The following is a 55,873-nucleotide window of genomic DNA, read 5'->3' as shown; positions in this document are numbered from 1 at the left end:
AGTGGGCCCAGCCAGCGCGAAGCACCGCTGGTGGCGGCCGGTGCGCGGCCAGGCGCAGTCGGTGCGGCTGCAGGCGTGGTTGGCGTAGCCTGGCGGGTCTGGTGGATAGGCGCGGAGCCCGAACTCTTGCCGCCGCCGAAACGCTTGGCGTTGGCGTCCAGGCTCAGCGTCAGGCCGACGCAGAGCGCCAGTGCGATGCTAAGAAAACGTTGCATAAATGGGATTTCCCCTGTTGTGGATTGCACGCGCGTCATGGTGCACAGGTTCCCGTGCACATGACCAGCGACAAGATGTTTCCAGCTTTTGCCTGAATGTTTCGACGCCTTAAATGGCCTCGAGTTTGGCGTACCCAAGCATGAGCCATTTACTGCCTTCTGCAAAATTCACCTGCACCCGCGCCTGGGCGCCGGAGCCCTCGAAATTGAGGATGATGCCTTCGCCAAACACTGCATGCTGCACGCGCTGGCCGAGGTTGAACGTGGTTTGCGGAATATTGGCATTGGCGAACAGGTTGCTGCTCGTGGCAGTTGAACCACCAAACGGGCGGCTGACACTGTTGGAAAGGCGAACTTCCTGAACTAACCCGCTGGGAATTTCGCGTACGAAACGAGACACCTTGTTGTAGGTCTCGCTGCCATAAAGACGGCGGGTTTCGGCGTAGGTCATGATCAGCTGGCGCATGGCGCGGGTGATCCCGACATAGGCCAGGCGACGCTCCTCTTCCAGGCGGCCGGGCTCTTCCAGGCTCATCTTGTGCGGGAACAGGCCTTCCTCCATGCCCACCAGGAACACATAGGGGAACTCCAGGCCTTTGGCGCTGTGCAGGGTCATCAGCTGGATGCTGTCTTCGTGCTCGTCGGCCTGGGCATCGCCAGCCTCCAGCGAGGCGTGGCCAAGGAAGGCCGAAAGCGGCGACAGGTCCGCATCGTCTTCGCTGGTTTCGAAGTTGCGCGCCGCGCTGACCAGTTCTTCAAGGTTTTCTACCCGTGCCTGGCCCTTTTCACCTTTTTCTTCCTGGTGATAGATGATCAGCCCCGACTGCTCGATGGCGGTTTGGGTCATGGTGTGCAGAGGCATTTCGGCCACTTTGCTGGCCAGGCCCTCGATCAACTCGATGAACGCGCCAAGCGCGGAAGCGGCGCGGCCTTTGAGCGCTTTGGCAGATACCAGCTGGCACATCGCTTCCCACATGGACAGCTGGCTGTGGCGGGCGTGCTCGCGAATGGCTTCGACAGTCTTTTCGCCGATGCCCCGTGGCGGCACGTTGATGACCCGTTCGAGTGCGGCATCGTTGCCGCGGCCTTCGATCAGACGCAAGTAAGCCATGGCGTTCTTGATTTCGGCGCGTTCGAAGAAGCGCTGGCCGCCATAGATGCGATAGGGAATGCGCTCGCGCAGCAGAGCCTCCTCCAGCACCCGTGATTGGGCGTTGGAACGATACAGAATGGCGATGTCGTTGCGTGCGCTGCCTTGTTTGATCAGGCTTTCGATGGTTTCCACTACATAGCGGGCTTCATCGTGCTCGTTATAGGCCGCGTACAGCGTCAGTGGCTCGCCTTCGCCCATATCGGTCCACAGTTCCTTGCCCAGGCGCCCGCTGTTGTTGGCGATCAAAGCGTTCGCGGCCTTGAGTATGCCCCCGGTGGAGCGATAGTTCTGCTCCAGGCGAATCGTTTCGGCGTCTGGGAAGTCGGCGGTGTACTGGTGAATGTTTTCGATCTTGGCACCGCGCCAGCCATAAATGGACTGGTCGTCGTCGCCTACGGCCATCAGGCTGCCGCCGTCTTTGCCTGCCAGTAGGCGCAGCCAGGCGTACTGCACGGCGTTGGTGTCCTGGAACTCGTCCACCAGCAGGTGGCGGAAGCGCCGTTGATAGTGTTCCAGCAGGCCGGGGTGGTCGCGCCACAGATCCAGGGCGCGCAGTAGCAATTCGGAAAAGTCGATGACCCCGGCGCGCTCGCATGCCTGTTCATAGGCACTGTAGACATCGCGCATGGTCTGCAGGAAAAGATCGCCCCCGGGCTGGATATGTTGCGGGCGCAGGCCCTCGTCCTTCTGCCCGTTGATGAACCACTGGGCCTGACGCGCCGGCCACTTCTGCTCGTCCAGGCCCAATTCGCGCATGACCCGCTTGACCAGCCGCTGCTGGTCGTCGCTGTCGAGAATCTGGAAATTCTGCACCAGGCGCGCCTCTTGCCAGTGCGCCCGCAGCAGGCGGTGGGCTAGACCGTGGAAGGTACCTACCCACATGCCGGCCGGGTTGATGCCCAGCAATTGCTCGATTCGCTGGCGCATTTCGGCAGCAGCCTTGTTGGTGAAGGTCACCGACAGAATCGAGTGCGGCGAGGCCTGCTCGACCTGGATCAACCAGGCGATACGGTGCACCAGCACGCGGGTTTTACCGGAGCCGGCGCCAGCAAGCACCAGCTGACGCCCAAGCGAGGCCGCGACGGCCTGGCGTTGGGCATCGTTCAGGGAATTCAGCAGGAGGGAGAGGTCGTCTGTTTGCATCTGGCCATTCTAGGGGCAGGCCGAGCAACGGGCAAACGCATACTGTATGAATATTCACCTGTGCCCCGGGTGCTCATCGGCTTTAGGCGCAGCGCGCCAGTGCAGGTATGTGGGGCCTGGCTGGACTGCTGGGGGTGAAACCCGTCGGGAGCAGTTTGGCCAGCTCGGACGTTTGTGTAAGATCCCTGCTCGTTTACTGCCAACCATAATAAGAACACTACAAGAATTCACGATATGACCCACGACTGCACGGCGATCGGAGTATCGCCTGGGATGGCCAGGAAGGTCCGCAGGCAGTTTGCCACTCAACTTTCCGTCGAGCGGACGCGGCTGCTGTACCAAGGCTCTTTGTTGCCGACATTGTTCATGCTGCTCAACGGCCTGCTGTGCGCTTGGCTGTTGTGGACGCCTGGGCGCTATCTGATGGTGGCCGTTTGCCTGGCCTGGCTGCTGGCGCTGGTTGCGCTCAGGGTGATCCAGGTGGCGGCGTTCGACTCGGCCGACCCGCAGCGTCAGGCCGAGCCGGTATGGCGGCGCATGTTCCTGGTCGGTTCGGCATTCAGCGGCATGACCTTGGCCTGCGCGGCGATCGCTTTGGTGCCGCAGCACAACTTCGAGCAGCAGGCCTGGGCATTCGGCTTGCTGGCGATGGCCAGCCTGAGTGCAAGCATCGCTTATGCTGTCAGCCTGCCGGCTTTTCTCAGTTTTGCGTTGCCCTGTCTGCTGCCGCCGATCCTCTTCCTGTTCTTTTTCGACGCAGGGCAGCGTGGGTGGGGCTGGTTCTGCCTGATCCTGCTAGCCACGCTGCTGGTGGTGGCCTGGCAGGTCAACCGGCTGCTCGACCGCAGTTTGCTGCGGCGGTTTCAGAACCAGTCACTGAACCAGGACTTGCAACGGATTTCTGCACAGAAGGTGCTTGAGGAACAGCAGCGCCTTGCCTCCACGGTTTTCGAGGCATGCAATGAGGGGGTGGTGATTCTGAGCGCTGATTTTGTGGTGCTTGCGGTGAACCAGGCGTACTGCCAGATGACTGGATATCTACGTTGCGAATCGCTTGCCAGTGCGCTGTTCGAGCTGCCCTGTCACAGCGATGCCCGGCGGCACAGCCAGGCCATTGAGGTGGCGCTGCGCCAGCAAGGTGGGTGGCAGGGCGAACTGGTCGAAGCCCGCAAGCATGGCCAGCTGTATCCGCAGTGGCTACAACTGACGGCTGTGCGCAACTCCAGCGGCCAGCTGAGCCAAGTAGTCGGCTTCTTCACCGACCTGTCGGCGCGTCGAGCCTTTGAAGAGCGCCTGCGTTACCTGGCCCATTACGACGAGCTCACCGGGCTGGCCAACCGATCACTGTTCCGTTTGCGTTTGCTGGACGCCGCACGGCGCGTACGCAGCAATGGCCGCAGCCTGGCCTTGCTGCACATAGACTTGGACCGTTTCAAACTGCTTAACGAAAGCCTTGGCCATGAACTGGCCGACCAGCTGATTCAAAAGGTTGCTCGGCGCATTGTCAGTACCTTGCCCGAGGCCGATACCGTGGCGCGCCTTTCTGGCGATGAGTTCGCCGTGCTCTTCGATGGCTACAGCAACCTGTCGAGCCTGGTACGGGTCACCACCCGCTTGTTGAACAAGTTGCGCAAGCCACAGCGGCTAGATGGCCACGAGGTGGTGATAAGTGCATCGGTAGGTATCAGTGTACTGGCTGATGCCACGCTCGATGCCGAAGCCATGATTGGCCAGGCAGACATGGCCAAACAGCATGCCAAGCACTTGGGCGGCGACAATTTCCAGTTCTATACCGAAAGCCTGCGAGCCAGCACGCTTGAGCGCTTGCAGTTGGAAAACCAGCTGCGCAAGGCTATCGAAGAACAGCAGCTGATGGTGTATTACCAACCCAAGCTGTGCGTGCTTAGCGGGCACGTCAATGCCGCCGAGGCACTGGTGCGCTGGCAGCATCCTGAGCGGGGGATGGTGCCTCCAGGGGAGTTCATCGGCATGGCCGAGGAAACTGGGCTGATTGCCCCGATCGGCGAATTCGTGCTGCGCCAGGCCTGCAAGCAAGCCCGGCAATGGCAACGGCAGGGCCTGGAAGTGCGGGTTTCTGTCAACCTTTCGGTCTACCAGCTGCGCCAGGGCAAGCTGGTCAGCCTGGTGCGCCAGATGCTCGAAGACACCGGGCTGGCGCCGAATTTGCTGGAGTTGGAGCTCACCGAAAGCCAGTTGCTCGACAGCGTCGAGCACATCATTTCGACCTTCCAGCAGTTACATGCCCTTGGGGTGAAGCTGGCCATCGACGACTTTGGCACCGGCTATTCGTCATTGAGTTACCTCAAACGCCTGCCGGTGGATTACTTGAAGATCGACCAGGCCTTCATCCGCGGCCTTCACCAAGGCAGCCAAGATGCCGCCATTACTCAGGCGATCATCACGTTGTCCAAGAGCCTGGGCATGAAGGTGGTCGCCGAAGGGGTGGAAACGGCGGAGCAACTGGCGTTTCTTCGAGAGCATGGGTGTGACGAGGTGCAGGGCTACCTGATCAGCAGGCCAATCCCGGAGCAAGAGTTTCGCCAGATGCTGGCCCGGCCATGGGGCAATGAGGGCGGTTAGCCGTGCCAGTGTCTGCCGTGCCTGGCCATAAGGCTGCTGGCTTGTTCCGGGCCGTTGCTGCCGGCAGCGTAGTGGCGGGGCGCCTGGAAATGTTCTTCCCAACCTCTGATGATCGGGTCGATCCAGGCCCAGGCGGCCTCTACCTCGTCGCGTCGCATGAACAGCGTCGAATCGCCTTCCAGGATATCCAGCAGCAGGCGCTCGTAGGCGTCCCAGCGACGGGTCTGGCCGAACACCTGTGCCAGGTTCAGGTCCAGGTCCACAGGCTCCAGGCGCATACCCTTGCCGGGGCTTTTGGTCATCATGCGCAAGCTGATGCGTTCCTCTGGCTGCAACTGGATCAGTAGCTGGTTGACTTGGCCACCGCTGAACAACTCGTGAGGCACCGGTTTGAACTGGATGACGATTTGCGAAGAGCGCCGTGCCATACGCTTGCCAGTGCGCAGGTAGAAGGGCACGCCGGCCCAGCGCCAGTTGTCGATATGCGCGTGCACCGCAACGAAGGTTTCGGTATCTGTGTCGTTGTCGACGTCCTTTTCGAAGTAGTACGCGGGTACTTCCTGACCGCCGATGTAACCGGCACCGTACTGGCCACGCACGGTTTTGTCTTGTACGTCCTGGCCGGTGATGGGTTTGAGTGCCCTGAGTATTTTCACTTTTTCGTCGCGTACCGCTTCTGCCTCGAATTGCGCCGGTGGTTCCATGGCCACAAGGCACAGCAGCTGTAGCAGATGATTCTGCAGCATGTCGCGGGTCGCGCCTGCGCGGTCGTAGTAGCCGCCACGGTTCTCCACGCCGAGGGTTTCACAGACGCTGATCTGCACATGGTCGACCCGGCCGTTGCACCACACCGGCTCCAGCAGGGCATTGGCAAAGCGCAGGGCCATTAGGTTCTGCACGGTTTCCTTGCCCAGGTAGTGGTCGATGCGAAATACCTGCGACTCATCGAATACGGCACCGATCGCCTCATTGATGGCGGTAGCCGATGCCTGTGAATGACCGATTGGCTTCTCCAGCACGATGCGCGCTTCGCTGTCGGCCAGGCCTGCGACACGCAGGTGGTTGGCGATAGGTACGAACAAATTGGGCGCAGTCGCCAGGTAGAAGATGCGGGTCAGCCCACCAGGCTCGCCGAGGTAGCGGGCCAGCCGGCCGAAGTCTGCGCTTTGCGTGGCATCCATGGGGAAGTAGTCCAGCCGTGCGCAAAAGCGTCGCCACACTTCCTCGTCGAAGTCGTTGCGAGCAATTTGCGCGCGGCAATGGCGCTCTGCAAGCTTGAGGTATTCGTTGCGGCTGAGGTGGCGGCGGGCCAGTGCGATGATGCGCACGGCGTTGTTCAGACGGGCTTCGCGATACAGGTGATAAAGCGCCGGTAACAGTTTGTGCAGGGCCAGGTCACCCGTGCCGCCGAACACCAGAATGTCGCAAGGAATAGTCAAACCACCACTCTCCACGTTCGTTTAACTGGGCGGGTTGGCGTCCATGTAGTATAACTACAAGAAAGCTACATCCCGGCCAGCCGATCATAACCGAGTCCAGCCCGTGAATCTGTTGCAACATATCGCCCAATCGCGCCACCTGCTGCGCAAATCGGAACTCAAAGTGGCCGACCACGTGCTGCTCGACCCGGCAGCCGTGATGCATAGCTCCATGGCCGACCTGGCGCACAGCGTGGGCATCAGCGAACCGACCATCGTGCGCTTCTGCCGGGCGATCGGCTGTTCCGGGTTTCAGGACCTTAAGCTCAAACTGGCGCAAAGCCTGGCGGCCGGTGCCAGTTTCGGTCAGTTCGCGATCCACGAAGACGACTCGGTCGCCGACTACAGCCTGAAGATTTTCGACACCACCCTGCACACCCTGATGGAAGTGCGCGAGCACCTCGATCCGCAGGCCCTGCAACAGGCCGTCAGTGCCATGGCTCAGGCGCAGCGGGTCGAATTCTACGGCTTTGGTGCATCCGGTGCGGTGGCCGCCGACGCCCAGCACAAATTCTTCCGCCTGCTGCTCAGCGCCGCGGCCTACTCTGACCCGCACATGCAGGCGATGTCGGCGGTGACATTGAAGCCTGGGGATGTTGCGGTGTGCATTTCCCAATCAGGGCGGTCGAAAGACTTGCTGATCACTGCCAACCTGGTGCGTGAGAGTGGAGCCAACCTGATTACCCTGTGCCCAAGTGCGACACCTCTGGCGGAATTGTCTACGGTCAACCTGGCGATCGATGTGCATGAAGACACCGAGATCTACACCCCACTCACTTCACGCATCGCGCACTTGGTGGTGATCGACGTATTAGCCATGGGTGTGGCCATGGCCCGTGGGCCGAGCCTGGTCAACCACCTCAAGAGCGTCAAGCGCAGCTTGCGCAGCCTGCGGTTGTCGCCCAAGTCGATCAAGGCTACCGAGGACTGATGGCGGATCGTGCTGGCGACTTTACCGGTGAATCCGCGAAGTAATCGGCAAAGATTCACCGTTTTGTCACCTTTCCAAAACCTAAACGTAAACACTCCCGGCCAGTCTGAAACTCCCGCATTCAAACTGGGAGACAGGCTATGGCTCGTGACTTCGACGGTTCCTACCAACCCAGCGCCAAGGCTCGCAAGCAGCAAGAGAAGGACCAGCGCCGCATGGAGTTCCGCCGCGCGATCGAAAGTTACTGCGACCAGCGCCAATTGTTGCGCGAACTAACTGATTACCCCGATCTGCAAGCGCTCACGGTGTGGCAGGGATCGTCGGCAACTTCCCAGAAAATCGTTCAACAAGCGCGCTGATCAATGCTCGTTCGCTACGGATGAACGCGTGAAATGCCAACGCCACTGGTGACTGTCGTTTGGCCTTGGCCTGGACTACGCACCAGCTGCGGTACAACGGCAATTCCTCGACAGGCAACTCCGTCAGCACACCCGTGGCTAATTCCATGTTCACCGCATGGCGCGTTAGCAAAGCGATACCCAAGCCTGCGATTACGCATTCACGTTGGGCGTCGGCCGAGGCGACTTCCAGGGTTTGGCTGAAATGCACGCGTTTGTCCTTGAAGTACTCCTCGCAGGCTTTGCGTGTGCCCGAGCCTTGCTCCCTGACGAGCAGTGTGTGAGGTTCCAAGTCCTGTAAGCGCAACTGCTCCAGCTTGCACAGCGGGTGCTGCGGCGGCGCCACTGCGACGATAGGGTTGTTGAGAAACGGCAGAAACTCCAAGCCCATGTCTTGGGGCACCATCGACATGATGATCAGGTCATCCCGGTTATCGGAAAGCCGGCGAATCGCCTGCGCTCGGTTGACCACGGTGAGGGTCAGGTTGACCTCAGGGTGTCGCTGTTTGAAGGCGGCAAACAGGTGAGGCACGAAGTATTTGGCACTGGACTCGATGGCCAGTTTCAGCTGCCCTTGCAACGAGCCCTGCATATCGGACAGCTGCATATCGAGGCTTTCCAGGCGCCCGAATATGTCACGGCTAGCGCGTTGCAGCGCTTCGGCAGCGTCGGTCAGGTAGAGCTTCTTGCCCACGTACTCGAACAGCGGCTGGCCAATCAGCTCCTCCAGCTGGCGTATTTGTAGACTCACCGCCGGTTGCGTCAGTGCCATCTCTTCTGCCGCGCGGCTGTATGAGCGCAGATCGCAGACCTCATTGAAAATCTGCAATTGGCGTAATGTCATACGCATCAAGGACTTACGCATTCTTATAGTCTCATTGGTAATACCCTGTTACCAAACTATAAGCTTTTGCTAATACAGCCCCTAACAAATATTGATTTTTGTTTATCGTCCTTCAGCGCTAGGGTGAATATGCGACTGGCCAGCTAGCTCTGGTCACGCGCCGACCGGTAGAACCGGGTCGTCTGTTCCAACGGCTTTGGGAAGACTCCAGTGATAAAAAAAATCCTGATCGCCAACCGGGGTGAAATCGCAGTTCGCATCGTGCGAGCCTGCGCCGAGATGGGTATTCGCTCTGTCGCGATCTATTCCGACGCCGACCGTCATGCCCTGCACGTCAAGCGTGCCGACGAGGCTCACAGTATTGGCGCAGAGCCTTTGGCGGGTTATCTGAACCCACGCAAACTGGTCAATTTGGCGGTGGAAACCGGCTGTGATGCCCTTCACCCAGGCTACGGGTTCTTATCGGAAAACGCCGAACTGGCGGAGATCTGCGCCGAACGCGGGATCAAATTCATCGGCCCGGCAGCGGATGTCATTCGCCGCATGGGCGATAAGACCGAAGCGCGCCGCACCATGATCCAGGCCGGTGTGCCGGTGACCCCTGGCACCGAAGGCAACGTGGCCGATATTCACGAAGCGCTGAGCGAAGGTGACCGCATCGGCTACCCGGTGATGCTCAAGGCTACCTCCGGCGGCGGCGGGCGCGGTATTCGCCGTTGCAACAGCCGAGAAGAGCTTGAGCAGAACTTCCCAAGGGTCATTTCCGAGGCGACCAAGGCCTTTGGTTCGGCCGAAGTGTTCCTGGAGAAGTGCATCGTCAACCCCAAGCACATCGAGGCGCAGATCCTCGGTGACAGCTTTGGCAACGTCGTGCACCTGTTCGAGCGCGACTGCTCTATCCAGCGCCGTAACCAGAAGCTCATCGAAATTGCCCCAAGCCCCCAGCTCACCCCAGAGCAGCGCGCCTACATCGGTGACCTGGCGGTGCGTGCGGCCAAGGCGGTGGATTACGAGAACGCCGGTACCGTGGAGTTTCTGCTCGCCGATGGCGAGGTTTACTTCATGGAGATGAACACTCGGGTGCAGGTGGAGCACACCATCACCGAAGAAATCACCGGGATCGACATCGTCCGTGAGCAGATTCGCATTGCCTCGGGCCTGCCGCTGTCGGTGAAACAGGAAGATATCCAGCACCGCGGTTATGCGTTGCAGTTTCGCATCAACGCCGAAGACCCGAAGAACAACTTCCTGCCCAGCTTCGGCAAGATCACCCGCTACTACGCCCCAGGCGGCCCGGGTGTGCGTACCGATACGGCGATCTACACCGGCTACACCATCCCGCCCTTCTATGACTCCATGTGCCTGAAGCTGGTGGTCTGGGCATTGACCTGGGAAGAAGCCATGGACCGCGGCCTGCGGGCCCTGGACGACATGCGTGTGCAAGGGGTCAAGACCACTGCCGCGTACTACCAGGAAATCCTGCGCAATCCAGAATTCCGTAGCGGCCAGTTCAATACCAGCTTCGTCGAAAGCCATCCGGAACTGACCAACTACTCGATCAAGCGCAAACCCGAAGAGCTGGCTCTGGCCATCGCCGCCGCCATCGCCGCCCACGCAGGCCTGTGAGGAATCCCATAATGTCCAAGAAAATTCACGTAACCGACACGATCCTGCGCGATGCTCACCAGTCCCTGCTGGCTACCCGCATGCGTACCGAAGACATGCTGCCGATCTGCGACAAGCTCGACAAGGTCGGTTACTGGTCGCTGGAAGTCTGGGGTGGTGCTACCTTCGACGCCTGCTTGCGCTTTTTGAAAGAAGACCCTTGGGAGCGCCTGCGCAAGCTGCGTGCTGCCCTGCCCAACACCCGTCTGCAGATGCTGCTGCGTGGCCAGAACCTTCTGGGCTACCGCCACTACAGCGACGACGTGGTCAAGGCGTTCGTGGCCAAGGCGGCAGTCAACGGCATCGACGTGTTCCGTATCTTCGATGCCATGAACGACGTGCGTAACCTGCGTGTTGCCATCGAGGCTGTGAAGGCCGCCGGCAAACACGCCCAGGGCACCATCGCCTACACCGTCAGCCCTGTGCACACCATCGACGCATTCGTCGCCCAGGCCAAGCAGATGGAAGCCATGGGTTGCGACTCGGTCGCGATCAAGGACATGGCTGGCCTGCTGACCCCGTTCGCTACCGGCGAGCTGGTGCGGGCGCTCAAGGCTGAACAGTCGCTGCCGGTGTTCATTCACTCCCATGACACTGCCGGCCTGGCTGCCATGTGCCAGCTCAAGGCAGTGGAAAACGGTGCCGACCATATCGATACCGCGATCTCGAGCTTCGCCTGGGGCACGAGCCACCCAGGTACCGAATCGATGGTCGCCGCGCTCAAAGGCAGCGAATTCGACACCGGCCTGGACCTGGAGCTTTTGCAGGAAATCGGCCTGTACTTCTACGCTGTGCGCAAGAAATACCACCAGTTCGAGAGCGAGTTCACCGCCGTGGATACCCGCGTGCAGGTGAACCAGGTACCAGGTGGGATGATTTCCAACCTGGCCAACCAGCTCAAGGAGCAAGGCGCGCTCAGCCGCATGAACGAGGTGTTGGCAGAGATCCCGCGCGTGCGTGAGGACCTTGGCTTCCCACCTCTGGTAACGCCGACCTCGCAGATCGTTGGTACTCAGGCGTTCTTCAACGTCCTGGCGGGTGAGCGTTACAAGACCATCACCAACGAGGTGAAGCTCTACCTGCAAGGCGGCTATGGCAAGGCCCCCGGCGTGGTCAATGAGCAACTGCGCCGCCAGGCGATCGGCAGCGAAGACGTGATCGACGTGCGCCCGGCCGACCTGCTCAAGCCTGAGATGGCCAAGCTGCGCAGCGATATCGGCGCCTTGGCCAGCTGCGAGGAAGATGTGCTGACTTTCGCCATGTTCCCGGACATTGGCCGTAAGTTCCTCGAGGAGCGCGAAGCGGGCACCCTCACTCCCGAAGCCTTGTTGCCGATCCCCGAGGCCGGTGCCGTGGCTTCTCCTGCAGGTGAAGGCGTACCCACCGAGTTCGTCATCGACGTGCACGGCGAAACCTACCGCGTGGATATTACCGGTGTAGGGGTTAAGGCCGAGGGCAAGCGGCACTTTTACCTGTCGATCGACGGCATGCCCGAAGAAGTTGTCTTCGAGCCGCTCAACGAGTTCGTCGGTGGCGGTGGCAGTAAGCGCAAGCAGGCCAGCGCTCCTGGCCACGTCAGTACCACCATGCCAGGCAACATCGTCGATGTACTGGTCAAGGAAGGCGATGTGGTCAAGGCCGGCCAGGCGGTGCTGATTACCGAGGCGATGAAGATGGAAACCGAAGTGCAGGCGGCCATCGCTGGCAAGGTCGTGGCCATCCATGTTGCTAAAGGCGACCGCGTGACGCCCGGCGAGATCCTGATCGAGATCGAAGGCTGAGATAAGCCTTTATCTACAAATGGTTAACCTCTGGGGAGCGGATGCTCCCCTTTTTTTGCCTGGCATCAGGTATGTGGCGCCTGTAAGACCGAGCGCAGCTCACGATGCGCCGCGCGGGCGGCGCTCGATCTCAAAGGCGCCGCCGCCCTAGTGCCAGTCCCTCATGGACAGAAGATCACCCCCTACGGCAATCCTCAAGTGTCCGCACTTGGCCTCCCAGCCCCTGGTTCTCTGCACTCAACCACCGCTCGAACCCCGCCGCCACCTGCGGCCACTCGTCATCGGTAATCGAATACCACGCGGTGTCGCGGTTATGGTCCTTGACCACCAGGTGCTTGCGGAAAACCCCCTCGAAAACGAAGCCGAATCGCTCGGCCGCGCGCTTGGAGCGGGCGTTGGCGTTATTGCACTTCCATTCCAGGCGCCGGTTACCTAATTCGAACCCCAGCTTGCCCAGCAGGTATACGGCCTCGGTGCCTTTAGGCGTGCGCTGCATGGCGGCACCAAAGGCGATGTGGCCGATCTCGATACGGCCGTGGTCGGGCACGATCGACATCAAACTGAGAATACCTTGGGCCTGGCCGCTGTTGCGGTCGATCACTGTGAAAAAAAGCGGGTCTTGGCCAGCGGCGTTGCCTTGCAGCCAGCGGTCGAAGGCGCCGCGCTCGGTGAATGGGCCGTAGGGTAGGTAGTCCCACAACACAGGGTCCGATGCCGGGCCTTGCAGCACCTCCCATAGATCGTCCCCGTGGCGCGCCGGGTCGAGTTTCTCCAGGCGGATGAAGCGGCCGTCGATAACCTGGGCCGTGGGTGCTGTAGCGGGTTTCCAGTTCAATGCGTCAGTCATGTGCGGCCTACAGCCCTTTACGGAATTGGATGAAGCCAGGGCGCTCGGCAACCTGCTCGTACAGGCTAATGGCGGTGGCATTGGTTTCGTGGGTCAGCCAGTGCACCTTGATGCAGCCGGCAGCCCTTGCGGTGGCGTATACATGTTCGATCAGCTGGCGGCCAATACCCAGGCCGCGCTGGCTACTGTCGACATAGAGGTCCTGCAGGTAACAGGAATTCTCGATGCTCCAGTTGGAACGATGGTAGATGAAGTTAACCATGCCCACCGCTTTGCCATCGACCCAAGCCAGGGTCGAGTGGGTTGGCTCACTCGGGTCGAGCAGTCGTTGCCAGGTGCTAAGGCTCACTTCTTCGGCGAGTTCGGTCTGGTAGAAGCGCAGGTAGTTCTGCCAAAGGGCGAGCCAGTCGGCGTGGTCTTGAGGGCTGACGGGGCGCAGGGTGACGTTGGCCATGGGGCTTTTCCTTCAGAGTTGGCGCATGTGCGCGGCGAGTTGTTGGTCCAGGTAGTCCGGGCTGGCGTTCAAGCCCTCACGCACGCCAGCGATATCCTGCGCCGAGCGATTCTGGCTGAGCTTGCGCGCGCCTTGCAGGCGGGCCACAGGCAGGCGGATGCCGACGATCGCGCGCAGCATGCCGTCGAGGTAGCCGGCAGGGGCGTCGCTGACCTTCCAGGGTTGGCTGCGGCCTTGCTCGTGGCGGTCGGTGAGACGGCTGACGATCTGCAGCAATGGGGCTGCATCGTGGATCACCTCGGCGGTGCCGTAGGCGTGTACGGCCAGGTAGTTCCAGGTCGGCACCACTTTGGGGTTCTGCGCCTTGCTTGGGTAAAAGCTTGGGCTGACGTAGGCGTCTGCGCCGGGGAAGACCAGCAGTGCTTCGGCGCCTTGCGCCAAGTCCTGCCATTGGCGGTTGGCGCGGGCCAGATGGGCATAGACCGTACCGAACTGGCCTTCGTCGGTGTCGAGCAATACCGGCAAGTGCGTGGCCATCAGGCCTTGATCGCCATGGCTGATCAGCACCGCTAGACGGGTATCGCGCATATGCTGATGCAGGCGCTCAATGTCGTGTTCTTGGTGGGGTTTGCTGTTGTACATGTGTGCTGTCCTTGTCCAATGGCTCCATCCTAGGCAGGCTATTGGATCAAGGTAAGAGCCATTAATGACTGTTTTGGTAGGGCCAATTTCATGCGCGAGCGCTCCATCGTGTTGCCTTTCGATCCCGCAGGGATCGTGCTTGATCGTCGGCGCGGGCTCAGTCAGCAGCTGTATCAGGCGTTGCGTGCCAGGGTTTTGGATGGGCGCTTGAGTAGCGGCACCCGGCTGCCTGCCACTCGGGACCTGGCAAAGGTGCTGGCGCTTTCGCGCAACAGCGTAGTGCGCGCCTATGACCAGCTGTATGCGGAGGGCTATATCGAAAGCCGCGTGGGTGATGGCACCTATGTGAGCCGGCTGGAAAAACTATCCACACAGTTACCCACAGGGTTATCCCTAGGGTTATCAACAGAGTTATCCACATTTTCGCCCTCGGACACTGAGGATTTAACCAGCAATAGGTTCGCCAGCGAGCCTTTATTGCGTTTGAAAAATAACCACCTGCCGGCACAAAACGGCGGCCCACCTAGGGCGTTTCGCGTCGGCATACCGGCTTTCGACCTGTTCCCATTCGATGTGTGGGCCAAGCTACAAGCGGGTTTCTGGCGTAACCCTTCACCGGCTCTACTGGGCTATGGGGACCCGGCGGGCGAGCCCGCTTTGCGCGAGCTGATCGCCGCCTATCTGCGTCGATCAAGGGGGCTATCCTGCACGCCTGAACAAATTGTGATCACCCATGGTGCGCAGCAGGCCATCAGCCTTTGTGCACAGTTGTTATTGCAACCAGGTGACACAGTGGCTGTGGAAAACCCTGGGTATCGCGCCGCAGGGCGGGCGTTTGCGGTGGCCGGTGGCAAGCTGATCGGGGTGCCGGTGGATGAGCAGGGCATGGACTGCCACCGCCTGGTGGATCTCCCGGGCTGTCGACTGGCCTATGTCACACCGGCGCATCAGTATCCTACAGGGGTGACCATGAGCCTGGCCCGACGCCTGGCATTACTGGCCTGGGCCGAGTGCAACGATGGCTGGGTCATCGAGGACGATTACGATGGCGAGTACCGCTACAGCGGTGCGCCCCTGGCCCCGCTAGCTGCGCTCGACCGCCAAGGCCGTGTGTTGTACGTCGGCACTTTCGGCAAGATTGCCTTCCCGGCATTGCGCCTGGGCTACTTGGTTCTGCCGCCGCAATTGGTGCAAGCATTCAGTCAAGGCCGTGCGCTGGCAGTTCGGCACTCAGAGGTGGGAACCCAATGCGTGATGGCTGAGTTCATGGCCCAAGGGCACTTCCAGCGGCATATCCGGCGCATGCGCAAGGCGGCGCTCGCCCGCCGCAACGTGCTCAAAGCGGGATGGCCTGTTGGGGTGGAGGGCTTGGGGGAGATGCCGGAAGTAGCTGCGGGGCTCCACGTAAAGGTGGATGTGGATAGTTTTGCACGTGAGCAGGCTTTGGTGGCCAGCGCTGCGGCGGTAGGGGTGGAGGTCAATCCCCTGAGCGGTTACTGGCTGCCAGACTCTGACGTGCCTGTGGATAAGCGGGCAGGGCTGGTACTTGGATTTGCAGCGGTGCCGGAAGGGCAGATTGCCGAAGCTTTGCTGAAACTGCGTAAGGCTTGGAGACCTCTTCGCGGGTGAACCCGCTCCCACAGCTACCGCGTAGGCTCTGTGGGAGCGGATTACTCGCAACGAAGGCGACTCAAGTTCCGGATTTGATTCGTGTCCACGCTCGCGTGCGGGCCCGCTCGCCCTCACGGGACAATGGCTTGAGTGTGTACAGCTTGGTCATGGCCTGCTCGGTCGGGTAGAGGTTCGGATTATTGCGTATCGCTGGGCTGACCTTGTCGGTGGCATCCTTGTTGGGGTTTGGATAGCCGACGAAGTCGCTGATCGGCGCAATCACTTCAGGGCGCAGCAGATAGTTGATGAAAGCATGGGCATCTTCCGGGTTTGCTGCATTCTTCGGAATCGCCAGCATGTCGAACCAGATCGGCGCCCCTTCCTTGGGTAGGCGCATGTCCACCACCACACCATTGTTTGCATCTTTGGCGCGGTTGGCGGCTTGCGAGAAACTGCCGCTGTAACCCACCGCTACGCAGATATCACCATTGGCGATGTCGGCCATGTACTTCGAGGAATGGAAGTAGGTGATGTAAGGGCGGATCTTCATCATCAGCGCCTCGGCCTTCTTGTAGTCTTGCGGCTTGTCGCTGTTGGGCGGTAAGCCAAGGTGTTGCAGGGCCAGTGGCAGAATCTCCGACGGCGAGTCGAGCAGCGCGACGCCGCATTGTTTGAGCTTGGCGATGTTCTGCTCTTTGAATATCAGATCCCAGCTGTCGACCGGGGCCTGATCGCCGAGCACGGCCTTGACCTTGTCCGGGTTGAAGCCGATCAGGATGGTGCCATACATGTAAGGCACGGCGAACTTGTTGCCCGGGTCGTTGGCTTCGATCAGCTTCATCAGCGCCGGGTCCAGGTGTTGCCAGTTCGGCAGCTTGCTGCGGTCCAGCGGCTGGAACACACCGGCCTCGATCTGCTTGGCGAGAAACACGTTGGACGGCACCACCACGTCGTAGCCAGAGTTGCCAGTCAGCAGCTTGGCCTCCAGCGCCTCGTTGGTGTCGAAGATGTCGTAGATCAGCTTGACGCCGCTGTCTTTCTGGAAGCTGCTCAAGGTCTGCGGCGTGATGTAATCGAACCAGTTATACACGCGCAGGGTGCGCTGCTCGGCTTGAGCGTGCAGGGCGCCGGTGAACAGGGTGGCAGCGATGAGCGGGGCGAGCAGACGCTTGAGTCGGGCCATTATCGGGCTCCTGGCTGGGCGTGCTGGAAGCCTTCCAGCACATTGACTGCGTTGATACCGATTTCTTCCACAGCGTAGCCCCCTTCCATCACGAACAGGGTAGGTTTGCCGAGTTGGGCGATGCGCTTGCCCATCTCCAGGTAGTCCGGGCTGTCCAGCTTGAACTGGGAGATCGGGTCGTCCTTGAAGGTATCCACCCCCAGTGAAACCACCAGCACATCGGCGTCATAGGTGGCGATACGTTGGCAGGCGTCTTCCAGTGCCGCGCTCCAGGCCGTCCAGTCGCTGCCAGCGGGCAACGGGTAGTTGATGTTGCAGCCTTCACCTGCGCCTTCGCCGGTTTCGTCGGCATAGCCAAGGAAGAACGGGAACTCATCTTGTGGATCGCCGTGTATGGAAGCGAAAAACACGTCATTGCGCTGGTAGAAGATGTCCTGGGTGCCGTTGCCGTGATGGTAGTCGACGTCCAGGATAGCCACCTTGGCACGGCCTTGGTCGAGGAACGCCTGGGCGGCAATCGCGGCATTGTTCAGGTAGCAATAGCCGCCCATGACCTCGGCGGCCGCATGGTGCCCTGGTGGCCGGCACAGCGCGAAGGCCGAGTGTGCGCCTTGCTCGATCGCCGCCTGGGCTGTGAGGGCAACCTGTGCGGCGCTATAGGCTGCCTGCCAGGTACCGGCGGTGATGGGTGCGCCAGCGTCGAAACTGTAATAGCCCAGCTCACCGTGCAGCCCGGTAGGTTTGACTTGGCGCAGGGTACGCGCGGGCCAGGTGAAGGGCAGCAGGTCGCCGTCGTGGCCTAGGGCGGCCCAGCGAGCCCAGGCACCCTGGAAGAAGTCCAGGTATTGAGCACTGTGAATGCGTTGCAGGGGAGCGAGCCCGAAGTCGTTAGGCGCTTTCACTTCACCCAGGTTGCGCTTTTTGACCTGCTCGAGCACATGGTCCGCGCGGGACGGCATTTCGAAGCACGGCATCAGCTTGCCGTCGATCAGCTCGCAGCGGCCGTGGTGCAGGCGGTGATCATCGGAATAAATCGTCAGCATTTGTTGTTCTCCGGGGGACTGGCGTGAACCCATTTTCACGGGTGACCCGGTGGCGGAGAACGACGCAAACGGCCAAAAGGGGATCGATATGGCCACAGGTTGTGGCCAGTCTGGCTCAACCCCGGAAGTGGCTAGGTGCAACCCCGCTCCAGCGCTGGAAGGCATGACGGAAACTCGCGGTCTCGCTGAAGCCCAAGGTTTCTGCAATGCGGTAGATCGGCATCTGGTCATCGGCCAGCAACTGCTTGGCCCGGTCAAAGCGCAGTTCATCGAGCAATTGCTGGTAACTGCAGCCCAAGGCTTGCAAGTGCCGGCGCAGGGTGCGTGACGAGCAGTTCATCTGCCGCGCAAGGCCCTCCAGGCCTGGCGCCGCATCCAGTTGCTGCAACAACAGCTGGCGAATCCGCCCCAGCCAGGCCTGGCGGCCGGTGAATTCCAGGTTCAAGCGCCGGCAACGCTCACTCATGGCCTTGTGAGTAATGGGGTCGGCCAGCGGAAGGGGGGTATCCAGCCAGCGCCGCTCGAACGCGAAGGCGGTATCTTCTGCATCGAAGGCAAGGGGGCACTGGAAAGCCCCGCTATAGAGGGGGTGATAGCCTGGACGCGAATGCTCGAAGCGGGCACCGAGCAGCGGTAGTGTGCGGCCGAGCAGGTCGTCGCAGATCACTTTCAGCGACACCAGACAAAATTCGGCATTGAAGGCAGCCAAGGCCGGGCTGTCGTGATATTCACTGGCACTCAACCAGACGCGATGGCCATCGTCGAGCAAACGCAGCTTGAAGACTGTTCCCAGCAGTGCCGGATAATGCAGCGCCAAGCGCAAGGCGTCACCCAAAGTGGCACTGGAGAGCAGCGCGTAGCCGAGCATGCCATAGCACGACACATGCATGCGCCGCCCCAGTTCCAGGCCGATTTCCTCGCGTCGGGCAACGGCGTTGGCGCACACCTGCAACTCTTGCTGGGTGGTGATGCGCGCATCGCTGTGGCCTAGATCGGCGGGGGCTATACCGCTACCGGCGAGCAACGTCGTCGCCTCGCAGCCCTCTTCCTGAAACAGGTTGAGGATCAGCGAAACTGCGTTGAGGGTGGTCAGGTGGCTGTGCAGCATGCTCGGTCATCCCGTGGGCGTGGGAGGCATTATGGAGCAAGTTGTATGCCGAAATGGGCGAGGGCGGATAGTGTGGCAGGGATGAAGCGAAAAAAAGGCCCGCAGCTTGCGCTCGGGCCTTTGAAAGGTTGAGAGGTGTCTAGTCCCTCGACCTGGTGAGACGGTGTGCAGCAGCCTGGTTTACGCTTTCAGCGGCACCAGACGTGGGGCGATCATGTTTTCAGGACGCAGGATGTCGTCGAGCATCGCGTCGTCCAGCAGCTTCTCTTCACGCACCAGTTCCAGTACGCCGCGGCCGGTTTCCAGGGCAACGCGGGCGATACGGGTGGCGTTCTCGTAGCCGATGTACGGGTTCAGGGCGGTGACCAGGCCGATGGAGTGTTCGACCAGCTCACGGCAACGCTGTTCGTTGGCGGTGATGCCAACGATGCAGTGCTCGCGCAGCATGTCCATCGCGCGCTGAAGCAGGCGGATCGAGTCGAAGATCTTGTAGGCGATCAGCGGTTCCATCACGTTCAACTGCAGCTGGCCACCTTCGGCCGCGACGGTCAGTGCCAGGTCGTTGCCCATGATGGCGAAGGCCACTTGGTTGACCGCCTCAGGAATGACCGGGTTGACCTTGCCTGGCATGATCGAGCTGCCAGGCTGGCGCGCTGGCAGGTTGATTTCGTTGATGCCGGTGCGCGGGCCGCTGGACAGCAGGCGCAGGTCGTTGCAGATCTTCGACAGCTTGACCGCAGTACGCTTGAGCATGCCGGAGAACAGCACGAAGGCGCCCATGTCGGAGGTAGCTTCGATCAAGTCGGCAGCTGGTACCAGCGGGTGGCCGCTGATGGTGGCCAGGCGTTGTACGGCCAGGGCCTGGTAGCCAGGGTCGGCGTTGATGCCAGTACCGATGGCGGTACCACCCAGGTTGATTTCGGTCAGAAGCTCCGGGGCCAGCGAGCGCAGGCGCTGGAGGTCTTCGGTCATGGTGGTGGCGAAGGCGCGGAATTCCTGGCCCAGGGTCATCGGCACGGCATCCTGCAGCTGGGTGCGGCCCATCTTCAGAACATGGTCGAATTCCTTACCTTTGGCAGCGAAAGCCTGGATCAGGCTATCGAGGCTGGCCAGCAGGGCGTCATGGCCCAGCAGCAGGCCCAGGCGGATGGCGGTTGGGTAGGCGTCGTTGGTCGACTGCGCCATGTTCACGTCGTTGTTGGGGTGCAGATACTGGTACTCACCCTTCTGGTGGCCCATGGCCTCCAGCGCGACGTTGGCGATGACTTCGTTGGCGTTCATGTTGGTGGAGGTGCCCGCACCCCCTTGGATCATGTCAACCACGAACTGGTCGTGGTAATCGCCTTTGATCAGGCGGGCGCAGGCTGCACTGATGGCAGCGTGCTTGGCATCGCTCAGGTGACCCAGCTCACGGTTGGCGTCGGCAGCAGCCTGCTTGACCATGGCCAGGGCCACGACCAGCTTCGGATAGTGCGACAGCGGAACGCCGGAGAGATGGAAGTTGTTGGCAGCGCGCAGGGTCTGGATGCCGTAGTAGGCATCGGCAGGGACTTCCAGGGTGCCAAGCAGATCTTTTTCAACGCGGAACGATGCAGCGGAGGACATGATGGATATCATCTCGATTTTGACCCGGCACATGCCGGAATGGCGCCAATCCTAGGCCTTAAGGGGTTTTTGCCGCCAATGCTGATGCACGCTAACCTATGCACAAACGGCATAGTGATTGATGTGACGCCAATTGACATTCAAGCGTGTTCCATTTTGGTGCGCGCCGGGAGATCTGCTTCATGAACCTCGAAAGCAAGTGGCTGGAAGATTTCAGCGCCCTGGCCTCCACCCGCAGTTTTTCACAGGCGGCTGAACGGCGTTTCGTGACCCAACCGGCCTTCAGCCGACGTATCCGCAGCTTGGAAGCAGCGTTGGGTCTGACCTTGGTGAATCGTTCCCGCACGCCCATCGAGCTAACCGAGGCCGGACAGCTTTTTCTTGTCACAGCCCGCACCGTTGTCGACCAGTTGAGCGAAGTTCTCCGTCATTTGCATCACCTGGAAGGCGGGCAGGGGGAGGTTATCCAGGTTGCGGCTGCGCACTCGCTGGCGTCGGGGTTTTTCCCGCGTTGGGTGGCACAATTGCGCAACGATGGATTGAACATCGCCACCCGATTGGTGGCGACCAACGTTGGGGATGCCGTGCATGCCTTGCGCGAAGGTGGCTGTGACCTGATGCTGGCGTTCTATGACCCTGACGCCGCGCTGCAGATGGACGCCGAGATCTTCCCATCGCTGCACATGGGTACCACCGAGATGCTGCCGGTATGCGCTGTGGGCGCCGACGGCAATGCCTTGTTCGACCTGGAAGGCGATACCAGCGTGCCGTTGCTGGCCTACAGTGCCGGGGCGTTTCTCGGCCGCTCGGTGAACCTGTTGTTACGCCAGCGCAACCTGCGCTACACCACCGTGTATGAAACTGCCATGGCGGACAGCCTCAAGAGTATGGCGCTTGAAGGCATGGGCATCGCTTGGGTACCGCGGTTGTCCATGCGCGGTGAGCTGGAGCGCGGTGAGTTGATGATCTGCGGTGGTAGCCAGTGGCATGTGCCGCTGGAAATCCGCCTGTATCGCTGCGCTTTGGTGCGCAAGGCCAATGTGCGGCTTTTGTGGCGCAAGCTGGAGTCGGCAGGTAGCCCAGGCGAGGGATCAGTTTGAGTGGTAGTTGAGGTAATCGGTGATGGCGGCTCGGTTTGCTTCGCTGTAGTGGTAGCAGTTCGAGCGCAGCGCAATGCGCGCCGGGACCATGTAGCTTTCGCAGAACCAGCCGTTGTAGCGGGTTTCGGCGTCCTTATGGCTGGCCGAGAGCATATGGCCGATGACATGCCCGGGCATCGCGTAGCTGCGCATCGAGGCGATGGCCGTTGTGCCGCTAAGGTGTGCAAGGCCGCCCACGAAGGTCATCCCGCTTTGGTCATAGCTGTCCTTGGTCAGTAACACGTCCTTGTTCATGAACGAAAAAGGCCTGACCGAACGCTGAATTTCGACTCCCCGTGTGAATGCGTCAAGGGCCTGGATAGCGGTCATCGACTGATAATCGATGTCCGTCAGCCCGGAAATGGCACGCTGGTAGACCAGTTCAATCGGCTGTTGCGTGAAGCTGCGCATTTCTTCGAGCCAATGTTGAAAGTAGTCATCGTGCAGTTGTTGGTCGCTGATGCCTGCCAGCTCGTCGTGTGGGTAGATCGTGACCACCAGCGCTCTGCGAGCCCAGGCCGGTGACAAGGTCAGGCTGCAGGCAAGGCCCATGACGAGCGCTATTAGGCGGGTTTTGTGCATCTTTGCGTCCTTCGATGACCCTGGTCGAAAGGGCGAATTGTCTGAGGCACCATTGCCCTGTGCCAGGGGGAAAAGTTGTCCCGCGAGACAGCTTGCCCTTTGATCCGACATGTGCTTATGGGGGTGGGCGCAGCGCCCCCTTATACGCTACAATCCCGCGCCTTCGGCCGACCCGGTCGATTCAGAATCCGTATGACGAGCCACGCCGGTCTACCTGCGTGGCTTGTTGCTTTTAGCGCGCCACAAGGCGCTTGCAGGAGAGGCTCGACGATGAGTGCACTGGTTGGCGTGATCATGGGCTCCAAGTCCGATTGGTCCACCCTTAGCCACACCGCCGATATGCTGGAAAAACTCGGCATTCCCTACGAAGTGAAGGTGGTTTCCGCCCACCGCACCCCGGACTTGCTGTTCCAGTACGCTGAAGAGGCCGAAGAACGTGGTATCGAGGTGATCATTGCCGGTGCTGGTGGCGCTGCCCACCTGCCGGGCATGTGTGCCGCCAAGACTCACCTGCCGGTGCTGGGCGTGCCCGTCCAGTCATCGATGCTGTCCGGTGTCGATTCGCTGCTGTCGATCGTGCAGATGCCTGCCGGCGTGCCGGTTGCTACCCTGGCCATCGGCCGCGCTGGCGCGGTGAATGCCGCACTGCTGTCGGCGAGCATCCTGGGGGCCAAGTACCCGCAGTATCACGCGGCGCTCAAGCAGTTCCGTACCGAGCAGACCGACACCGTGCTGGACAATCCAGACCCCCGCCAGGCTTGAGGTTCAACCCATGAAGATCGGTGTTATTGGTGGCGGCCAACTGGGCCGCATGCTGGCCCTGGCGGGAACCCCGCTGGGCATGGACTTCGCCTTCCTCGACCCAGCGCCGGATGCCTGTGCCGCTGCGCTGGGCAAGCACCTGCGTGCCGACTATGGCGACCAGGAGCACTTGCGCCAGCTGGCCGACCAGGTCGATTTAGTGACTTTCGAATTCGAAAGTGTTCCGGCCGAAACCGTGGCTTTTCTGTCGCAGTTCGTCCCGGTCTATCCAAGCGCCGAAGCCCTGCGCATTGCCCGCGATCGACTGTTCGAAAAGAGCATGTTCCGCGATCTGGGTATCCCGACTCCGGCGTTTGCCGACATTCTCTCGCAGGCTGACCTTGACGCAGCGGTAGCCAGCATCGGCCTGCCGGCAGTGCTCAAGACCCGCACCCTGGGCTATGACGGCAAGGGCCAGAAGGTTTTGCGCGCGCCTGAGGACGTAGTCGGCACCTTTGCCGAACTGGGTAGCGTGCCCTGCCTGCTTGAAGGTTTCGTGCCGTTCACTGGTGAAGTCTCGTTGGTGGCAGTGCGTGCTCGCGATGGCGAAACCCGTTTCTATCCGCTGGTGCACAACACCCACGAAAGCGGCATCCTGCGCCTGTCGGTGGCCAGCGAAGGGCACCCGCTGCAGAGCCTGGCTGAAGACTACGTTGGCCGTGTGCTCAAGCAACTGGATTACGTCGGGGTAATGGCGTTCGAGTTCTTCGAAGTCGACGGTGGCCTCAAGGCCAACGAAATCGCCCCGCGGGTGCACAACTCCGGCCATTGGACCATCGAAGGGGCCGAGTGCAGCCAGTTCGAGAACCATCTGCGTGCCGTCGCCGGCCTGCCGCTGGGCTCGACCGCTAAAGTGGGCCAGAGCGCCATGCTCAACTTCATTGGCGAAGTCCCGGCGGTGGAGCAGGTCGTAGCCATCGACGACTGCCACCTGCACCACTACGGCAAGGCCTTCAAGGCCGGTCGCAAAGTAGGCCATGCCACCCTGCGCAGCAACGACATGGCCACCCTCAAGGCCAGAATCGCCGAAGTAGAGGCGTTGATCAGCAACTGATCGACGTGCCCGATCGAACTTCTGCAAGCGGCTTGCCCTCTGAAATGGCAACAAGCCAAAGTGCTGTCTAGGCTTTGGCTTGTTCCATCTTCACTTCAGAGGGACTGTCATGGGCATCATCGGAACCATCTTCATCGGCCTTATCGTCGGCCTGCTGGCCCGCTTCCTGAAGCCGGGTGACGACAGCATGGGCTGGATCATGACGATTCTGCTGGGTATCGCAGGCTCGCTGCTCGCCACTTATGGCGGCCAGGCACTGGGCATCTACCAGGCAGGCCAGGCTGCTGGATTCATCGGTGCACTGATTGGTGCGATCATCCTTCTGGTGATCTACGGGTTCATCAAGAAACGCTGATTACTGGTTAGAATGCTCGGCAATTCATTCTGAGTTGTCGAGCATTTTCATGCGTGCCCTTTTTCTTGTTCCCCTGCTTCTGGCCAGCACCCTGGCCCATGCCGAGCTGCCCGAAACCGACTGGCTGGAACTGATGCCCAAATCGGACCAAAAGGCGCTCGAAGCCATGCCCGAAATCGACCACAACTCACCGGAAGCCAATGGCACCTTCACCGCCAAGGGCGGGCTCAAGCAGAGCAAGGGCCTGCCAGCGGTGATGTACTCCACCAAGACCGTGGCCGCCATGAATGGCAAGGAAATCCGCCTGGGCGGTTACCCCGTTCCGCTGGAAAGCGATGCCAGGGGCAACAGCACGCTGTTCTTCCTGGTGCCATACCCGGGTGCCTGCATTCACGTACCACCACCGCCGCCTAACCAGTTGGTATTGGTGCGGTATCCGAAAGGGCTGAAAATCGCGGATATCTACACACCGCTGTGGGTCAGCGGCAAGCTGAAAGTGGAGAAGGTCAGCAATGACCTGGCCGATGCGGCTTATGCGCTGGATGCAGCGAAGGTCAGGGTAGTGGAGGATGCTGACCTCTGAGCGGCTGAACTGGCCTCGTCGTGGCTAAAGCTGCTCTGGCAAGTTTGCGCAGCCCCAGTAGGAGCGGGTTCACCCGCGAACAGGCCAGCCCTGCAAAGGCATCATTCAGATCTCGTCACTAGCGATCTTCACCTGCAGTGAATGACTGGCGCCGGGCTTGAGCTCAACCACATCATCCCAGACATTGGCCGTCTCGATGCACAACATTCGCTGCCAGCCATCATCGGCCATGTCTGGCAAATCCTTGGCCCGCTCGGTCCAGGGGTTCCAGATCACCGCCGAGCGTGACCCGCTGCAGGTCAAGGTAATCCGCCGCGCCCAGTGCGGGTCGACGATGCTGAGCGCCTGTGGCGTGTCCAGATAGATACGGTCGGTTTCCCCGGCGAACTGCAACGCCCCTTGTTGTTGGCGCTGCTCCCAGTCGGCCAGGGTTTCGATGTAGTGCAGCCCATCTACGCCTTCAACCCGGGCCTGGCGCACGTCGCTGACGGCGAAGTAGCTATGCAGGGCCTGGCTGATGGTCACCGGGCTGTCGCCCAGGTTGCGGCTGGTCAGAGACACGCTCAGCGTGTCGCCCAGTTCGATCAGCAGTTTCAGCTGAACGTCATGGGGCCAGCCCGGCAACTGGCCACGGGCTTGTGGCAGCTCGAATTCGATCTGCAAGCTCGCCCCCTGTTCCTCGACACCGAGCAGCTGCCAATCGCGGGTGCGTGCCAGGCCATGGGCGGGCGCTTGCTGGCCGCCGTACATGGCCTGCACCGGCTCAGGGTTGCGCTGCAAGTTGCCAAACCAGGGCCAACACACTGGTACACCCGCCCGCACCGATTTGCCTTGGGCGAAGATGGCCTGGTCGCTCAGCCACAACAGCGGCGGCGCACCAATACGCTGGTAGCTGAGGATCTGGGCGCCCTGCTGGGCGATCAGTAGGTCGGCACGCTCGTTGCTGATGCGCCAGCAGTTGAGTTCGCCGTGTTGCTCGGATTCGACCTTGAAGGTAGCCATTGCGCTCTTCTCATTGATTGCCTGTGGGCCTTGGACCCGGTGACGTGCAATGAGTTTACCGCCCGCAAGGCTTAGCGACGAGGCACCGAGCGGGTGCGGCCGCTGCCATCGATGGCGACGAACACAAAGGTCGCTTCGGTGACTTTGCGCCATTCGCTGGACAACGGGTCATCGCTCCACACTTCGACCATCATGCGGATCGAGCTACGGCCGATTTCCAGTGTCTGGGTGTAGAACGACAACTGCGCGCCGACTGCCACCGGCACCAGAAACGCCATGCGGTCGATGGAAACCGTGGCTACCCGGCCACCGGCGACGCGGCTGGCCATGGCGGTGCCGGCCAGGTCCATCTGCGCGACCAGCCAGCCGCCAAAGATGTCGCCGAAGCCATTGGTTTCGCGCGGCAGCGCGGTGATCTGCAAGGCCAGATCGCCCTGCGGGATAGGATCTTCTTGTTCGAGTTCAATCATGCGATGGGGCCTCTGACCCGTGACGCTTTCGTTGGTGTAGCGCAATGCCGGGAAAACGATTCAGCTGACAACATACTACGCCGAATCTGTTTAGATGGGCGGCTATAGGGAAACTCTGCGAAACCGTCTGACACTCCGACCGGCGTTTTCGCACAACTTCCCACGCTTGACGCAAACTTTTCCTACGAGCGGGCAGTATATATAGCCTGTTGCCGAGCGACGACTGGGTAGTCATGAATATCTGTATGGATTTTGTATCGCTTTCAGCCAGGCTCGGCAATTTGCTATCTTCGCTCCTCGCCTAATCCAGAAGCCGCGTGCCAAGCGGCCTGCATGCCCTACAAGAGAACAACGAGCGATGACCTCCGTGCCGAGCAGTATCGAGCAGCCCTCGCGGCCGCTGACCCGCAGTGACTACAAAACCCTCTCACTGTCGGCCTTGGGTGGCGCGCTGGAGTTCTACGACTTCATCATTTTCGTGTTTTTCGCCACCGTGGTCGGCAAGTTGTTCTTCCCAGCGGACATGCCCGAATGGCTACGGCTGATGCAAACCTTCGGCATCTTTGCCGCGGGCTATCTGGCGCGTCCGCTGGGCGGCATTGTCATGGCCCACTTCGGTGATTTGCTAGGGCGCAAGAAGATGTTCACCTTGAGCATTTTCATGATGGCCCTGCCTACCCTGATCATGGGCCTGCTGCCGACGTATGCGCAGGTTGGCCTGTTGGCACCGATCCTGTTACTGCTGATGCGCGTGATTCAAGGCGCGGCCATTGGCGGCGAGGTGCCCGGTGCCTGGGTATTCGTCTCCGAGCACGTGCCGGCGCGTAACACCGGCTATGCCTGTGGCACGCTGACTGCTGGGTTGACCGCAGGTATTCTGCTGGGCTCGCTGGTGGCGACGCTCATCAACACCCTCTACAGCGCCGAACAGGTGGTTGATTACGCCTGGCGTATACCGTTCGTGCTGGGCGGTGTGTTCGGGTTGTTCTCGGTGTACCTGCGCCGCTGGCTGCATGAAACCCCGGTGTTCGCCGAAATGCAGCAGCGCAAGGCCCTGGCAGAAGAGTTGCCGCTGCGCGCGGTGCTGCGCGATCACCGTGGCCCAATCATCCTGTCGATGCTGCTGACCTGGGTGCTGTCCGCCGGCATCGTGGTGGTGATCCTGATGACCCCGGCATTGCTGCAGAGCCTCTACCACGTCAGCCCCACCGACTCGCTCAAGGCCAACAGCCTGGCGATCGTCCTGCTCAGCATTGGCTGCATCGGCGCTGGCAGCCTGGCCGACCGCTTCGGTGCTGGCCGGGTATTCGTGATCGGCAGCCTGCTGCTGCTGGCCAGTTCCTGGACCTTCTACCATAGCCTGCCGACCCGGCCGGATCTGCTGTTCCCGCTGTATGCCATCACCGGCTTGTGCGTGGGCGTGATCGGCGCTGTGCCCTATGTGATGGTCAAGGCGTTCCCGCCTGTGGTGCGGTTCAGTGGGTTGTCGTTTTCATACAACGTTGCTTACGCCATCTTCGGTGGGCTTACGCCCATGGTGGTGACTGCGCTGCTCAAAGTGAGCCCGATGGCGCCTGCTTACTATGTGGCAGGCCTGTGTGCCGTCGGGCTACTGGTGGGCTTGTACCTGCTCGCCAATAAGCGCTGATCTGCACCCAGGTTTCCGGCCTCTTCACGGTTGAAGCCGCCCCCCGAGTCTTGCAGCCACTGTAAGGCCCGGCAGGGGCGGCTTTAACCGTAAAGAGGCCGAATCTGTTTTCGATGATGGCCTTTCATCCATTTGTCACAATTAAGTCATATCGTATTCATGCGGCCTGCAGATACTGGGCCCCGTTCCATCCAACACCCCAATATTCCTGCTAGGAGCAAGGCATGAAACTGAAGCGTTTGATGGCGGCCCTCACCTTTGCCGCCGCTGGCGTTGCAACTGCCAACGCGGTAGCCGCTGTCGACCCTGCGATCCCGACCTACACCAAAACCACGGGTGTGTCGGGCAACCTCTCCAGCGTCGGTTCCGACACCCTGGCGAACCTCATGACCTTGTGGGCCGAGGCCTACAAGAAGGAATATCCGAACGTAAACATCCAGATTCAGGCTGCCGGTTCCTCGACCGCGCCACCGGCGCTGACTGAAGGCACCGCCAACCTCGGCCCGATGAGCCGTAAGATGAAGGACGTCGAGCTGCAGGCCTTCGAGCAGAAGTACGGCTACAAACCGACCGCGATCCCGGTCGCCGTCGACGCACTGGCGGTGTTCGTGCACAAAGACAACCCGATCAAAGGCCTGACCATGGCTCAGGTCGATGCCATTTTCTCCTCCACCCGCCTGTGCGGCGCCAAGGCCGACGTCAAGACCTGGGCCGACCTGGGCGTGACGGGTGATCTGGCTAACAAGCCGGTGCAGCTGTTCGGCCGCAACTCGGTGTCGGGCACCTATGGCTACTTCAAGGAAGAGGCCCTGTGCAAAGGCGACTTCAAGCCTAGCGTCAACGAGCAACCAGGTTCCGCTTCGGTGGTGCAGTCGATCAGCTCCTCGCTCAATGGCATCGGCTACTCGGGCATCGGCTACAAGACCGCCAGCGTCAAGACCGTGCCGCTGGCCAAGAAAGAAGGCGGCGAGTTCGTCGAAGACAACGAAACCAATGCCCTGAACGGTAAGTACCCGTTGTCGCGCTTCCTGTATGTCTACGTCAACAAGGCGCCGAACAAGCCGCTGGCTCCGTTGGAAGCTGAGTTCGTCAAGCTGGTGCTGTCGCAGGCCGGCCAGCAGGTGGTGGTCAAGGATGGCTACATCCCACTGCCGGCCAAAGTGGTCGACAAGACCTTGGCCGACCTGGGCCTGTCCCACACGGACAATGTTGCCAAGAAGTAAGTAATTGGGGTTGAGGCCGGCGCTGCTACCGGCCTCTTCCACGACTTCCCAGTCCGTTGCCAGGGTTCCTGAGCGGCGGGCTTTTTTGCGTCAACTCACTGTCATGTTTTTGTCATACAGGACCGCTAGGGTGTGCGCATGAACGATCTGGCCAATTCCACAATGACCCCGAACTCCCCGCCCGTGCGGATTGACTTCAATACGCCCGAGTTGCAACGCAAGCGCCGCATGCGCGCCCTCAAAGATCGCCTGACCCGTTGGTATGTCCTGGTAGGCGGGCTTGCTGTGTTGGCAGCCATTACGCTGATCTTTTTTTACTTGGCCTATGTAGTACTGCCGCTATTTCAGGGCGCCGAGCTGACAAGCAAAAAGGCCCTGACGCCGGCCTGGCTGCAGCAGGGTGCTGGCAAGCCGCTGATGGTTGCCCTCGAAGAGCAGAACCTTGTGGGCATGCGCGTTTCGGACAAGGGGCAGGTCATCTTCTTCGACACCAAGAGCGGCAATGAGCTCAGTAGTGTCGACCTTCCGCTCCCCCCAGGCGCCCAGGTCACCTCGATCAGCGCCGACCAGCCGGGCAGCCCGCTGGTGGTGCTCGGTTTGTCCAATGGCCAGGCACTGGTATTCCACCACGCTTATAAAGTCACCTACCCGAACAACAAAAAGACCATCAGCCCCGCTATCGACTATCCGTATGGCCAGCAACCGTTGGTGCTCGATGACCAGGGCCGCGCGCTGGAACACGTGAGCGTCAACGTCAACGGCGATACGCTGATGCTAGCCGGCTCTACCGGTGCGCACCTGCAAGTGGTCGAGCTGTCGCGCAGTGAAAACATGCTGACCGGTGAAACCACCACCGAGCAAAACCGCATTGAACTGCCGCAGATGACCGAAGCGGTGAAGAACATCTTCATCGATCCGCGCCAACAATGGCTGTACGTGATCAACGGCCGCGCCACTGCCGATGTCTTCAGCCTGCGGGACAAGAGCCTCAACGGCCGCTACAAGCTGTCCGAGAGCGGCGATACCGAAATCACCGCCGCTACCCAACTGGTTGGGGGGGTATCGCTGATCATAGGGGACTCCAAGGGCGGCCTGGCTCAGTGGTTCATGGCCCGCGACCCGGATGGTGAGCAGCGCTTCAAGCAGATTCGTACCTTCCAGCTGGGTAAGGCAGCGATCGCTCAGATCGATGCCGAAGAGCGCCGCAAGGGTTTCATCGCTCTGGATGCCGACGGCAAGCTTGGCGTGTTCCACAGTACCGCGCACCGCACCTTGCTGGTCGAGCCGGTGGCCGAGGGTGCTGGCGTCCTGGCCCTTTCACCACGCGCCAACCGCATTGTCATCGAAGAAGGCGGCAAACTACTGCCGTTGAGCCTGCGCAACCCGCACCCGGAAATCTCCTTCAGCGCCTTGTGGGGCAAAGTCTGGTATGAAAACTACGACGCACCCCAGTACGTCTGGCAGTCGACGGCGTCCAACACCGACTTCGAGCCCAAGCTGAGCCTCTCGCCTCTGACCTTCGGTACGCTCAAGGCAGCATTCTACGCGATGATCCTGGCGGCCCCGCTGGCCATTGCCGCTGCCATTTATACCGCCTACTTCATGGCCCCTGGCATGCGCCGCAAGGTCAAGCCGGTGATCGAACTGATGGAAGCGATGCCAACGGTGATCCTGGGCTTCTTCGCCGGGCTGTTCCTGGCCCCTTACCTGGAAGGCCACTTGCCCGGCGTCTTCAGCCTGTTCCTGATCATGCCGCTGGGCATTCTGCTGACGGGCTTCGCCTGGAGCCGGCTGCCGGAGTCGATCCGCCTGCGTATCCCTGACGGCTGGGAAGCGGCGATCCTGATCCCGGTGATCCTGGCCATCGGCTGGTTCGCCCTGGCGGTCAGCCCATTGCTCGAAAGCTGGTTCTTCGGTGGTGACATGCGCCTGTGGATCACCAACACCCTGGGTATCCGCTATGACCAGCGCAACGCCCTGGTGGTCGGCATCGCCATGGGGTTCGCGGTCATCCCCAACATCTACTCGATCGCCGAAGACGCCGTGTTCAGCGTGCCACGCAGCCTCACCCTGGGCTCTCTGGCCCTGGGCGCGACGCCATGGCAGACCCTGACCCGCGTGGTGATACTCACCGCCAGCCCAGGCATTTTCTCGGCATTGATGATCGGCATGGGCCGGGCAGTGGGCGAGACCATGATCGTGCTGATGGCCACCGGCAACACTCCGGTGATGGAGCTGAACCTGTTCGAGGGCATGCGCACCCTGGCCGCCAACGTGGCTGTGGAAATGCCCGAGTCGGAGGTGGGCGGTAGCCACTACCGTGTGCTGTTCCTCGCCGCCCTCGTGCTGCTGATGTTCACCTTCGTCATGAACACCTTGGCCGAGCTGATTCGCCAGCGTCTGCGCAAGAAATACTCGTCGCTTTGATAGAAAGGTAGCGATCCGTGAAAAAGGATTCCCTCAAAGGCTGGTTCAAAAGCGGCGCCCCAGGCGTCTGGATCAGCGGTGGCGCAGTGGCCATGGCGGTGATCATGACCGTCGGCCTGCTGGCAGTGATCGCCGTGCGCGGCCTCGGCCACTTCTGGCCGGCCGACCTGATTCAGGCCACCTACAAGGTGCCCGGCCAGGCTGACCTGGTGGTTATCGGCGAGGTGGTGCAAAAGGAAGAAGTGCCACGCGCACGCCTCAAAGGCGCCGGGTTGCCGGTGCCGGATGACGGCCCCGAGTTCATGACCCGAGAGCTGATCAAGGTCGGTAACCGCGACCTCAACGGCAGCGACTTCACCTGGGTGGTGGGCGAGTGGTTGTCGGACCAGCAGCACCCAGCCGACCTGATCGCCCTTGAGCGCCGCGAGTGGGGCAACTTCTACGGCTACCTAGTGAGCGTCAAGCAAGACGGCCGCGTGGTGGCCCAAGGCCCGGGGGCGTGGAACGAGCTGCAGGCTCGTCTCAAACGCGCTAACCAGCTCAATAGCGAGCTGCAAACCCTCGAGAAGAAAGACATCGGTGCCATCAACCATGGCTTGGAGCGCCTGCGTCTGCAGGGGCGCAAGCTGGAACTGGACGGCAAGCTGGACGCCGCCGCTCAGGCCGACATGGACGCCGAGCGCGCCGAGCTCAATAGCCGCTACAAGGCCATCGAAGAGCGCCTGCTCAGCCTGCACCAGGCGTTTGCCCGCGATAGCCTGGTGGCCCGTGACGGCAGTGGCCGAGAAGTCGAGATCAATCTGAGCAAGGTAGTGCACGCCATCCAGCCCAACGGCATGTCGGTGTTGAGCAAGCTGGGTACTTACTTCGCTAAGGTGTGGGAGTTCCTCAGCGACGACCCGCGTGAAGCCAACACCGAAGGCGGGATCTTCCCGGCCATCTTCGGTACGGTGATGATGACCCTGATCATGGCCGTGATCGTCACGCCTTTCGGCGTACTGGCTGCTGTCTACCTGCGCGAGTACGCCCGGCAAGGCCCGGTGACCCGCTTGATCCGCATCGCCGTGAACAACCTGGCCGGTGTGCCGGCGATTGTCTACGGCGTGTTTGGCCTGGGCTTTTTCGTCTATGTGCTGGGTGGCTCTATCGACCGGCTGTTCTTCCCTGAAGCGCTGCCGGCACCAACCCTGGGTACTCCAGGCCTGCTCTGGGCTTCGCTGACCTTGGCATTGCTGGCCGTGCCAGTGGTGATCGTGGCCACCGAAGAGGGCCTGGCGCGGATTCCGCGTACCGTACGCGAAGGGTCCCTGGCCTTGGGTGCGACCAAGGCCGAAACCCTGTGGAAGATCGTTTTGCCGATGGCGAGCCCTGCCATGATGACCGGCATGATCCTCGCCGTGGCCCGCGCCGCCGGCGAGGTGGCGCCGCTGATGCTGGTGGGGGTGGTCAAGCTGGCACCTTCGCTGCCTCTGGACGGTAACTACCCGTACCTGCACCTGGACCAGAAGATCATGCACCTTGGCTTCCACATCTATGACGTCGGCTTCCAGAGCCCGAATGTGGAAGCGGCACGCCCACTGGTCTACGCCACTGCTTTGCTGCTGGTGCTGGTGATCGCCACGCTGAACCTGTCTGCCGTGTGGATCCGTAACCACCTGCGCGAGAAATACAAGGCGCTCGATAGCTAAGCCTGATGTGCAAGCGTGCCGCCTGCCAGCCAGGCGGCCCTGTGAAACGAATTGATAGCGTATGGAGTTGACCATGCAGCAAGAATCCCATACCCACGGCATCGATATGTCTGCCCTGGGCCGCGACAAGCAGAGCCTGCGCCTGGCCGAAGAAACCGTGGCCATCGAAGTCCCCGGCCTGAGCCTGTTCTATGGCGACAAACAAGCCCTGTTCGATGTGCAGATGAACATCCCCAAGCAGCGCGTGACCGCCTTCATCGGCCCGTCCGGCTGCGGCAAATCTACCTTGCTGCGTACCTTCAACCGCATGAACGACCTGGTCGACGGTTGCCGCGTGGAAGGCGCGATCAATTTGTACGGCAACAACATCTATCGCAAGGGCGAAGACGTGGCTGAGTTGCGTCGCAGAGTCGGCATGGTGTTCCAGAAGCCCAACCCATTCCCCAAGACCATCTACGAGAACGTGGTCTACGGCCTGCGCATCCAGGGCATCAACAAAAAGCGTGTGCTCGATGAAGCCGTGGAGTGGGCATTGAAGGGTGCTGCACTGTGGGACGAGGTCAAGGACCGCCTGCATGAGTCTGCCCTGGGTTTGTCCGGTGGCCAGCAGCAGCGCCTGGTGATTGCTCGTACCATCGCCGTGGAGCCAGAAGTGCTGCTGCTCGACGAACCCTGCTCGGCCCTGGACCCGATCTCGACGCTCAAAGTCGAAGAGCTGATCTACGAGCTCAAAGCCAAATACACCATCGTCATCGTGACCCACAACATGCAGCAGGCGGCCCGGGTTTCGGACTACACAGCGTTCATGTACATGGGCAAGCTGATCGAATTCGGAGACACCGACACGTTGTTCACCAACCCTGCGAAAAAGCAGACCGAGGACTACATTACCGGTCGTTACGGCTGATTCAGTCCAGATGACTACGTGGCATCTGTTGGAGCGGATTCACTTGCCAAGCAGGCGGCCTGACACCGGCTTTGCCGGCGATCGCAGGTGAGCTGCTCCTACGGGGCCCGATACGAACCACTTGAAGCTTGCAGCTGCTTCGCGGAGCGAAACGATGATCAACAAAGAAAGCCTGACGCACCATATTTCCCAGCAGTTCAACGCCGAACTGGAAGAGGTGCGCAGCCACCTGCTGGCCATGGGTGGCCTGGTCGAAAAGCAGGTGAACGATGCCGTTACCGCGCTGATCGAGGCGGACTCGGGCCTGGCCCAGCAGGTGCGAGAAGTCGATGAACAGATCAACCAGATGGAGCGCAACATCGATGAAGAGTGCCTGCGCATCCTTGCCCGTCGCCAGCCTGCGGCCTCCGACCTGCGGCTGATCATCAGCATCTCTAAGTCGGTGATCGACCTCGAGCGCATTGGTGACGAGTCGACCAAGATCGCCCGCCGCGCTATCCAACTGTGTGAGGAAGGCGAGTCGCCCCGTGGCTACGTTGAGGTGCGACACATTGGCGATCAGGTACGCAACATGGTGCGCGATGCCTTGGATGCCTTCGCTCGCTTCGACGCCGACCTTGCGCTGGCGGTGGCTCAGTACGACAAGACCATCGACCGTGAGTACAAGACCGCGCTGCGTGAGTTGGTCACCTACATGATGGAAGACCCTCGTTCTATCTCCCGTGTGCTGAGTGTGATCTGGGTGCTGCGCTCGCTGGAGCGGATCGGCGACCATGCGCGCAACATCTCCGAGCTGGTGATCTACCTGGTACGCGGCACCGACGTGCGCCATATGGGCCTTAAGCGCATGAAGGCAGAGGTCGAAGGTAACGCAGGTGAAGCGGGTGAAAACGCTAATGTTCTGGGCAAAGTTGACGATAACTAAAGTTGCTCGTGAGCATCGACGCCCGGCCTGTGCCGGGCGTTTTCGTTGATGGCAGAGCAAAACGGCAGGCACCCGCGAACGATGCGAAGAAGTCCCGGCGTGACCAAGAGTTGGCAAGTGGCCACCATTGCGCGGTAGGCTAGTCGGGTTCAAGAGGAGTATCGATGAGTAAAGTCAATGTGCTGGTCGTGGACGACGCACCGTTCATTCGTGACCTGGTCAGAAAGTGCCTGCGCAATGCCTTCCCTGGCATGGTCATCGAAGATGCGGTCAATGGTCGCAAGGCCATGGCCATGCTCGGCAAGGAGTCGTTCGACCTGGTGCTGTGCGATTGGGAGATGCCAGAAATGTCCGGCCTGGAGCTGCTGACCTGGTGCCGTCAACAGCCGCAGATGAAGGATTTGCAGTTCATCATGGTTACCAGCCGTGGTGACAAGGAGAACGTGATTCAGGCCATTCAGGCAGGTGTTTCCGACTTCGTCGGCAAGCCGTTCACCAACGAGCAGTTGCTGACCAAGGTGAAAAAAGCCCTGACCAAGATCGGCAAGTTGGAAAGCTTGATTGCTGGTGGGCCGGCACGGGTGAATTCTGCATTCGCCAACGATTCGCTCAATGCGTTGACCAGCGGCAAGCCGGAAGCCGCCAGGATGGCGGCGCCCGCAGCGGCGCCGGCAAAGCCATTGCTCAACCCGCCCAAGCCTCAGACCGCAGCAGCCGCGGCTCAAACCGGGCGTGGGCAGGGCCAACTGCGTCTGTCCAGTGGCACTCAGCCTTGCGTGATCAAAGCATTGAGCCTCAAGGAGGCGTTGTTGGTGGTGCGCCGTAGTGCAGCGCTGCCACAGGTGCTCGAGGGTGCGGTACTTGACCTGGAACAGGGTGAAAACGCCGAAGTGGCTCGCTTGAACGGCTATCTGCACGCCATCGCGGCCTTGGAGCCCAAGCCTGAGAGTGACTGGCTGCAGTTGACCTTCAAGTTCGTCGACCAGGATGCGCAGAAGCTCGACTACCTCTCGCGGCTGATCGCCCGCGGCACCCAGCAGAAGCATTTCACCCCCGGCGCCTGACCTGCTGTTGGAGCGGCAACGCCGCTCCAAAGGGGCGTTCCGACCAGTTGCACGGCTGCCGTGCAATGGCGCTGCTAGTCTTCGACAGATAGTCACTATCAAAAAGCCACTATCATGCCAGCCGCCGCCCGCTTGCTGTTGTTGTGTGCCTTGCTGTCGGCCTCGGCGTCGAGCTTGGGTGTGACGGTCTACAAGAGCGTCGATGATGCCGGTGTGGTGTCATATTCCGAGCGCTACAGCCCTGGCGCCAAAACCTTCGAACTTGGCGAGCCGATCCTCGACCAGATCGAGGGCAAGCTGCGCCTGCAGGCCGAAACCTTCCCCGGCGGGGTGCGTTTCATGGTGCGCAACGAGTCGTACGTGCCCATGCAGGTGGAGCTGTACATCGACAAACTGAACAACGCCTTCGGCGGCAACCAGCCGCGCCATGTCCGCATGGTGGTAGGGCCACGTTCGAGCAAGGTGCTCAGTTCTGTGCTGGCAGCGCCTGGCGGCCAACTGCAGTATGCCACCCGCTTTCAGTACGCCATGGGCGACCCGGCCCCGCGTTCACTGGCCTACCGCTACCCGTTCCCCTGGAGGGGTGGGCCTTTTCGCCTGACACAGGGGCCTAACGGCCGCTTTAGCCACTTCGGGCCGAAAAGCCGCTACGCCATGGACATTGCCATGCCCGAAGGCACGCCAATCATTGCCGCGCGCGGCGGCATGGTGGTGAAGGTGGAGAATGGCCAGAGTGGCCGGGGGACCAATCCAGGGGGCAATTTTGTGCGCATCTTGCACCCTGACGGCACCATGGGCGTCTACCTGCACCTGATGCAAGGGTCGGTGAAAGTGCATGAAGGGCAGCAGGTCGTGGTCGGGCAGGCCCTGGCCAAGTCTGGCAATACCGGCAATAGCACCGGCCCCCACCTGCATTTCGTGGTGCAACGCAATGTGGGGCTGGCGTTGGAGTCGATACCGTTTCAATTCGACCGTCCGCTTGGCGGGTTGCCGGACTTCACGGCCGGGAACCCGTGAGTACTCTTGCTAGAGTGTGATTTATAAGCTACAAATTGCCCATGAAGAGTATCAAGCAGACAGCCACCTACAGGAATTGGGAGCGCAAGCTACGGGACAAGCAGGCTAGAGCAATTATTGCTGCACGCGTTTTTCGTCTGGCGCATGGTTTGCTTGGTGATGTCCAGCCAGTGGGTCAAGGTATCAGCGAACTGCGTATCCATCATGGACCCGGTTACCGTATCTATTATCAGCAACGCGGTAATCAGTTGGTACTGTTGTTATGTGGTGGGGACAAGAGCAGCCAGTCGCGAGATATCGAGACAGCGAAATCACTGGCCAGCCAGTGGAGTGATGATGAATGAAAGAACAGTTTTATGATTACGACCCAGCCGAAGCGCTGACCGATGCAGAGTCCATTGCCATATTCATGGAGGATGCGTTTGAGACGGGTGACGCGGCGTACATTGCGCAGGCCCTCGGTGTAGTGGCCCGCGCTAAGGGTATGACCACTATTGCCACTGAGGCGGGTGTTTCCCGGGAGCATCTGTATCGGTCGTTCTCGGAGAAAGGTAACCCTACGCTCAAGACGATGTTGGCTGTGATGCGGGCGGTTGGTCTGGACCTGACCTCCCGCAGACACAGCAAACCGGCGCAGTGATACGAATAAACCAGCGGGGCCATCGAGCGGCCCCGCAAGTCAATCCAGCTTAAGCACCTTGGCCAGGACAATCTTGGGCCCTTTCATCTTCTTGATGATGATGCGCAGGCCTTCGACCTCCAGCACTTCCTCTTCCTCAGGCACGCGCTTGAGGGTCTCGTAGACCAGGCCGGCGAGGGTTTCCGCCTCGATGTGGTCAAGGTCGACACCGAGCAGGCGCTCGACCTTGAACAGTGGCGTATCGCCGCGCACCAGCAACTTGCCTGGCTGATAGGCGAGGATGCCGCGTTCGGTCTTGCGGTGTTCGTCCTGAATGTCGCCCACCAGCACTTCCAGCACGTCTTCCATGGTCAGGTAGCCGATCACCTTGCCGTCGGCTTCCTCCACCAGCACGAAGTGCGCGCCGCCCTTGCGGAACTGCTCCAGCAACTGCGACAGCGGCATATGCCGTGATACGCGCTCAAGCGGGCGGGCCAGGTCTTCAAGGTCGATGGTTTCGGGCAGGTGTTCGAGCTCGGCAAGCTCCAGCAGCAGGTCCTTGATATGCAGCAGGCCCGTGAACTCCTCACGCGCGGCGTCGTACACCGGGTAGCGGCTGAACTTGTGCCGGCGCACCAGGGCGAGGATCTCTTTGAGCGGCGCATGGGCGTCGATGATGACCATGTCCTCACGGGAATTGGCCCAGTCCACCACTTCCAGTTCGCCCATTTCCACGGCTGAGGCGAGCACCCGCATGCCTTGGTCGCTTGGGTCCTGGCCACGGCTGGAATGCAGGATCAGCTTGAGCTCTTCACGACTGTAGTGGTGCTCGTGGTGCGGGCCGGGCTCACCTTGGCCTGCGATGCGCAGGATGGTATTGGCGCTGGCGTTGAGCAGGTAGATGGCTGGGTACATGGCCCAGTAGAACAGGTACAGCGGCACCGCCGTCCACAGCGACAGCAGTTCGGGCTTGCGGATGGCCCACGACTTGGGCGCCAGCTCGCCGACCACGATGTGCAGGTACGAAATAACGAAGAACGCGACGAAGAACGACACCGCCTTGACCACTTCGGCGCTGTCCACGCCCAGGTAGGCTAGCAATGGCTCGAGCAGGTGGGCGAAAGCGGGTTCACCGACCCAGCCCAGGCCCAGCGAGGCCAGGGTGATGCCTAGCTGGCAGGCCGAGAGGTAGGCGTCGAGCTGGTTGTGGACTTTGCGCAGAATGCTGCCGCGCCAGCCATGCAGTTCAGCGATGGACTCCACGCGGGTAGCGCGCAGTTTGACCATGGCGAACTCGGCAGCAACGAAGAAGCCGTTGAGCAGTACCAGCAGGAAGGCAAAGAAAATCATGCCGAAATCGGCGAATAACGAGGCGAGGCTGAAACCAGGGGAAGGGTCCATGATGGAGTTTTTACGGGGTCCGTCTTAGCAATGGGGAGAAAAAAAGTGCCAGCTCTTGCTGGCACAGGGGGTTCAATGTAGCCGCTGGGGCTCTAAAAGCAAAGGGCTGCCAGATCGGCTCAACGCTTCAACTTTCGCGGCTGGCCAACTGAGCCGTAGAAAAATGGCAGGTGAATGTGCTGCCATGGCCCGGAACGCTGCTGATTTCCAGTTTGCCTCGATGGCGCATCAGCACGTGTTTGACGATCGCCAGCCCAAGCCCGGTCCCGCCGGTATTGGATGCGCGGCTGGAGTCGACCCGGTAGAAGCGTTCAGTCAGGCGCGGCAGGTGCTTGGCGTCGATACCCACCCCAGAGTCCTGCACCGAAAGGTGCGCGCCCTGATCGTCGCCCCACCAGCGAATGCGAATGCTGCCTTCGTCCTGGGTGTACTTGACCGCGTTGAACACCAAGTTGGAGAAGGCGCTGCGCAGCTCTGACTCGCTACCTTTCAAGCGCAAGCCTGGTGCCGCCTCAAGGGTGATTTTCTGCTTGCGTGGGCCAGACAGCGCCTGGGCATCGTGCTTGATCGCGGTGAGCAGTGCGTCGACCGCCACCGGCTGGTTGTCCGACGGGTAGTCGGTGGCTTCCAACTTTGCCAGCAACAGAAGGTCGTTGAGCAGCGTCTGCATGCGTGAGCCTTGCTGGGACATCTGCTGTAATGCCCTGGCCCAGCGCGGATTCACATCTTCGACGTTATCCAGCAGGGTTTCCAGGTAACCGGTAATCACCGTCAGCGGTGTGCGCAGTTCGTGGGATACGTTGGCGACGAAATCCTTGCGCATTTGTTCGAGCTGGTGAATACGGGTAACGTCGCGCACCAGCATCAGATGCTCATTGTTGCCGTAACGGGTGATATGTAGCTGCACGCGCATGCGGTCATTGATCGGGGAGGGGATTTCCAGCGGTTCGGCGTAATTCTCTGCCTCGAAGTATTCCTTGAAACGCGGGTGCCGTACCAGGTTGGTCACCGGCTGGCCACCGTCCTGGGGGGTCTTGAAGCCGAGCAGCGTCTCTGCTGCGCGGTTCCACCACTCCAGGTTGCCATCGCTGTCGAGCATGATCACCGCGTCGCGCAGGGCGGCAGTGGACTCCTGCACCCGGTCGATCACCGCCTGCAAGCGCCCGCGCACCCGCTGGTCGCGGCGTTGCAGGTGGTAGATGCTGTCGAACACCTCGCCCCAAAGCCCGTAACCATCCGGCGGTGCCTCGTCGGGTTGGTGATTGCGTAGCCAGTCGTGCAGGCGCAACAGCTGCTTGAGGGTCCAACCCAGGTAGAGTGCCAGGCCAATGGCCAGGCTCCAGCCGTAATAGCCGCTGACCAGGCCACCGATCAGGCAGACGCTGATCAGCAGCAGCAGGTGGCGAATCAGGGTGGCGTGCCAGTTCTGGTTCAATTGACGGTCCTTGTACAGCGGCTTGCGGCTTGGTGCTGGTAGGCTCGATCAGCTTTTGGTCGAGAAGCGGTAGCCAGTGCCCCGGACGGTTTGTACCAGATTTTCGTAAGCCTCACCCAACGCCTTGCGCAGGCGACGGATATGTACGTCGACGGTGCGCTCCTCGACATACACGTTACCGCCCCACACTTGATCCAGCAGCTGGCCACGGGTGTAGGCACGCTCCTGGTGAGTCATGAAGAACTGCAGCAAGCGATATTCGGTCGGGCCCATCTCGGCCGGCTTGCCGTCGATGGTCACGCGGTGGCTGATCGGGTCGAGCAGCAGGCCACCGACTTCGATCGGCGCTTCACTGTCGCTTGGGCCGGTGCGCCGCAGCACGGCCTTGAGCCGAGCAACCAGCTCCCGTGGGGAGAATGGTTTGGTGATGTAGTCGTCGGCACCCACTTCCAGGCCCTGGATCTTGTTGTCTTCCTCGCCCTTGGCAGTGAGCATGATGATCGGGATGTCACCGGTGAGCTCGTCGCGCTTGAGGCGGCGTGCCAGTTCGATGCCAGACGTGCCGGGCAGCATCCAGTCGAGCAGGATCAGGTCAGGCTTGCGGTCGACGATAATCGCGTGGGCCTGCTGGGAGTTTTCCGCCTCAAGGCAGTCATAGCCGGCCATTTCCAATGCAACGGCGATCATCTCGCGAATAGGCGCTTCGTCGTCGACGATCAGAATGTTTCTGCCAACCATGCTTAAAACCTCTCCCAGGATTCGTGTCTTGGCCCGCATTAGATAACGGAATTATTGCAGCTGTGTGACAGGGCGTTGGCCGTTCTGGCGACATTGCATGACTGCGCTAGGCTTCACAGGGCCGCCAAGGCGGTAAACAGGCTGCACTCTACCCCCCGAATTCACGGTGATTCCAATGACACGACATACGCTGAGCTGGATGGCCCTTTTCGCTGCAATCGCATTGCCGGGGGTGGCGTCTGCCCAACCTGCCATGGAGAAAGACGGCATGTTGGTCGACCACCAAGGCATGACCTTGTACACCTTCGCCAAAGATGCCGACGGCAAGTCGATGTGCAATGGCGACTGCGCGATGAACTGGCCTCCCCTGATGGCCGGGATGGACGAGAAGGCCGAAGGCAAATGGACGCAGATCAAGCGTGACGACGGCAAGATGCAATGGGCCTACGACGGCAAACCGCTCTATACCTTCGTAAAGGACAAGAAAGCCGGAGACATGACCGGTGATGGCATGAAGGACGTCTGGCACGTTGCCAAGCCCTGAGAGCACCGCTTAACCCCGCCTCAGCCCTGAGAGACGGCTTTAGCCGCGAAGTACGCAATACGGTGCACCGCATCGGCTGCGCCGGTGTGGGCGGCTAGAGCTGCTCTGGGAAGCATGCGCAAGCTTTCAGATGACCTCAGCCCTTTAGCAGCGGCTTTGGCCGCGAATCTGGGTAGCTAGCGTAGTGCGTAATCCAGCACCACCCCGATGAACACCAGCAACCCCGCCCAATGATTGTGCAGAAACGCCTTGAAGCATGACTCCCGGTCCCGCTTGCGCGTCGATCGGTACTCCCATGCAAAGCACGCCGCTGCGCCGAGCAAGCCCAGGTGGAACCAACCACCGAGCTCGAAGCGGCTGCCGGCCAGCAGCAAGCAGCCCAGTGATAAAAGCTGCAAGGTCAGGATGATCGTGCGATCCGCGTCGCCGAACAGGATTGCGGTCGACTTCACCCCGATCTTCAGGTCGTCGTCGCGGTCGACCATGGCATAGTAAGTGTCGTAGCCCACGGTCCACAGCAAGTTGGCGATGTACAACAGCCAGGCACTGGCCGGCAACTCGCCTCCGGCTGCGGTGAAGGCCATGGGGATGCCCCACGAGTAGGCCGCACCCAGCACTACCTGGGGGTAGTAGGTGTAGCGCTTCATGAACGGGTAACTAAAGGCAAGGGCCACGGCGCCGAAGGACAGCCACACGGTGCGGCTATTGGTGCACAGCACCAGCAGAAAACTCACACCCACCAGAATCGCGAACAGAGCCAATGCCTCGCGCGGCTTGACCCGGCCACTGGCAAGCGGGCGATCGGCGGTGCGCTTCACATGGCCATCGACCTTGCGGTCGGCGAAATCGTTGATGCAGCAACCGGCAGCGCGCATCAGCACCACGCCCAGGCCGAATATCAGCACGTTGCTCAGGGTGGGCGAGCCTTGCCCGGCGATCCATACCGCAGTCAGGGTCGGCCACAACAGCAGGTAGATACCGATCGGCCGGTCCATGCGGCTAAGCTGGACGAAGTCCCAGGCCCTTGGATGCAGGCGGTTGAGTGATTTGAGCAAGTGCAGGTACATCAGCGGTTTTCCTCCTTGGCCGCTTGCCACAGGGCAGGCAGAAACACTTCGGCCACCAGCAGCTCCAGGCCGTCCCGTGCGAAGCGTGAGCGGCGACCCCATAACCCCTCTTGCCTGACATCGGCTGGCAGCCAGGTATGTGGGTAGCGGCACACCTCGATGGGATGGCGGATGAACGCCTGATCGCAGAAGAGTATCTCGCCCAGTGAACGGCTACCCAGCGTTTCCAGGTCCAGGCCACCGCTTTCCAGGGCGCTGCGGCTGGCCACGCTGCGGGCGAACACCCACGGCTGGCCATGCCCGCGCAGAAACACCTCGCGCACCCACCCTTCGGCGCCTGGGGCGATGTTCAGGGCCAGGCATTCGTCTTCGCGCAGCGGTTGCCAGCCTTCGAACAGGGGGGTGACACTGAAGTGGTCCAGGGAAAGCCGGATCAGACGGCGAGTCAAGGAGCCTTCGTCGAACAGCCAGTCCAGGGTTGGCCGGTCGATGTCAGTGGCCAGCTGTGAATACGCCAGCCACGCGACAGCGGCTGCTTGCGGGGATTCGTACGACACGTCGGTATGCTTGATGACAGCCAGAGAGGCGGCGAGCTTAGCATGATTGCTCTGACTGCTTGCATAATGCCGGCCTACAACAAAACCTTCGCGACACCGAGGAAAAACCTGATGAAAAAGTGGCAATGTATCGTCTGTGGCCTGATCTATGACGAAGCCGAGGGTTGGCCGGACGACGGCATCCCGGCGGGCACCCGCTGGGAGGACGTGCCGGCAGACTGGTTGTGCCCTGACTGCGGTGTGGGCAAAAGCGATTTCGAAATGATCTCCATCGGCTGAGAAAGGAAACTGCGCCATGACGTCCCCCGTGGTAATCATCGGTACCGGACTGGCCGGCTACAACCTGGCCCGTGAATTTCGCAAGCTCGATGGCGACACGCCGTTGCTGCTGATTACCGCCGACGATGGTCGCTCCTATTCCAAACCCATGCTTTCCACAGGCTTCGCCAAGCAAAAGGACGCCGATGGCCTGTGCATGGCCGAGCCTGGGGCCATGGCCGAGCAACTGAAAGCCGAAGTCCGCACTCACACCCGTATCAGCGGGATCGATCCGGGTCATAAGCGCGTTTGGGTTGGTGAAGAGGCCATCGTCTATCGCGATCTGGTGTTGGCCTGGGGAGCCCAGACCGTGCAGGTGCCGATTGCAGGCGAGGCTGGCGATCGCGTGTTCCCGATCAATGACCTGGAGGATTACGCACGCTTTCGTGCCGCCGCCAAGGGCAGGCAGCGTGTGCTGATCCTCGGTGCGGGCCTGATTGGCTGCGAATTTGCCAACGACATGCGCTTGGGTGGCTTCGAGGTGGACGTGGTAGCACCTTGCGAGCAAATCATGCCGACCTTGCTGCATCCGGCTGCTGCTTCGGCCGTGCAGGCCGGTTTGCAGGGCTTGGGCGTGCGCTTTCACCTGGGGCCGGTGCTCAACCGTCTGGAGCAGGCTGGCGACAACTTGCAGGCGCATTTGTCCGACGGGCAGGTGATCCCTTGCGACTTGGTGGTTTCGGCCATTGGCCTACGCTCACGCATCGACCTTGCCGCAGCAGCGGGCCTTCAGACCAACCGTGGCGTGGTGGTGGACCGCGAGCTGCGCACCTCGCACAGCAATATCTTCGCCCTCGGCGACTGCGCTGAAGTGGACGGCATCAACTTGCTGTACGTCATGCCATTGATGGCCTGCGCCCGCGCTTTGGCCCAAACCCTTGCCGGTAACCCGACGGCGGTCGCCTATGGGCCTATGCCAATAACCGTGAAGACTCCAGCTTGCCCCTTGGTGGTGTCGCCACCGCCTGCGGGGCGTGATGGGAATTGGCTGGTCGAAGGGCAGGGCAGCGACCTGAAAGTGCTCTGCCGCGCCCCTGACGGCGAATTGCTCGGCTACGCCCTGACCGGCAGCGCAGTCATGGAAAAACTTGCGCTGAATCGGTTGCTGCCTCCCGTGATGGCGTGAATGACGGGCGTTCTGTCGGATTTATCCTGTTGATCCCAGCACAATGGCCGCCCCGATACTGGCGCGGCCTTGGCCGGCATGCCATTCTCAGTTGCGTCTGCCGCAGATTAGAGCCTGCGGTGCCTTGAACGCTGCTCCAATGGCAGCACGGCATAACAACAAGAAATTCCGTCAAAGAGGCTTCACTATGCGTAAACCAGAACTCGCCGCTGTCATTGCTGAAAAAGCCGACCTGACCAAGGAAAAGGCCAACCAGGTGCTGAACGCCATTCTCGACAGCATTACCGGTGCCTTAGACAAGGACACGGTCACCCTTGTCGGTTTCGGTACTTTTGAAAAACGTCACCGTGGCGCCCGCACTGGCAAGAACCCGCAAACCGGTGAACCGGTGAAGATCAAGGCCAGTAATACCGTTGCCTTCAAGCCTGGAAAAAACCTGCGCGACAGCGTTAATGCCCCCGCCAAGCCTGCCAAGCCTGCCAAGAAAAAGTGACTTGCGGCTGACCGTGCGTTGACCAGACGGGCGCCCAACGGCGCCCGTCATGCGTTCTCAGGGCTGATTGTTTCGAAATTGCATAATTGGTCCAGGAAAAGGATAGACTGCGCGCTTCAGTCATTTTTGAATCGAGGCGCGTTGATGAAGTTTCGCTTTCTTCTCTGGGCCATGGGGCTGTTGATGGCCAGGGCCAGCCGCAACAACCCAGCGTTTCAGCAGCAACTCAAGGGCAAGGACCTGGTATTCCAGATGCAGACGCTGGACGGCAAAGTAGCGCGGCACTTCATCGTCAGCGGCGAGCGTATCAGCAGCAAGGGTGGCAGCTACCCCCAGCCAGCCTTCGCCATCGCCTTCAAGGACGCAGCCTACGGCTTTGCCACTATGCAGGCCGGTAACAAACAGCTCGCGTTCATGCAGGGCATTCAAGACAAGAACATCCAGATCAAGGGCAATCCGGCGCTGGTGATGTGGTTTCAAGGGCTGATGAAATACCTGAAACCTAAGAAAAGCTGATCAACGACGACCTCGTACTCGGTGGAGCAACCTTGGTGGGCTACCCGCGATTGCGCCTGTGTTCGATCACAGTCCTCGCGGCTAAACCCACTCCAAAGGCGCCTGCGATGCCATCAGTGCGGAGCGTTGAGCTGCGAAGCCAGATCTCGTAGTAAAGCCTCAGCTTCAAGCACTTTGTTCACCACGTCGTCGGCCTTTTCCCGGCTAATGCCCAGGCGACTGAGCAGCTCATCCGGGATCTGTTCTTGCGGCCCCGAGCCTATACCGCGGGCACGCAACAGGCGGGTCGCCAGGCATACCAGGTTCGGATAGGCCGAGAACTCGCCGTCATAGGCCGGATCATGCTGAAACCGCAGCGCGGTGGACAGTTCTTCAGGCATGTCCCACAGCTTCATCAGCCAGGCGCCGATCTGCTCGCGGCTGATTCCCAGCAGATGCTGTTCCACGAAGGTGTGGTTCAGGTGAGGGTTGACCTCCAAATGCCGGCAAATCAGCGAGAAATGTGGCGGAAAGACGTGCGCCAGCAATAAATAGCCGAAGTTGTGCAGCAGCCCGGCGAGGTAGGTCAGGCCAGCCTCAGGGCGTTCGGTGCGGGGCATCGCACGGGTCAGGCCTTCGATGATGGCAGCGGTGTAGATCGACTGCTGCCAGTATGGCGTGGCCTGCTGCGGGTTGTCCTTGGGCAGGCTCAGGGTCTTGCCCAGAGCAAGGCCCAAGGCCAGGTTGATCACCAGGTCGAAACCCAGCACGCGGACGATGGCGTCCTCCACAGAGCGGATTTTGCCCGGCGACGCGTAGTAGGGCGAAGCGGCCCAGCTGACCACCTGGGCGGCCAGGGCTGGGTCGGTTTCAACTACACCGGTGATGTCGTCGATGCTGGCGTTAGGGTCGACCCGCAGTTTGATGATCTTTTGCGCGGTATCGGCCAATGGCGGGATTTCGATGGTTTCTTCCAGGCGCTTCTGAATGCGCCGGGCAGTGAATGCCTGGACAGCCTGGGTAATTTCCTTGGGGTCGTCATCCGGGCGGTCGAGGTTGGGGCGAATGTCGCGCACAGGTTGACCGAAGCTGCCGGCGCTAGCCTTGGCGAGCATTCGCTTGTAGTCGTCACGATGAATTTTCAGCAGCAAACCGGCTTCACCGGATTGAATCAGCAGGTATTGGGCGTCGAGCAATTTGCCTTCGTACAAGCACGGCGAGCTGGTCAGCGCCGGGATGGCCGGCAGAGCCTTGAGCTGGTGTTTGTCCAGCATCTGCTTCAGACGCGGCACGGGTACGGCCTTGAGTTTACGGCCTGTCAACTCTTCAAGACGGTTGAGGTCCAGCAGCTTGCTATGGGGGAACAGCACCAGCAATGCACCGATCTCGTCATCAAGAAGAATCGCCTGCACCCGAGACTCGGCCGGCAGCTCAGAGTGCTCAGGCACCTCTTCGAAGCCCACGCGAAGTTTTTCGAGCAACAGCCGGATAACAGACGGTGCGTGTGGGGTTGCGGTGTCCAAGGCAACTTCAGTCATGGTCTGTATCCACAATTTCTTTTAAACGCGAAGTATAACCAGTCTGGTGGCAAGACTGGATCCATTCTGGGACTGTCGTCACACTTGGCCATATTGCTGGCCATGGCGCAGCCATCGATCGAGCAACGGGCTGACATGGTCCGGCCAGCGAGCCAGTAGGGCTTGAGCCGCGTCGCGTACCGCAGGGAGCAGGTCGGCATCGCGCATTAGATCGGCTACCTTGAACTGCAACAGCCCAGTCTGGCGCGTGCCCAGCATCTCGCCGGGGCCCCGCAACTCCAGGTCTTTCTCGGCGATGATGAAGCCGTCGTTGGTTTCGCGCATGATGCCCAGGCGTTCCCGCCCGATCTGTGACAGCGGTGGGTGGTAAAGCAACACGCAGTGGCTGACCGCGCTGCCCCGGCCAACCCGGCCGCGCAGCTGGTGCAACTGAGCCAGGCCCAGGCGCTCGGGGTTCTCGATGATCATCAGGCTGGCATTGGGTACGTCGACGCCGACCTCGATCACCGTGGTGGCCACCAGCAATTGCAGTTCGCCCTGTTTGAACTGCGCCATGACCTCGGCCTTTTCGGCAGGTTTCATGCGGCCGTGAATCAGGCCCACGCGCAATTCGCCCAGTGCACTGCCCAGCTCTTCGAAGGTGCTCTCGGCCGCCTGGCAGGTGAGCTCTTCGGACTCTTCGATCAAGGTACACACCCAATAGGCCTGGCGCCCCTCGGCGCAGGCAGCGCGGACCCGTTCGACCACCTCGAAGCGGCGGCTATCGGCGACCAGCACGGTGTTGACGGGCGTGCGCCCTGGCGGCAGCTCGTCGAGGACCGAGGTGTCGAGGTCGGCGTAGGCGCTCATGGCCAAGGTGCGGGGGATCGGCGTTGCGGTCATGATCAGCTGGTGCGGGCACAGCTCGCCAGCCACGCCTTTCTTGCGCAGGGCCAGGCGTTGCTGCACACCGAAGCGGTGCTGCTCGTCGATGATCGCCAGCGCCAGGTGCTTGAAGCGGACTTCTTCCTGAAACAGTGCGTGGGTGCCAACTACCATTGGCGCACCCCCGGCAATCTGCTCCAAGGCGCTGGCGCGGGCCTTGCCCTTGAGCTTGCCGGCCAGCCAGGCCACTTCGATGCCTAGCGGCTCCAGCCAGCGCTTGAAAGTGATGTAGTGCTGCTCGGCAAGGATTTCTGTAGGTGCCATCAGCGCCACCTGATAGCCGGCTTCCAGGGCCTGCAGTGCGGCAAGGGCAGCAACTACGGTCTTGCCGGCGCCGACATCGCCTTGCACCAGGCGCAACATGGGTTCGTGCTGGCTCAGGTCGTAGGCAATTTCTTTGGCCACTCGGTGCTGCGCTCCGGTCGGCTGAAAGCCCAGGTTGGCCAGGTATTGCGCCTGCAGGCGTTTGGCCGGGGGCAGCACTGGTGCACGCAGGCAACGCAGGCTTTCGCGAAGGCGTTGCTGCGACAACTGATGGGTCAGCAGTTCTTCGAAAGCCAGGCGGTGTTGGGCCCAGTGCTGGCCTTCGGCGAGCTCGTCAAGATCGGCGTCTGCCGGTGGGTTGTGCAGGTAGCGGATGGCATCGTCCAGTGGCGCCAGGTGGTAGTCGCGGGCCAACTCATCGGGCAGCCAATCGGGCAGGCTGCGCGGGCCGAGCATGGCCAGGCTCTGCTGGCAAAGCACCCGCAGGCGTTGCTGGGTAAGACCTTCGGTGGAGGGGTAGATCGGTGTCAGGGTCTGCTCGACCGGTGGCGGTGGCTCGTCGCCGTTGAGCGCTCGGTATTCGGGGTGGTAAATCTCAAGGCCCGAGGCGCCAGGGCGAGCTTCCCCATAGCAGCGCAGATGGGTACCGCGCTTGAGGCCTTCTTTCTGCGCATTGCTGAAGTGATAGAAGCGCAGGCTCAGCACACCGGTACCGTCACCCAAGCGCACCACCAGGCTGCGGCGCTTGCCCATGGTCACGTCAGCGCCGCTGACCACGCCCTCGATCACTGCGTCCTGGCCAGGCCGCAGTTGGCCGATGGGCACCACGCGGGTGCGGTCCTGGTAACGCAGGGGTAGGTGGAACAGCACATCCTGAAGGTTTTCCAGGCCCACCTTGGCGAGCTTTTCCGCCATGGCATCGCCTACGCCCTTGAGCGCCGTGACCGGAACCTTCGACAACTCCGTCATGAATCAGGCCGTTTGTTGCGCAGGTGATTTGGCCACCGAGCACAGGCGTATCGAGTCGGCGAGGATCTCGATGGCCTTGGGCCGGGGGAAGCTGGCGCGCCAGGCGATGGCTACGGTTCGGAAGGGTGCTGGCGCAGTCAACGGACGCACCTCGATGACCCCAGGTGCATAGTGATGGCTGTGCACGGCCGACAGCGGCAGGATCGAAACACCCAGCCCTGAGGCAACCATGTGGCGGATGGTTTCCAGCGAGCTGGATTCGACCGTGGTGTGCTTGGACCCTTCACCTCCTTTGTTCAGCGTCGGGCAGGCTTCCAGCACCTGGTCGCGGAAGCAGTGGCCCTCGCCGAGCAGCAGCAGGCTCTTGTCGTTGAGCAGGGCGGTGTCGATGGTCTTCTTGGCCGTCCAGGGATGGTCGGCGGGCATCAGCGCACAGAACGGTTCATCGTACAGCGGCAGGGTCAGCACATCGGCTTCGTTGAACGGCAAGGCGATGATAACTGCGTCCAGCTCGCCGTTGCGCAGCTTCTCGCGCAGTACATGGGTGAAGTTTTCTTCGATGTACAACGGCATCTGCGGTGCAACGCGATGCAACTGCGGGATCAGGTGCGGGAACAGATATGGGCCGACGGTATAGATGGCACCGACCTTGAGCGGCGCGGTGAGCTGATTCTTGCCGGCTTGAGCCAGTTCACGAATGCCCTGCGCCTGCTCCAGCACCTTTTGTGCCTGAGCCACGATGCTTTCGCCGACCGGGGTAAGGCGCACGGCGCTTTTGCTGCGCTCGAAAATCAGTACACCAAGCTCGTCCTCGAGCTTTTTCACGCCAACCGACAGGGTGGGTTGGCTGACGTGGCAGCGCTCGGCGGCATGGCCGAAGTGCTGCTCCTGAGCGAGCGTGACGATGTAGCGTAATTCTGTGAGGGTCATAACGTGCGTCCATGAAGTTGCGAGCCCAGCATAGCGGCTGCAATCGATAGACGCACGTTATCAGAGTTGCCGGTTTGTGACAGAAACAAAAAATATCAGCGGCGGTCCAGTGAGTAGACGAATGGTGCGACTACTTCAATGGTGCCGTTGGTCAGCAACTCGGCCGGTGGCTTGGGCACCGTGCCAGCTCGGCGGATCATTTCCAACGTCGCCCGGTCCAGTGATGCGCTACCAGAACCGCCTGCCAGGGTGTACGACACCACCTTGCCCTCGGCGTCGACCACGAAACGCAAGCGGTTGATACCTTGCAGGCCGCGGCGGCGAGCGTCTTCGGGGTAGCGCTTGTACTTGGCCAGATGGCGCAGCAGGTCGCTCTGCCAGGTCGGCAGCGCTTTACTGTTGGCGGCGATGCTGGGGGCCGGTGCTGCCGATTTTTGCGGTGGCGTGTTGCTTGGCGGCGTGTCGGCTACCTGCTCTTTGGCCGGTGGCTCATCCTTTGGCGGCTCAGGCTTCTTCACAGGCTTGGGCGGCTGAGGCTTGGGCTTTGGCTTGACCGGCTTGGCGACGGCGATCTTCGGTTTGGGCGCCTCGGCCACCTTCGGCAGTGGCGGTTCTTCGACCGGTGCCGGTGGCTGCGGGGCGGCTTTCGGAGGGGGCGGTGGCGCAGGCTCAGGCAGCGGCGCCAGCTCGACCATCATCGCTGCCGGTGGCAGTTCGATGGCCTGGGGCACCGACCAGTTGAGCGTCAGCAGCACGGCGACCACGTGCACACCCAGCACGATCGCCAGGCTGACAGCGTAGCGCGCCACGTTTGAGCGCGGTTTCGTCATTTCTTGGCTGCCGTCTCGAGACCTACCAGACCGACCTTGAGGTAGCCGGCCGCGCGCAGGTTGTTCATCACTTCCATCAGGTCACCGTAATCCACGCCCTTGTCGGCCTGGAAGAAGATGGTGGTTTCCTTGTCGCCCTTGGTCTTGGCGTCGAGCATCGGGCCAAGCTGTGCCGGAGCGAGCACCTGATCGTCGCCGATATACAGCTTCTGGTCGGCCTTGACGCTGACGAACACCGGTTTCTCGGGCCGTGGCGCCGGCTTAGCGGTCGATGCCGGTAGGTCGACCTTGATGTCCACCGTGGCCAAGGGCGCTGCAACCATGAAGATGATCAGCAGCACCAGCATCACGTCGATGAACGGCGTTACGTTGATTTCGTGGTTTTCGGCGAGGTCGTCGCCACCTTCGTTCAGATGCAGGCCCATGGCTTACCCCACTTTCACCATGTGCGGGGCGGCGCGCTCGCTGCCTTGGTGGTCCAGGTCGCGGCTGACCAGCAGCAGCACCTGGGCAGAGGCGTCGGACACCTGCGCCTTGTAGCCAGCGATGGAACGGGCGAAGACGTTGTAAATGACCACTGCCGGAATCGCTGCGACCAGGCCCAGGGCGGTAGCCAGCAGGGCTTCGGCGATACCTGGGGCAACCACGGCCAGGTTGGTGGTCTGGGTTTTGGCGATGCCGATGAAGCTGTTCATGATGCCCCATACGGTACCGAACAGGCCCACGAATGGCGCGGTAGACCCGATGGTGGCAAGCACGCCGGTGCCGCTGCTCATGGCCCGGCCGCTGGCCGCTACCAGGCGCTCCAGACGGAAGCTGACGCGCTCTTTGATGCCTTCCTTCTCGCGGGTGTTGGCCGACAAACGCATCTCTTCGAGAGCGTCATGGACCAGGGTATGGGCCAGGGTGCCTTCTTTATTGGAGACATCGCTGGCTTCTTTGAGGCTGACCGACTTCTTCAACGCAGCGATTTCGCCACGCAAGCGGCGCTTGGCGCCCATTAGCTCGAAGCCCTTGGCGATCCAGATGGTCCAGGTGATGATCGAAGCGATGGCCAAGCCGATCATCACGATCTTCACGACGATATCGGCGTTCTTGTACATGCCCCATGGCGAAAGGTCGTGAGCCATGCCCAGCGAGGTATCTTCAACCAGCTGCTCCACGGCCGGGTCGGCGGCAGGTGCATTGGCCGCTGAGGTGGCCTGGCCTTCGGCGGCGGGCGCTGCCGGTGCTGCTGGAGCGGCTGCGGCTGCAGGCGTTGCGGCATTGGCGGCAGGCTCATCGGCCATGGCTACCGGGGCCAGCACCAGGCTGAACAGCAGCGCGGCAATGGCGCGCCAGGCGCGCGACGGGTTTGGCGAAGCGGAGGGTTGAGTACGTGTCATGCTAGCCGGACCTGATGAAGAAGAAAGTGTGTGTTCTCCAAGGCCTCGAGGTAGGCCGAGAACAGATAGGGGTGCCATTATTGCAAGTAATTCTTGTTAACAAAAGTAATATTGTTGCTTTATCAACCCGAGGTCTAGCCGTCTATCGTGTAATCCGGCTAGCCTGACCCTTTGCTTCAGGGAGTTTTTCGATGTCAGGCCTTAGCGCGCTTATCGTGGGATGTGGTGATGTAGGCGGCCGGTTGGCCTGCCAGCTGCTGGCCAAAGGCTGGCAGGTCAGCGGTCTGCGCCGCTCTGTCGGGCAGCTTCCAGCGGGCGTTGCACCGATTGCCGCCGACCTGTCGGACCCGAGCATCCCGCAGGCCTGGCCGCAGCATTCGCCGGACTATCTGGTCTATTGTGTAGCTGCCAGCCAGCATGACGAGGCGGGCTATCAGGCGGCCTACGTCGACGGCCTGCGCCATGTGCTGGCATGGCTTGCCCTGCGCGGCCAGCGCCCCCGCCGTCTGCTATTCGTCTCCAGCAGCAGTGTATTCGCTCAGAAGGACGGCCAATGGGTCGACGAATCGGCCGCCACCGAGCCTGAAGGCTATTCCGGCAAGGTTATGCTGCAGGCCGAGAGGGTGGCGCTGGCAAGTGGCATACCTGCCAGTGTGGTGCGCCTTACGGGTATCTACGGGCCGGGCCGCGAGTGGCTGCTGAGCCAGGTACGCCAAGGCTATCGGGTAGTCGAGCAGCCGCCGCTGTACGGTAATCGGATACATGCAGAAGATGCGGCAAGCCTGATGGCTTTTCTCTTGCAGGCCGATGCTGACGGCGTGGCGCTGGACGATTGCTACATCGGTGTCGACGACGACCCGGCGCCGCTGGCCGAAGTGGTGGGCTGGTTGCGGGCGTACCTTGGGGTCACCCAGTGGTCCGACGAACAGCGCGTGCGGCGTACCGGCAGCAAGCGCTGCAGCAACGCCCGAGCACGGGCGTTGGGTTGGGTGCCTGAGTATCCAAGCTACAAGGAAGGCTATGCAGCAATCCTGGCAGGCCAGCGCTGATCGATGAGCCAGCGCTGGCCCGGCTCAAGGTCGGGCGTTAGTCCCGTTCCAGCACCCACTGCTGCGCCCCTGGCGACAACTGCGGAATCTCATCTGCCTGGGCGGTATTGACTGCCTGGTAGATGGTCAGTTTGTTGCCGTCACGCTTGAAAATGAACGGCGCGCCGCGCTGGTTGCGCTCCAGCCACAGGCTATCGTTGCTGCCACCCATGCTGGCGCAGTCGCCGGCCAGGCACAGGGCGAAACGATCCGGGCCTGGCAGCCCGGTGACAGTGCCGGTATCGCTGAAGCGGACGATGCCGCCTTTGCCCTGGCCTTCGAGGACCTTCCAGTCACCACCGAGGTAGGCCTGGTAAAGCGCCTTCTCAAAGCTAGCGCCCAGTGGCGTGTTACCGGGCTGTTCGACGCGCACGAAGGTTTGTTCGGCACCGCTCTGGCTGGTGGCTTTGAGCTCGTCGCCATCGAGCTCTAGCTGTTCGGTCTGGCCGCCCTCGAAGCTCGCTTGCCAATTTTTCTGGTTGGCGCTGAGCTGGCCGTCAGCCGCCTCGAAGCCGTTGCTGTAGCTGGCCTGCTGATGCGCAACGTCAAGCTTCCATTCGAAGATCGGGCCGTTTTCGTTCAGTGCCTGGCGCAGGCTGCCGCCTTTGTTGGCGGCCTTGATGGCCTCCTGGTTGATCCAGGTACCGTTGAAGTCTTCAGGTTTGTGGCTGGCGCAGCCGCCCAGAAGCAGGGCTGCCAACGCGAGGGGCAGTGCTTGTCGCATGACGGGATAACCTTGCAAAAGAGAGTGACGGGCATGGCGCCCGTCACCAGGGGCGTCATTCGATGACCAGGATGGCATCCATTTCGACCTGGGCGCCTTTTGGCAGCGCGGCTACGCCGATGGCGGCGCGAGCGGGGTACGGCTGTTCGAAGTAGCGGCCCATGACTTCATTGACCTTGGCGAAGTGGCTCAGGTCGGTGAGGAAGATGTTCAGCTTGACGATGTCCTTGAACGAACCGCCTGCTGCTTCAGCCACGGCCTTGAGGTTTTCGAACACCTGCACGGTCTGGGCTTCGAAGCCCTCGACCAGTTCCATGGTCTTTGGGTCGAGGGGAATCTGCCCTGACATGTAGACAGTGTTGCCGGCCTTGATCGCCTGGGAGTAGGTGCCGATAGCGGCAGGGGCCTTGTCGCTGTTGATGACGGTCTTGCTCATGATGACTCCTTGCGGTTGGCGGACTACGTACGCATGCGGGTGATGCGGACCACGCCGGTCAAGGTACGCAGCTTCTTGATCACACGTGCCAGGTGCACACGATCATGCACGCTGACCACCAGTTGGACCACGCTGATACGGCCGTCGCGTTCGTCCATGCTGATCTTCTCGATGTTGCCGTCCGCCGCGTTGACGCTGCTGGCCAGCAAGGCAATCAGGCCGCGCTGGTGTTCAAGCTCGACACGCAGCTCGACGTTGAATTCGCCAGCGATGTCCTTGGCCCAGGAAAGCTGCACGCACTTTTCCGGGTTGTGGCGGATTTCACTGATATTGCGGCAGTTTTCCAGGTGCACGACCATGCCCTTGCCTGCAGACAGGTGGCCGACGATGGGGTCGCCCGGGATT

At 61.1% G+C, this 55,873-nt stretch carries 55 protein-coding genes (2 of these 55 running past the window's edge); 27 read left to right on the top strand and 28 right to left on the bottom strand.

The genetic code is table 11. The features are described from left to right. Together HU725_RS22630 and uvrD are read right to left on the bottom strand one after the other, a co-directional pair. Nucleotides 1-215, bottom strand: the beginning of a protein-coding gene (locus tag HU725_RS22630; protein WP_186476137.1) for a Tim44 domain-containing protein. The gene continues 640 nt to the left of window position 1, outside the view; the window shows 215 of its 855 coding nt (coding positions 1-215); its start codon is at nt 213-215; its stop codon lies beyond the left edge, outside the window. Nucleotides 216-324: 109 nt separating this feature from the next. Continuing rightward, the gene (gene uvrD / locus HU725_RS22625; protein WP_060477612.1) at nt 325-2,511 is read right to left on the bottom strand and encodes a DNA helicase II; all 2,187 of its coding nucleotides are present in this window, start codon (nt 2,509-2,511) and stop codon (nt 325-327) included. A gap of 273 nt (nt 2,512-2,784) precedes the next feature. Between uvrD and HU725_RS22620 the strand changes: the two genes are divergently transcribed. Then, a complete protein-coding gene (locus tag HU725_RS22620; protein ID WP_367615734.1) occupies nt 2,785-5,112 on the top strand; it encodes a putative bifunctional diguanylate cyclase/phosphodiesterase in 2,328 nt (775 codons plus the stop codon). Here the strand turns inward: HU725_RS22620 and zwf are convergent. Continuing rightward, on the bottom strand, nt 5,109-6,551 hold the full coding sequence (zwf, locus tag HU725_RS22615; RefSeq protein ID WP_186476139.1) for a glucose-6-phosphate dehydrogenase: 1,443 nt from the start codon (nt 6,549-6,551) through the stop codon (nt 5,109-5,111). The two genes, HU725_RS22620 and zwf, sit on opposite strands and share 4 nt — an antisense overlap. Nucleotides 6,552-6,654: 103 nt before the next feature. On the opposite strand from zwf, the gene hexR reads away from it, so the two are divergent. Then, nucleotides 6,655-7,521 carry a transcriptional regulator HexR gene (gene hexR, locus HU725_RS22610; protein WP_060477609.1) on the top strand — a complete coding sequence of 289 codons (867 nt, stop codon included), beginning with the start codon at nt 6,655-6,657 and terminating at the stop codon, nt 7,519-7,521. A 140-nt stretch (nt 7,522-7,661) separates the two neighbouring features. Next, a complete protein-coding gene (locus HU725_RS22605; RefSeq protein WP_186476140.1) occupies nt 7,662-7,880 on the top strand; it encodes a PA3496 family putative envelope integrity protein in 219 nt (72 codons plus the stop codon). On the opposite strand, the gene HU725_RS22600 is transcribed toward HU725_RS22605, so the two are convergent. After that, nucleotides 7,822-8,769: a LysR family transcriptional regulator gene (locus tag HU725_RS22600; RefSeq protein ID WP_186476455.1), complete on the bottom strand. Its 948-nt coding sequence runs from the start codon at nt 8,767-8,769 to the stop codon at nt 7,822-7,824. The genes HU725_RS22605 and HU725_RS22600 overlap by 59 nt on opposite strands. A 204-nt stretch (nt 8,770-8,973) precedes the next feature. Between HU725_RS22600 and HU725_RS22595 the strand changes: the two genes are divergently transcribed. Together HU725_RS22595 and oadA are read left to right on the top strand one after the other, a co-directional pair. Continuing rightward, complete coding sequence (locus tag HU725_RS22595; RefSeq protein ID WP_060477607.1) at nt 8,974-10,389, top strand: acetyl-CoA carboxylase biotin carboxylase subunit; 1,416 nt, start codon at nt 8,974-8,976, stop codon at nt 10,387-10,389. A gap of 11 nt (nt 10,390-10,400) precedes the next feature. After that, nucleotides 10,401-12,209 (top strand): sodium-extruding oxaloacetate decarboxylase subunit alpha, encoded by a 1,809-nt coding sequence (gene oadA, locus HU725_RS22590; protein ID WP_060477606.1) that lies wholly within the window; start codon nt 10,401-10,403, stop codon nt 12,207-12,209. A 175-nt stretch (nt 12,210-12,384) separates the two neighbouring features. On the opposite strand, the gene HU725_RS22585 is transcribed toward oadA, so the two are convergent. The 3 genes from HU725_RS22585 to HU725_RS22575 are packed head-to-tail and all read right to left on the bottom strand — an operon-like array spanning nt 12,385 to nt 14,152. After that, entirely contained in the window at nt 12,385-13,056 is a 672-nt protein-coding gene (locus HU725_RS22585; RefSeq protein ID WP_186476141.1) for a GNAT family N-acetyltransferase, read from the bottom strand. 7 nt (nt 13,057-13,063) lie between these two features. Then, nucleotides 13,064-13,510 (bottom strand): GNAT family N-acetyltransferase, encoded by a 447-nt coding sequence (locus HU725_RS22580; RefSeq protein WP_186476142.1) that lies wholly within the window; start codon nt 13,508-13,510, stop codon nt 13,064-13,066. 12 nt (nt 13,511-13,522) lie between these two features. Continuing rightward, on the bottom strand, nt 13,523-14,152 hold the full coding sequence (locus tag HU725_RS22575) for an FMN-binding negative transcriptional regulator (protein WP_186476143.1): 630 nt from the start codon (nt 14,150-14,152) through the stop codon (nt 13,523-13,525). Nucleotides 14,153-14,242: 90 nt separating this feature from the next. Between HU725_RS22575 and pdxR the strand changes: the two genes are divergently transcribed. Then, entirely contained in the window at nt 14,243-15,781 is a 1,539-nt protein-coding gene (gene pdxR / locus HU725_RS22570; RefSeq protein WP_186476144.1) for a MocR-like pyridoxine biosynthesis transcription factor PdxR, read from the top strand. A 61-nt stretch (nt 15,782-15,842) separates the two neighbouring features. On the opposite strand, the gene HU725_RS22565 is transcribed toward pdxR, so the two are convergent. The 4 genes from HU725_RS22565 to aspA all read right to left on the bottom strand — a co-directional run bounded on the left by HU725_RS22565 (nt 15,843) and on the right by aspA (nt 20,702). Then, complete coding sequence (locus HU725_RS22565; protein WP_186476145.1) at nt 15,843-16,946, bottom strand: polyamine ABC transporter substrate-binding protein; 1,104 nt, start codon at nt 16,944-16,946, stop codon at nt 15,843-15,845. After that, the gene (locus HU725_RS22560; RefSeq protein WP_186476146.1) at nt 16,946-17,989 is read right to left on the bottom strand and encodes a histone deacetylase family protein; all 1,044 of its coding nucleotides are present in this window, start codon (nt 17,987-17,989) and stop codon (nt 16,946-16,948) included. Before HU725_RS22560 ends, HU725_RS22565 begins: the two co-directional genes overlap by 1 nt. Nucleotides 17,990-18,104: 115 nt before the next feature. Further along, the gene (locus HU725_RS22555; RefSeq protein WP_186476147.1) at nt 18,105-19,097 is read right to left on the bottom strand and encodes an AraC family transcriptional regulator; all 993 of its coding nucleotides are present in this window, start codon (nt 19,095-19,097) and stop codon (nt 18,105-18,107) included. 180 nt (nt 19,098-19,277) lie between these two features. After that, nucleotides 19,278-20,702 carry an aspartate ammonia-lyase gene (gene aspA, locus HU725_RS22550; RefSeq protein ID WP_060477280.1) on the bottom strand — a complete coding sequence of 475 codons (1,425 nt, stop codon included), beginning with the start codon at nt 20,700-20,702 and terminating at the stop codon, nt 19,278-19,280. Between the two features lie 182 nt (nt 20,703-20,884). On the opposite strand from aspA, the gene HU725_RS22545 reads away from it, so the two are divergent. Further along, nucleotides 20,885-21,802, top strand: coding sequence for a LysR substrate-binding domain-containing protein (locus HU725_RS22545; protein WP_186476148.1), 918 nt, complete (start codon nt 20,885-20,887; stop codon nt 21,800-21,802). On the opposite strand, the gene HU725_RS22540 is transcribed toward HU725_RS22545, so the two are convergent. Beyond that, complete coding sequence (locus HU725_RS22540) at nt 21,794-22,423, bottom strand: hypothetical protein (RefSeq protein WP_186476149.1); 630 nt, start codon at nt 22,421-22,423, stop codon at nt 21,794-21,796. The genes HU725_RS22545 and HU725_RS22540 overlap by 9 nt on opposite strands. A gap of 270 nt (nt 22,424-22,693) precedes the next feature. On the opposite strand from HU725_RS22540, the gene purE reads away from it, so the two are divergent. From purE to HU725_RS22520, 4 genes are all read left to right on the top strand, one after another. After that, nucleotides 22,694-23,185 carry a 5-(carboxyamino)imidazole ribonucleotide mutase gene (gene purE / locus HU725_RS22535; RefSeq protein ID WP_012312090.1) on the top strand — a complete coding sequence of 164 codons (492 nt, stop codon included), beginning with the start codon at nt 22,694-22,696 and terminating at the stop codon, nt 23,183-23,185. A 10-nt stretch (nt 23,186-23,195) separates the two neighbouring features. Next, on the top strand, nt 23,196-24,278 hold the full coding sequence (locus HU725_RS22530) for a 5-(carboxyamino)imidazole ribonucleotide synthase (protein ID WP_186476150.1): 1,083 nt from the start codon (nt 23,196-23,198) through the stop codon (nt 24,276-24,278). 109 nt (nt 24,279-24,387) lie between these two features. Beyond that, nucleotides 24,388-24,633 carry a GlsB/YeaQ/YmgE family stress response membrane protein gene (locus HU725_RS22525; protein WP_060477266.1) on the top strand — a complete coding sequence of 82 codons (246 nt, stop codon included), beginning with the start codon at nt 24,388-24,390 and terminating at the stop codon, nt 24,631-24,633. 49 nt (nt 24,634-24,682) lie between these two features. Continuing rightward, entirely contained in the window at nt 24,683-25,216 is a 534-nt protein-coding gene (locus HU725_RS22520; RefSeq protein WP_060477265.1) for a DUF3299 domain-containing protein, read from the top strand. A gap of 105 nt (nt 25,217-25,321) precedes the next feature. Here the strand turns inward: HU725_RS22520 and HU725_RS22515 are convergent, their stop codons facing one another. Both HU725_RS22515 and HU725_RS22510 read right to left on the bottom strand, forming a co-directional pair. Further along, entirely contained in the window at nt 25,322-26,218 is an 897-nt protein-coding gene (locus HU725_RS22515; RefSeq protein WP_186476151.1) for a D-hexose-6-phosphate mutarotase, read from the bottom strand. A gap of 71 nt (nt 26,219-26,289) precedes the next feature. Beyond that, a complete protein-coding gene (locus HU725_RS22510; protein ID WP_027917060.1) occupies nt 26,290-26,688 on the bottom strand; it encodes an acyl-CoA thioesterase in 399 nt (132 codons plus the stop codon). A 358-nt stretch (nt 26,689-27,046) separates the two neighbouring features. On the opposite strand from HU725_RS22510, the gene HU725_RS22505 reads away from it, so the two are divergent. The 10 genes from HU725_RS22505 (at nt 27,047) to HU725_RS22460 (ending at nt 38,227) form a co-directional block, all read left to right on the top strand. Next, nucleotides 27,047-28,336 (top strand): MFS transporter, encoded by a 1,290-nt coding sequence (locus HU725_RS22505; protein WP_060477263.1) that lies wholly within the window; start codon nt 27,047-27,049, stop codon nt 28,334-28,336. A 224-nt stretch (nt 28,337-28,560) separates the two neighbouring features. Continuing rightward, nucleotides 28,561-29,559 carry a phosphate ABC transporter substrate-binding protein PstS gene (locus tag HU725_RS22500; protein WP_060477262.1) on the top strand — a complete coding sequence of 333 codons (999 nt, stop codon included), beginning with the start codon at nt 28,561-28,563 and terminating at the stop codon, nt 29,557-29,559. Nucleotides 29,560-29,697: 138 nt separating this feature from the next. Beyond that, nucleotides 29,698-31,986, top strand: a complete 2,289-nt coding sequence (locus HU725_RS22495) for an ABC transporter permease family protein (RefSeq protein ID WP_186476152.1) — start codon at nt 29,698-29,700, stop codon at nt 31,984-31,986. Between the two features lie 17 nt (nt 31,987-32,003). Beyond that, a complete protein-coding gene (gene pstA, locus HU725_RS22490; RefSeq protein WP_186476153.1) occupies nt 32,004-33,674 on the top strand; it encodes a phosphate ABC transporter permease PstA in 1,671 nt (556 codons plus the stop codon). 73 nt (nt 33,675-33,747) lie between these two features. Beyond that, nucleotides 33,748-34,581: a phosphate ABC transporter ATP-binding protein PstB gene (pstB, locus tag HU725_RS22485; protein WP_060477259.1), complete on the top strand. Its 834-nt coding sequence runs from the start codon at nt 33,748-33,750 to the stop codon at nt 34,579-34,581. A gap of 154 nt (nt 34,582-34,735) precedes the next feature. Further along, nucleotides 34,736-35,506 carry a phosphate signaling complex protein PhoU gene (gene phoU / locus HU725_RS22480; RefSeq protein WP_186476154.1) on the top strand — a complete coding sequence of 257 codons (771 nt, stop codon included), beginning with the start codon at nt 34,736-34,738 and terminating at the stop codon, nt 35,504-35,506. A gap of 164 nt (nt 35,507-35,670) precedes the next feature. Then, nucleotides 35,671-36,570 (top strand): response regulator, encoded by a 900-nt coding sequence (locus HU725_RS22475; RefSeq protein ID WP_060477257.1) that lies wholly within the window; start codon nt 35,671-35,673, stop codon nt 36,568-36,570. 114 nt (nt 36,571-36,684) lie between these two features. Next, the gene (locus HU725_RS22470; RefSeq protein WP_186476155.1) at nt 36,685-37,587 is read left to right on the top strand and encodes a M23 family metallopeptidase; all 903 of its coding nucleotides are present in this window, start codon (nt 36,685-36,687) and stop codon (nt 37,585-37,587) included. A gap of 41 nt (nt 37,588-37,628) precedes the next feature. Next, entirely contained in the window at nt 37,629-37,931 is a 303-nt protein-coding gene (locus tag HU725_RS22465; protein WP_186476156.1) for a type II toxin-antitoxin system RelE/ParE family toxin, read from the top strand. Beyond that, on the top strand, nt 37,928-38,227 hold the full coding sequence (locus tag HU725_RS22460; RefSeq protein ID WP_060477254.1) for an addiction module antidote protein: 300 nt from the start codon (nt 37,928-37,930) through the stop codon (nt 38,225-38,227). The genes HU725_RS22465 and HU725_RS22460 overlap by 4 nt, the downstream gene beginning before the upstream one ends. Nucleotides 38,228-38,266: 39 nt before the next feature. On the opposite strand, the gene HU725_RS22455 is transcribed toward HU725_RS22460, so the two are convergent. The 3 genes from HU725_RS22455 to phoB all read right to left on the bottom strand — a co-directional run bounded on the left by HU725_RS22455 (nt 38,267) and on the right by phoB (nt 41,780). Then, entirely contained in the window at nt 38,267-39,607 is a 1,341-nt protein-coding gene (locus tag HU725_RS22455) for a hemolysin family protein (RefSeq protein WP_060477253.1), read from the bottom strand. Between the two features lie 127 nt (nt 39,608-39,734). Beyond that, complete coding sequence (gene phoR, locus HU725_RS22450; protein WP_186476157.1) at nt 39,735-41,042, bottom strand: phosphate regulon sensor histidine kinase PhoR; 1,308 nt, start codon at nt 41,040-41,042, stop codon at nt 39,735-39,737. Between the two features lie 48 nt (nt 41,043-41,090). Continuing rightward, nucleotides 41,091-41,780, bottom strand: coding sequence for a phosphate regulon transcriptional regulator PhoB (gene phoB, locus HU725_RS22445; protein WP_003253341.1), 690 nt, complete (start codon nt 41,778-41,780; stop codon nt 41,091-41,093). A 175-nt stretch (nt 41,781-41,955) separates the two neighbouring features. Between phoB and HU725_RS22440 the strand changes: the two genes are divergently transcribed. Continuing rightward, a complete protein-coding gene (locus HU725_RS22440; RefSeq protein WP_186476158.1) occupies nt 41,956-42,324 on the top strand; it encodes a COG4315 family predicted lipoprotein in 369 nt (122 codons plus the stop codon). A gap of 176 nt (nt 42,325-42,500) precedes the next feature. Here HU725_RS22440 and ubiA read toward each other — a convergent pair whose 3' ends face one another. Both ubiA and HU725_RS22430 read right to left on the bottom strand, forming a co-directional pair. Then, complete coding sequence (ubiA, locus tag HU725_RS22435; protein ID WP_186476159.1) at nt 42,501-43,391, bottom strand: 4-hydroxybenzoate octaprenyltransferase; 891 nt, start codon at nt 43,389-43,391, stop codon at nt 42,501-42,503. Beyond that, a complete protein-coding gene (locus HU725_RS22430) occupies nt 43,391-43,948 on the bottom strand; it encodes a chorismate--pyruvate lyase family protein (RefSeq protein WP_060477249.1) in 558 nt (185 codons plus the stop codon). Before HU725_RS22430 ends, ubiA begins: the two co-directional genes overlap by 1 nt. Nucleotides 43,949-44,059: 111 nt before the next feature. Here HU725_RS22430 and HU725_RS22425 point away from each other — a divergent pair, with 111 nt between their 5' ends. The 4 genes from HU725_RS22425 to HU725_RS22410 all read left to right on the top strand — a co-directional run bounded on the left by HU725_RS22425 (nt 44,060) and on the right by HU725_RS22410 (nt 46,401). Beyond that, nucleotides 44,060-44,227, top strand: a complete 168-nt coding sequence (locus HU725_RS22425) for a rubredoxin (protein ID WP_060477248.1) — start codon at nt 44,060-44,062, stop codon at nt 44,225-44,227. A gap of 16 nt (nt 44,228-44,243) precedes the next feature. Further along, nucleotides 44,244-45,392, top strand: a complete 1,149-nt coding sequence (locus HU725_RS22420) for an NAD(P)/FAD-dependent oxidoreductase (protein ID WP_186476160.1) — start codon at nt 44,244-44,246, stop codon at nt 45,390-45,392. Between the two features lie 187 nt (nt 45,393-45,579). Further along, the gene (locus HU725_RS22415; RefSeq protein WP_060477246.1) at nt 45,580-45,885 is read left to right on the top strand and encodes an HU family DNA-binding protein; all 306 of its coding nucleotides are present in this window, start codon (nt 45,580-45,582) and stop codon (nt 45,883-45,885) included. A gap of 144 nt (nt 45,886-46,029) precedes the next feature. Next, a complete protein-coding gene (locus HU725_RS22410) occupies nt 46,030-46,401 on the top strand; it encodes a hypothetical protein (protein ID WP_060477245.1) in 372 nt (123 codons plus the stop codon). 113 nt (nt 46,402-46,514) lie between these two features. On the opposite strand, the gene HU725_RS22405 is transcribed toward HU725_RS22410, so the two are convergent. The 6 genes from HU725_RS22405 to exbB form a co-directional block, all read right to left on the bottom strand. Beyond that, a complete protein-coding gene (locus HU725_RS22405; RefSeq protein ID WP_186476161.1) occupies nt 46,515-47,918 on the bottom strand; it encodes an aminoacyl-tRNA deacylase and HDOD domain-containing protein in 1,404 nt (467 codons plus the stop codon). 78 nt (nt 47,919-47,996) lie between these two features. Then, the gene (gene recG, locus HU725_RS22400) at nt 47,997-50,075 is read right to left on the bottom strand and encodes an ATP-dependent DNA helicase RecG (protein ID WP_060477243.1); all 2,079 of its coding nucleotides are present in this window, start codon (nt 50,073-50,075) and stop codon (nt 47,997-47,999) included. Nucleotides 50,076-50,078: 3 nt separating this feature from the next. Then, complete coding sequence (locus HU725_RS22395) at nt 50,079-51,005, bottom strand: hydrogen peroxide-inducible genes activator (protein ID WP_060477242.1); 927 nt, start codon at nt 51,003-51,005, stop codon at nt 50,079-50,081. 95 nt (nt 51,006-51,100) lie between these two features. Further along, the gene (locus HU725_RS22390) at nt 51,101-51,835 is read right to left on the bottom strand and encodes an energy transducer TonB (RefSeq protein ID WP_186476162.1); all 735 of its coding nucleotides are present in this window, start codon (nt 51,833-51,835) and stop codon (nt 51,101-51,103) included. Further along, the gene (gene exbD / locus HU725_RS22385; protein WP_060477240.1) at nt 51,832-52,260 is read right to left on the bottom strand and encodes a TonB system transport protein ExbD; all 429 of its coding nucleotides are present in this window, start codon (nt 52,258-52,260) and stop codon (nt 51,832-51,834) included. The genes HU725_RS22390 and exbD overlap by 4 nt, the downstream gene beginning before the upstream one ends. 3 nt (nt 52,261-52,263) lie before the next feature. After that, nucleotides 52,264-53,220 (bottom strand): tonB-system energizer ExbB, encoded by a 957-nt coding sequence (exbB, locus tag HU725_RS22380; protein ID WP_186476163.1) that lies wholly within the window; start codon nt 53,218-53,220, stop codon nt 52,264-52,266. Between the two features lie 191 nt (nt 53,221-53,411). Between exbB and HU725_RS22375 the strand changes: the two genes are divergently transcribed. Further along, entirely contained in the window at nt 53,412-54,269 is an 858-nt protein-coding gene (locus HU725_RS22375) for an SDR family oxidoreductase (protein WP_186476164.1), read from the top strand. 37 nt (nt 54,270-54,306) lie between these two features. Here the strand turns inward: HU725_RS22375 and HU725_RS22370 are convergent, their stop codons facing one another. The 3 genes in view from HU725_RS22370 to spoT are tightly spaced (at most 55 nt apart) and all read right to left on the bottom strand, a layout consistent with a single transcriptional unit that may run on beyond the window. Continuing rightward, complete coding sequence (locus tag HU725_RS22370) at nt 54,307-55,032, bottom strand: hypothetical protein (RefSeq protein ID WP_186476165.1); 726 nt, start codon at nt 55,030-55,032, stop codon at nt 54,307-54,309. Nucleotides 55,033-55,087: 55 nt separating this feature from the next. Continuing rightward, a complete protein-coding gene (locus HU725_RS22365; RefSeq protein WP_009684531.1) occupies nt 55,088-55,468 on the bottom strand; it encodes a RidA family protein in 381 nt (126 codons plus the stop codon). A gap of 23 nt (nt 55,469-55,491) precedes the next feature. Continuing rightward, nucleotides 55,492-55,873 carry the 3' portion of a bifunctional GTP diphosphokinase/guanosine-3',5'-bis pyrophosphate 3'-pyrophosphohydrolase gene (gene spoT, locus HU725_RS22360; protein ID WP_186476166.1) on the bottom strand. Its footprint extends 1,727 nt past the window's final position, so only the last 382 of its 2,109 coding nucleotides appear in the window; its start codon lies off the right edge, out of view; the stop codon is at nt 55,492-55,494.

This window comes from Pseudomonas promysalinigenes (genome assembly GCF_014269025.2).
Lineage (GTDB): Bacteria > Pseudomonadota > Gammaproteobacteria > Pseudomonadales > Pseudomonadaceae > Aquipseudomonas > Aquipseudomonas promysalinigenes.
This window is presented reverse-complemented; position numbering and strand designations above follow the sequence as displayed.

Bases quoted from the DNA above. Each gene is read 5' to 3' on its own strand.
- uvrD (WP_060477612.1), bottom strand. From the start codon at position 2,511: ATGCAAACAGACGACCTCTCCCTCCTGCTGAATTCCCTGAACGATGCC.
- HU725_RS22620 (WP_367615734.1), top strand. From the start codon at position 2,785: ATGGCCAGGAAGGTCCGCAGGCAGTTTGCCACTCAACTTTCCGTCGAG.
- HU725_RS22605 (WP_186476140.1), top strand. From the start codon at position 7,662: ATGGCTCGTGACTTCGACGGTTCCTACCAACCCAGCGCCAAGGCTCGC.
- HU725_RS22600 (WP_186476455.1), bottom strand. From the start codon at position 8,769: ATGCGTATGACATTACGCCAATTGCAGATTTTCAATGAGGTCTGCGAT.
- oadA (WP_060477606.1), top strand. From the start codon at position 10,401: ATGTCCAAGAAAATTCACGTAACCGACACGATCCTGCGCGATGCTCAC.
- HU725_RS22585 (WP_186476141.1), bottom strand. From the start codon at position 13,056: ATGACTGACGCATTGAACTGGAAACCCGCTACAGCACCCACGGCCCAG.
- HU725_RS22580 (WP_186476142.1), bottom strand. From the start codon at position 13,510: ATGGCCAACGTCACCCTGCGCCCCGTCAGCCCTCAAGACCACGCCGAC.
- HU725_RS22575 (WP_186476143.1), bottom strand. From the start codon at position 14,152: ATGTACAACAGCAAACCCCACCAAGAACACGACATTGAGCGCCTGCAT.
- pdxR (WP_186476144.1), top strand. From the start codon at position 14,243: ATGCGCGAGCGCTCCATCGTGTTGCCTTTCGATCCCGCAGGGATCGTG.
- HU725_RS22565 (WP_186476145.1), bottom strand. From the start codon at position 16,946: ATGGCCCGACTCAAGCGTCTGCTCGCCCCGCTCATCGCTGCCACCCTG.
- HU725_RS22560 (WP_186476146.1), bottom strand. From the start codon at position 17,989: ATGCTGACGATTTATTCCGATGATCACCGCCTGCACCACGGCCGCTGC.
- HU725_RS22555 (WP_186476147.1), bottom strand. From the start codon at position 19,097: ATGCTGCACAGCCACCTGACCACCCTCAACGCAGTTTCGCTGATCCTC.
- aspA (WP_060477280.1), bottom strand. From the start codon at position 20,702: ATGTCCTCCGCTGCATCGTTCCGCGTTGAAAAAGATCTGCTTGGCACC.
- HU725_RS22545 (WP_186476148.1), top strand. From the start codon at position 20,885: ATGAACCTCGAAAGCAAGTGGCTGGAAGATTTCAGCGCCCTGGCCTCC.
- HU725_RS22540 (WP_186476149.1), bottom strand. From the start codon at position 22,423: ATGCACAAAACCCGCCTAATAGCGCTCGTCATGGGCCTTGCCTGCAGC.
- purE (WP_012312090.1), top strand. From the start codon at position 22,694: ATGAGTGCACTGGTTGGCGTGATCATGGGCTCCAAGTCCGATTGGTCC.
- HU725_RS22530 (WP_186476150.1), top strand. From the start codon at position 23,196: ATGAAGATCGGTGTTATTGGTGGCGGCCAACTGGGCCGCATGCTGGCC.
- HU725_RS22525 (WP_060477266.1), top strand. From the start codon at position 24,388: ATGGGCATCATCGGAACCATCTTCATCGGCCTTATCGTCGGCCTGCTG.
- HU725_RS22520 (WP_060477265.1), top strand. From the start codon at position 24,683: ATGCGTGCCCTTTTTCTTGTTCCCCTGCTTCTGGCCAGCACCCTGGCC.
- HU725_RS22515 (WP_186476151.1), bottom strand. From the start codon at position 26,218: ATGGCTACCTTCAAGGTCGAATCCGAGCAACACGGCGAACTCAACTGC.
- HU725_RS22510 (WP_027917060.1), bottom strand. From the start codon at position 26,688: ATGATTGAACTCGAACAAGAAGATCCTATCCCGCAGGGCGATCTGGCC.
- HU725_RS22505 (WP_060477263.1), top strand. From the start codon at position 27,047: ATGACCTCCGTGCCGAGCAGTATCGAGCAGCCCTCGCGGCCGCTGACC.
- HU725_RS22500 (WP_060477262.1), top strand. From the start codon at position 28,561: ATGAAACTGAAGCGTTTGATGGCGGCCCTCACCTTTGCCGCCGCTGGC.
- HU725_RS22495 (WP_186476152.1), top strand. From the start codon at position 29,698: ATGAACGATCTGGCCAATTCCACAATGACCCCGAACTCCCCGCCCGTG.
- pstB (WP_060477259.1), top strand. From the start codon at position 33,748: ATGCAGCAAGAATCCCATACCCACGGCATCGATATGTCTGCCCTGGGC.
- phoU (WP_186476154.1), top strand. From the start codon at position 34,736: ATGATCAACAAAGAAAGCCTGACGCACCATATTTCCCAGCAGTTCAAC.
- HU725_RS22475 (WP_060477257.1), top strand. From the start codon at position 35,671: ATGAGTAAAGTCAATGTGCTGGTCGTGGACGACGCACCGTTCATTCGT.
- HU725_RS22470 (WP_186476155.1), top strand. From the start codon at position 36,685: ATGCCAGCCGCCGCCCGCTTGCTGTTGTTGTGTGCCTTGCTGTCGGCC.
- HU725_RS22465 (WP_186476156.1), top strand. From the start codon at position 37,629: ATGAAGAGTATCAAGCAGACAGCCACCTACAGGAATTGGGAGCGCAAG.
- HU725_RS22460 (WP_060477254.1), top strand. From the start codon at position 37,928: ATGAAAGAACAGTTTTATGATTACGACCCAGCCGAAGCGCTGACCGAT.
- HU725_RS22455 (WP_060477253.1), bottom strand. From the start codon at position 39,607: ATGGACCCTTCCCCTGGTTTCAGCCTCGCCTCGTTATTCGCCGATTTC.
- phoB (WP_003253341.1), bottom strand. From the start codon at position 41,780: ATGGTTGGCAGAAACATTCTGATCGTCGACGACGAAGCGCCTATTCGC.
- HU725_RS22440 (WP_186476158.1), top strand. From the start codon at position 41,956: ATGACACGACATACGCTGAGCTGGATGGCCCTTTTCGCTGCAATCGCA.
- ubiA (WP_186476159.1), bottom strand. From the start codon at position 43,391: ATGTACCTGCACTTGCTCAAATCACTCAACCGCCTGCATCCAAGGGCC.
- HU725_RS22425 (WP_060477248.1), top strand. From the start codon at position 44,060: ATGAAAAAGTGGCAATGTATCGTCTGTGGCCTGATCTATGACGAAGCC.
- HU725_RS22420 (WP_186476160.1), top strand. From the start codon at position 44,244: ATGACGTCCCCCGTGGTAATCATCGGTACCGGACTGGCCGGCTACAAC.
- HU725_RS22415 (WP_060477246.1), top strand. From the start codon at position 45,580: ATGCGTAAACCAGAACTCGCCGCTGTCATTGCTGAAAAAGCCGACCTG.
- HU725_RS22410 (WP_060477245.1), top strand. From the start codon at position 46,030: ATGAAGTTTCGCTTTCTTCTCTGGGCCATGGGGCTGTTGATGGCCAGG.
- HU725_RS22405 (WP_186476161.1), bottom strand. From the start codon at position 47,918: ATGACTGAAGTTGCCTTGGACACCGCAACCCCACACGCACCGTCTGTT.
- recG (WP_060477243.1), bottom strand. From the start codon at position 50,075: ATGACGGAGTTGTCGAAGGTTCCGGTCACGGCGCTCAAGGGCGTAGGC.
- HU725_RS22395 (WP_060477242.1), bottom strand. From the start codon at position 51,005: ATGACCCTCACAGAATTACGCTACATCGTCACGCTCGCTCAGGAGCAG.
- HU725_RS22390 (WP_186476162.1), bottom strand. From the start codon at position 51,835: ATGACGAAACCGCGCTCAAACGTGGCGCGCTACGCTGTCAGCCTGGCG.
- exbD (WP_060477240.1), bottom strand. From the start codon at position 52,260: ATGGGCCTGCATCTGAACGAAGGTGGCGACGACCTCGCCGAAAACCAC.
- exbB (WP_186476163.1), bottom strand. From the start codon at position 53,220: ATGACACGTACTCAACCCTCCGCTTCGCCAAACCCGTCGCGCGCCTGG.
- HU725_RS22375 (WP_186476164.1), top strand. From the start codon at position 53,412: ATGTCAGGCCTTAGCGCGCTTATCGTGGGATGTGGTGATGTAGGCGGC.
- HU725_RS22370 (WP_186476165.1), bottom strand. From the start codon at position 55,032: ATGCGACAAGCACTGCCCCTCGCGTTGGCAGCCCTGCTTCTGGGCGGC.
- HU725_RS22365 (WP_009684531.1), bottom strand. From the start codon at position 55,468: ATGAGCAAGACCGTCATCAACAGCGACAAGGCCCCTGCCGCTATCGGC.